We start from the raw sequence: 57,671 nt of genomic DNA on the forward strand, positions 1-57,671 counted from the left end.
AAGCTCACGTCGGCGCTCGTTGATCGCCTGGTACACCACGCTCATATCCTCTCATTCACAGGTGAGAGTTTCCGCTTCAAGCAAGCAATGGATAGGATTCCTGTTTAGTTTCAAACCGCTGGCAAGTGCTTAGGCAATTTCGGCTGCAAAACTAGGCATTTTCTACTTGCAAAACACACACCTCCCTCCTTATGATAAAAATGTTACAAATACTATTTGATTTGTTTAACCTCACCAGTTTCTGCATTAACACTTAACTCATACTTCTTTTCTGCATTGAAATTATAAATGTGAATGATCCATTCTGACTTGTTACTTACAACACTCTGCACAATTAATATATCAGGTTTGCCAGAAAGACTCTTTACGAAGTTTAAAGCAATTTGAATTGCTTTCTTTTGAACCATAGGATAGTTAGGATGTTTAACATCATCCGCGAGTATCAGTTTACTAAGGTCTGTTTGTGAAGGATAGGATTGCAATGATGGTAACGTTGACCATGTTTCTACTTCCGCTCCGACCGCTATGTCTGTAAACAAAACCTTATTTTTCTGACTATCAAGAAGAATAGCATCATCATTTAACGAATACCATTCAGCATCATAATTTCCATCCTTTGCTGTTTTGTCGCTTTCAACAACCAAAAGTGCATTCTTCTCATAGTTAGCCTCAATGACGTATCCTGTCAAACCTTTATGCTCGCTTTTAGATTCATCATCTGAGCAGCCTACTGTTAAAATAACTAATACAGATAAACTGATGACCGATAGAAATTTACTCATCTTTCCTCCTCCTTATTTGAGGGAGAGAACTCTCCCTCAAATAAGTATATATTATCTGTTTTAGTTTCCAATAAATATGTCGTCAATGCCAAAATGATTGATCACTCTAGAAATATGACTATAAATACCACCGGCTGTGCTATGAATGCCGATTGCAGTTCCTCCTAAAAATATTGGAGAACCACTATCCCCATTAGCACTTGCATAAGTTGCTTGTCTCATACCTGAATAATATACTCTATCACCTGAAGGAGTTTTTGCATATCCACTCCAATTCTTTGTTTCTAATGTTCCACATTTTACTGTTTGAGTTCTAGCTCCTGAAATACAAACCGCATCTCCTACTGTTTCATCTTTGGTTCTTTGAACCTCATCAATGGCATGTAGTTTTGATCTACCATTTCCAAACAAATAATAAGTGGCATCATCAGAACCATCGTCTAACTTAATGATTGCAGCATCAACATTTCCACCATTATTATAATCTGCGACTCTTCCAAATCTATCCCCACCTTGACTAAATCTATCTGTATCACTTTCAGCACAATGACCAGCAGTAAGTACATAGAATTTCGTCCCAATTCGAGCAGAGAATGCAGATGTGCAGTAGCCACCAGTATCCATATTATCAATCCTTAATCCTGCTTGAATCGGTCTATAATATTCAGACGGGCTAGCTTGTGCTTCATGCACATCTTCTTCAAATATATTAATGAGGTTGCTATCTATGTCCAGATCTATATCACTAACACTTTCTGAATCTAAAAGAAGACTTCTGGCAGCTGCATTCTTTTTCTCTACTCCAATATCAATTTTTTGTTCTGGAATATTAACGCTTACAGAAGTAATATCTAGTCCCTTCTCCGCTAATTCATCCCTTTTTTCTGATAAAGACTCTGCTATTTCATCAAGTTGTTCTTCAGTGTAGTCTGTGTAGTATATCTCAACCATACCTTTTGAATAGAGTTTCTTCAAATCCTTTTCAAATTTTTCGACCTTCTCTTCAGAGCCAGTTTTAAATCCAATATTGATAACTCCACCTAACTTTTGATCAATATAAATAGCTGCAAATTCGTCTTGTAGGTGTTTTTCAATAAAGTCCTTGATTTTCGGAATCTGGTTTTTCTGCTCTTCCAGTCTTTCATCTAGCTCTTTCTCTTCTTTTTTTGTGAGGAAAATTCCATACTTCTCAGAAAAATTCTTTGGATCATTGGATATTGACTTTAGATTTTTTGATGATAAGCCCATTTCCTCTCTAAATTTTTCGCTTTCATGGATAGCGTCATTAGAAACAATGTACTCATTTAACTCTGAATTCTGTTTTTGTGCCGCCATTGTTGAGTTAACTGGAATTGAGAATGAAGTTACAGTGACAGCTAATAAGGTAGCGATAAAAATTGAAGTTCCTAGTTTTTTCACCAAATATTACCTCCTTTATGCGATAATAAGAAATTATCACACATTTCGAAGGTTATAAACCCATAAATCATTTCGTTAACAAATATGCCACAATTTACCAATCGCTCGGATTATTTATCTCATAATTTTTTATAAAACGGATCACTAGCGTTGCATAAATCTTTTCACATCATTAAAAATCACCATAATATTCTGTATTCAAGCGTTCACGAGCATAAAAAAATCCTTTACACTGGAAAGGTCAGGTAGTTCCTGTCCAAATCCAACATAAAGGACATAGCATGGACAAGAATACCCTATTTTCTTCATTTGGTAAATACATTTCACCCATTAATATTGTGAAATTTCAACAACGGATAGACGAAACAGATCAGGACAAGTACGTGAAAAAGTTAACGACCAAAGCATATCTACTCCTGTTTTTGCATGCTCAACTTCAGCAACGAGAAGGACTCCGAGCCATTGCAGATGATGTTTTATCAAAAAAATTCCAGCGTGCGTTAGGGCTGTCGTCGATTAGCCCCGCTCAGCTTAGTCGCAAAAACAATCGAGCAGATCCAGCTTTGCTTGAAGAAATATTTGTTGACCTTGTAGGGCAAATTCAGAGACATTCGGGCAGCACGCACTCCCTTCGAAAAGACATGAAAATTATTGATTCTACAACGATTGGGCTGTGTTTGCAGAAGTACAAATGGGCAACTTTCCGTAAAATCAAGGCTGGCATCAAGATTCATCTGCGTCTTGTCTTTGCCGACCAAGAGGATGTGTATCCTGAAAAAATAACCATCACGGGTGCCAAGTCCAATGACCGCACTCAAATGGAATCGTTGATTGATGAGGGCGGTTTCATGTACGTCTTTGATCGAGGGTACGTGGATTACGAAAAATTTGATGAATACACGGACAAAGGCGTCTTTTTCGCTTCTCGTCTGAAGGATAACGCCGAAATCCGCCATCTTCATGCGTTCAAATTACGCTCAGAAAGCTCTGTTTTATCGGATTCCATGATCCTTCTTGGAACGCCACAAAAACGGGTGGATAACGTGCTGCGACTCATTGAAACGCTTGATTCGAAAGGGAATCTCATTCGAATCATTACGAATCGATTCGACCTGGAAGCAGAAGAACTAAGCGACATCTATCGTTGGCGTTGGCAAATCGAGCTGTTTTTCAAATGGATCAAACAGCATGTAAAGATCAAGAGCTTCTACGGAACGAGTGAAAATGCAGTGCGAAACCAGGTGTTTCTCGCGCTCATTGCCTACTGTTTGTTGCTCCTTGTCAAACTGGAACAGAACAGTCAGCACAGCTTGTTGCAAATCAGCAGATGGCTCAAAGTATTTCTCTGGCAAACGTTTGAACAATGGATTGGTAGAATGAATTACCAGTCCAAACGAACATCAAGAGGGCGACAGAAAAGGAATTAGGTGTTGGTTGTCGTTGTCACTAATGCAATAAATGTATAAAACTACCAAATGGATAGAGCTACCTTTTGCTTGGTTGCTGTCGTTTTTGGTTGGGAAGCTGAAGATTTCATTCAGAATACTTCGACAAATCACAAACACATTTTTTATGCAACGCTAGTGAAAACGGATATTTTATTCAGTTTCTTACTGACTCAATACAACGCTGCATAAACGATCAGCATCGGGCTTTTAAGTGTCTCTGTCCGAGACTTTTTGCCCTCGGTCGTTCGCGCTTTTCGCAGCAAATACCCGCAGGTCACGATCCATTTCCGCTTTGAAAACATCGGACAGCTTACGAACAAGCTGCTGTCGGGCGAGATCGATCTTGCCTTTACACTCTCGCATGGGCTGCACAATCTTGGCGGTGTTACCTACAAGCCTTTATGGACTCAGCCCTACTCGATTATCCTCCCGCACGATCATCCGCTTGCTGATCAGCCCAACCTGTCCATTGCCCAGCTCGAGCATGAACCTTTTGTGATGCTGGAACGCGAGGAATCCCCGCAAGGCTATGACTACGTCCTTTCGATGTGCGCCAAGCACGGCTTCTCTCCCCGGATCGTCAGTCAGGCCTCCCGGACAGACGCGGTGCTGATGATCGTCGATGCGGGCATCGGGGTCACCGTCCTGTCCCGGCATTTGCTGCTCTACGCCAGTCCTACCCTGCGTTTTATCGATATTCAGGGCGAGGATCATTCCATCGATGTGGTAGCGTCTTGGAAAACAGCCAATACCAATCCAGCCGTTCCTTTGTTTATCCAGGAGATAGAGGCCGCCCTAGAACAGACACGCGCCAATCAAGCCTAGATTTCTACAGCAAATTCGTTCACAAATACGGCGTTGCCGGTAATTTCGACTGCCAAAGCTCCATCCTGATCAGGGGTTGGCCAATAGCATAGCAAAACACCCTTGGTCCGTCAGAAATGCGAACGCAAGGGTGCCGCTTTATAAATCGCCATGGAAAAAAGGTTCGCTCAAGCGGTCCGTAGCCTCCTTTCGCTGGCTGACGAATAGGTCGCGCAGCGAAGACTGTTCATCCATCGCTCTTACTGCACGCGTCAAAATCTGCTGCCGGAGCTGCGGATGATCGGTAGGAATCGCCATTTCCGGAAGACTGAGAGAATAGCAGAAGTCCAGACATTTGAAACGGTATGCCAGACAGACAAACGGCACTCCCGCGACGGCGCTCAAGACATTGGCGTGCAATTTGAAATTGATGGTCGCCTGACAGCGGCTGAGCCGGCGCATCATCTCGTTGTGATCATGCAGCTCCAGATCAAGCGTGACACGCTCGGGAGCGCCAATCTTCTGGTAGAGACGTCTGATCGCCCCTCGATCCGGTCCCCACATCGTATAGAGGTAGATGCCAAAACCATGCTGAATCAAGGTCTTCGCCACCTGCGCCAACGCATCTTCGACCACAGCCTCGTTCTTTCCGTAGATGCGGTTGTACGCAGTCCCCCAGTTGATGCCGACCATTGGCGGGTCCTCCTCGCCGCGGACGATCCCATCTGGCGGAGTCATCAGCATTCCGGGATCTCCGCTGACCTGCAAGCTGCCGCCCACTCCCATTTCTCGCAAATATTCATGGGTAAGCGGTCCGCGCACACCGAAGTATTGAGCGTGCTCTCCGATCTCACGCAGCATTTGTTGCATCTTCGGGCTCTCCTGAAAGGAAGCGGTAAGAAGTTTTCCTGTCGCATCGAACTTGACGGGAAGCTGGCTATCATAGCCGCTCCCCCAAATCACCAGTCTTTTTTTCTGCTGTACGGCCCGGTGCGCCACATCCACATAGCCGGGGACCAGGAGCGAGCCCCCGCCGAGAACAACTGTATCGTAGGGACGAAAATCATGCAAATCCACACCAGGCAATGAAGGAATCACCTGGTGGGTCTGTGTGTTAAGGTACTTCTCAGCCAAATCCCGAAACACATGCCGCATCAGCTCATCGCCCAGATTGTCGAATCCGATCCAGCCTACGTAGAGGATTTTTCTCATATGGTCCCTCCTCCTTTTTTCTTGCTGCGCACCGCGGAGTAGAAGGCAAGCAGCTCCTCGCTTTTTTGTCTGATGTCAAAGCGGGATCTCACCCAGTCTTTTCCCTGTTCTCCCCAGCTTTGCAGCAGGTGGCGATCTGCAAACGCCTTGCGCAGTGCTTCAGCAATCATGCCCGGGGAAGGCTTGCCTACAGATTGGTGATCCCCGAAGTAATACTCCCAAGCCAAGTCGTAGGTATCCGGCGTGACAAGCCCGACATAGCCATGGTTTCCGATCGCCAGGACCGGTTTTCCGCAAGCCATGGCTTCCAAAGCAACTCGGCCAGTACCCACGACCAGATCGCTCACCTCATAGTAGGGTTTGACATCGGTTTGTTCACCGGCGATGTGTACATAGGGATAACCCTTGAGTTTGTTTAAGGCCTGCGCCAACTCCTGGACGAAATGCGATTGGGCCCCCGTGCCGACAACAACGATGTGCAGGTTGGGGATGTCGTTCAAGGTCTTGGTGGAGCGCAGCAGCATGTTGCAGACAGACGCCTTCTGCCAGGCTAAACGGCTGACGTAGGTGACGATGAAAGCGTCTTGAGGAAGGGAGGAGAGCGTGGTCTCACGCAAATTTACCGTAGAGGCTGTCTCAAATTCCTGGAGGTCCACTCCATTGGAGATCACCGTGGATTCGACTCCGTGTTTCTTCCAGAAGCTTTGAACCGGCTTGCTTACGCTGATCATCGCATCGCATCGCTGTGCAAGTGAGACAGCTTCGTCGACCGGATAATACGTGCCATGCATGGTAAACACAACCGGAACTCCCAGCTCTGCCGCCGCTTCCGCAGCCAATAGCCCGGAAGGTGTCTGGTGCACATGCACGATTGAGATTTTTTCTTCCTTTATGACGTTTCGCAAGGTTTGCTGTTGCTTCTCTCTTCTGATCGGCAGAGGCTCATTTGACTGCTCGATGAGGTGCAGACGGAAACCGGCGTCCGCAAATGCACGATAAAAGGGGCCGTCAGCCCCTGAGTAAAAAAGCTGGACTCCGCTCGAACGAAGCGCTTTTCCCAAGCTGAGGACATGGGTTTCAGTACCGCCCGTACCCATGCTGTCCATCACCATCAGGATACGCTCTGAGCTAGTTGGCATCGTTGCTCTCCTTTCTTCTGTAATACTGTGCGGACCGCTGACTGTCATGGACGCGGTAATAGTACAGCGGCTCGGGCAGATTTTCGATCTGTGCCTTGCTGTTGAGAGCTTTGGCGATAAACTCGTAATCCTCCGCACCGGAGATGCGGCGAGTGGGTCCGCCAATCTGGTCGAATAGTTTGCCACGAAACAGAATCGTCCCGTGGCAGACACAGTGCCCCCCGCGTCCATATACGCGGCGAATCTCTTCTCCGTAGCGAATCCACGTCGCCAGCTTTTTTTCAGCAGGCGCGTGATCGGGAAAAGCATAGTAATTCGTCCCGACCAAATCTACCAGCGGATGGTTTTGCAGATATTCAACTTGCTTCGCAAAACGCTCCCTGTCGGAATAGTCATCCGAATCCTGGACGGCGATATATTCCCCCCGCGCCAGGTAAAAGCCGGCATTGATCGCTCCGGCAAACCCGATGTTGCGAGGCAATGTCAGCATCACAAGCTGACGATCTTCACTCCACATATCACGGTGTTCTTCCATCCACTCGCGTACGACCTGCACCGAATCATCCGTCGAAGCATCATCGACAAAGATGATCTCCCAGTGGGGATACGTCTGCAGGCGAATGCTTTCCAGACACTCCCGCAGATACCTGGCGCGATTGTAATTGGTAATCACCAAGCTGACCAAGCCTTCTTTTCGCTCTGTCATACTGCGGCCTTCCCTCCTTGTTTTTGTCTACTTTGGATTCCCTCCTCGGTACTGCTTGCTCCAATAGTGGAAAGCCTCCATGTGATCTCCAAGCATTTGTGCCACCGCCGGAGAATGGCCTCTTTTTGCAAGATGCTTTTCCGGACGAAACCGATTGAGAGAAAAGCTGTCTACGGCGTGAACCAGTTCTACCCGCAAGCCCGCTGTCAGAGCAGCCATCTGCGCCAGTGGAGGACAAGCGAGCAACGACCAGTCCAACGAAGCAAACGCCTCTTTTCTCAGGGCGAACGGAACGGCAAGCATGGACCCCGTCCCCAAGTCCTTGCGATCGGCAACCAAGTTAAGCGCTTGACGGGCAGCGACGACGACATTTCCGGAATGCGACTCGAAAAAAGCGGATTGATCATTCAAGGCGAGATCAATTCCCTGCTGACACCCCAAGACGAAGGGATACAGATCCTGTGCAGGCAATACAAAATCAGCGTCCACGAAAAGCAGAATCTCTCCCGCTGCAAGACTGGCTCCTACTGCCCGTCCCGAATCAACCCCGAGAGGATGGGCAAATTCTACGATGACAGCCCCGCATGCACGCGCTTTTGCAGTCGTACTGTCTTGGGATCCGTTGACTACGACGATCACTTCCAGAGGATTCAGCAGCTTCACTTCACGAATCACGGCTTCTATTGTTCTGGCTTCATTCCGTGCCGGAATGATGACAGATAGACGCGATCCCTTCTCGACTGTCTGCCTTGGCTGCACGCGTTCCGGGATAGGTTCCTGGAAAAGCTCCTCCCTTCGCCTTCCTCCGTCTGTCAGGCCGTTTCTATGGGGACGGCTGGCTGCGAAGTCCATCTGCTCCCGGATCACCGCTTTTTCAAAAAAGGAGCACTCCCCCTGGGTGGCTCCATAAAGCTGCGGATTATAGGGAAGGGTATCCCGCATCGGCTCCACCTGCTGCACCCCAATTCTCGCGCCTGTTTTCATCCATTGATAGAGAGCGTGCGCCGGATGCTGCAAAAGCTCTGAACTGATCCGTCTAAGCGCAATTTGGGTTATGGCGTGAGGAGTCCCAAAAAGAGAGGCGGTCCCCAGGTCGGTCCTGCCAAGCAACTCATGGAAAAACAAAATCAAGCTGTCCAGGGGCATAGTCATTCTACTCCTATGGTGACGCCTGCCTTCGCATGAGAGAAGCACTTGCACCCTGCCATGAACAATCGGAAACAAGAAACGCCGCAGCTCCATGGCCGAATAGAAGCGATCTTCCCCCAGAAACAGGAGGACCGCCCCGCGGGCATGACTGGCCGCGAGCGCCCTGCCTGAAAAGGGGTTTATCTGCTGTTCCGGTTCGACAGGAACCATTCGTGTCTTGGCACGAACTGGGGTGGGAATCTCCGGTATCAGGTGACTGGCGGCGGCTACGACAATATCCTCGGAGCCAAGCTGTTGACTGACCGCCACCATTTTCTGCAGATGGTGTGTGGTGTACATCGCAGAGATGATCACAGATACGGAATGCGCCGTCCCTCCCTGTGCAGTCGTTCGCATGCTTAGACGACCCGTACGAAAGTGATGCGTTCTAGAGGAAAGGTAACATTCTGCCCTCCGCCATAGCCAGGTGCACTTGCGGCTAGCAAAGTCGCTGTACTGTCAGTTACGCGGCTCAGCACGCCAGTCGTCACTTGGAGGCCTGTTGCGATTTCTACCGTCTGGCCGATATATGTTGTCAATTTTTCTTGAAAATCCATCAATTCTTCTCCTCCTTACAAAGCTTGCACGTAATTGATTTGGACCAAGGGGACAATGACTTGCGTACCGCCCGGCTCGTTGATCTCGACATAGTCATCGCCTACTTCTCTCAGAACTCCGGCCAGGCTTCCCGCATCCGTCGCGATCTCAATCGACTGATGGAGATAGCCCAGAAGCACTTTGCGAAACTCTGACTTTTCGGGCGGACATGGGGGTTCCTCAACGGGAGGCTTGGGTTTGCCGGATCCGCCCCAGATGAGTTGCCGCAAGCCTTCAAAGTATGCTTTTATCTCCTGTTCATGGATAATCAATTTCATTCTCTTCATCACTCCAATACATGTTTAAATCGGCGCCACCTCGTACAAGGTATACGGAAATGAGCATAGACGTGGTAAGACAAACGCATATTTTGTTGCAGATTAGTGCAACTGTCTTAAACTTTTGTTCCAAAATGAGGAAAAACGGGACATTTTCCGAGCCTATAACTCTCTAACATACGGAAATCAAGATTTTCCACTTGCATTTTAAGAGGGATCAGTTTATTGTTTTTTCGTTGAGAATGATTTTTATTATCATTATATAAGCATTCATTTATATGTTAGGGGGATTTTTTGTATGAGAAAACAATGGGGTTACCCGCTGACAGCGATTGCACTCAGCTCCTCGCTGGTATTCACAGGCTGTGGAAGCAGCGAATCGAAGACGACATCCGAGGTGAAACCAGAAGCTGCTGCCCAAACGGAGCAAAAGACTCACGCGGCTACAACTCCTGAGCTCGATGCAGCCATTGCTAATTACCATAAATGGGTGATCGAGCAGACCGATTTGTTTGTCAAAGCTACGGATGGCTTCACACAAGCTGTGAAGGCCGGCGATATAGAAGCAGCAAAAAAACAGTACGCGCCTGCTCGCATGTACTTTGAACGAATCGAACCGATTGCTGAATCGCTCGGTGACTTCGACCCCTGGCTCGATGCGCGTGAGGGAGACGTCCCTGCTGAGGAATGGCGCGGCTATCACCGACTGGAGAAAGCATTGTGGGAAACGAAGTCTGTCGCCGGCCAGGAAAAGATCGCCGACCAGCTGCTCCAGGACGCGAAACAGCTGCGCGTGAAGGTGGAAAGCGTGGAAATCGATCCATTGATGCTCGTCACCGGAGCCGTAGAACTGCTCAACGAAGTGTCTTCCAGCAAGGTAACGGGAGAGGAAGAGCGCTACTCTCACACGGATCTCTGTGACTTTGCCGCCAATGTACAGGGTGCCAACGAAATTTTCAAAGTGCTGCAGTCTTCCGTCGCGAACAAGGATCCTGAGCTGGCGAAAGAGATTGAATTGCGGTTCCAGGAGCTGGATCAGGCCTTGGCTCCCTACCAGAAAGAACAGGATTACGTTCTGTACACCGAATTGACTGAACCCGAAGTCAAAAAGCTGAGTCAGGCACTCGATGCACTGGCAGAGCCTTTGTCTAAAATGGGCACAATTCTGGGAGGGTAAAGGAAATGAACCGTCAGACAGAGACGAGCGAAAAGAAACTGACGCGGCGCGACGTACTCAAAATGGCGGGGATTGGTGGAATTGGTCTTTTAGTAGGAGCGGGAGGAATGAAGACCTTTTTCCCGCAGCCTACTCAGGCTGAACCATCAGCATCCGCAGCTGCCTCGAAAGGTGACTACATTCCTTTTTATGGAAAAAATCAGGCCGGGATCATCACTCCCATGCAGGACTTCATCAGCATGGCTGCGTTCAATCTGACCACTTCTTCGCTGGCAGACGTCCGGAAGCTGTTCCAAAGCTGGACCCTTGCTTCTGCTCGTATGACAGCAGGCCAGCCCGTCGATGACGAGATCGAAAATCCGCATCTCCCTCCTGTCGATACAGGGGAAAGCATCGGCCTCGCTCCCATGAAGCTGACGATTACGTTTGGGCTGGGTGCTTCCTTTTTTGATGATCGTTTTGGATTGAAAAGCAAAAAACCTGCCCCGCTGGTCGATATGCCGCGCTTCAACAGTGATGAAATCAATCCAGACTGGTCCGAAGGCGATATCGTGGTACAGGTTTGTGCCGATGATCCACAGGTAGCGTTTCACGCTATGCGAAATCTCGCGCGTATTGCCCGAGGCAAGGCCGTGCTTCACTGGATGCAGGAAGGTTTTCAGCGTACAGCATCAGCCGATCCCTCCGGCTCCACACCGCGCAATCTGCTGGGCTTCAAAGACGGCACCAACAATCCGATCGCTTCGGAGCCGAAGCTGGCGGACGAAATCGTATGGGCCAATTCCGCGGAAAGCCCGTCCTGGATGACAGGAGGCACTTACATGGCAATGCGTCGGATTCGGATGCGTATCGAGGTCTGGGACCGCTCCTCACTGGAAGACCAGGAGGCCACATTCGGCAGACATCGCCATTCAGGAGCACCGATCGGCAAGTCTGGCGAGTTCGACGACCTGGAGCTGGGACGCAAGGACAGCACGGGAAAGCCGCTTATCGCGCCAAACTCCCACGTCGCCCTCGCCCACATGGACGGAAAGGTGAAAATCCTGCGCCGCAGTTACTCCTACTCCAATGGCATGGATGTCAAGACAGGGCAAATCAACGCAGGTCTGCTGTTCATCTGCTTCAACCGCGATCCGCGCAAACAATTCATTCCCATGCAGCAAAAGCTCGCATCCGCCGACAGGCTCAACGAGTACATCACACACGTCGGCAGCGGCTTGTATGCCTGCCTGCCAGGAGCCAGGGAAGGCGGCTACATCGGCGACACGCTATTTTAAATCATCATCCGGGATGGAGTGAACACCTTGAAACGCTACCTGCTTTTCCTCTGCATGACGTTGATGCTCCTGTCGTCCTCTTGGCAGGTGGCAGCTGCCGCTGCCTTGCCTGCTGACCAGTTGAAGCAGTTGATCGCCTACTCCAGCGATGCCTTGATCAGCAGCGGCGACCAGAACTGGGACGAGGTCTCCCAGGCCGTAAAACAGATCCGAGAGCTGTGGGAGGCAAATGACGAGACTACTCCAGAAGCTGCCGCATTGTCCGCTGCCTTGACAGAAGCCGAACAGGCATTGAGCGAGGCCGCAGCATCACCCGGACCTGCCGCACAGGCAATATCCAAACTCGCCAAAGCAGCCGATCTGTACGTCATCTCTCGAGAAGATGCTGCACAGCCCAAGGAAAAGGCGCATAAGCAAATCGAAGCGCTCCTCCCTGTCCTCAAAGAGAGTTCAGACGCTGTAGCAGCCCAGGATTGGACAAGGGCCAAGGAATCCTACAACCGTTTCGTCAAAGGCTGGTACAAGGCAGAGGGACTCGTGCGCGCAGAGAATACGAGTGTCTACGGAAACATGGAAATCAAGATCAGCGGCGTGCGAATCGCCTTGAATACCGAACCCCCTGATCCCGCCAAAAGCGAAGCCAAGCTGCAGGAATTGACGCAAGCTGTGGAAGATTACCTCTCGGGAAAGGCAGCTGCCGAATCCGGTACCTCTGCTGCTTCAGCCGACCAGCCGTCTATCTCCTCTCTCATGAAGCTGCTTGACGAAGTCCAGGCTGACATCGACAACAAGGAGGCTGACTTGGCCGCTGAGAAGATGGACACCTTCATTTCGACCTGGCCGGCAGTCGAAGGCGTCGTGATGACCAAGTCACCCGGTACCTACAGCAGCATCGAGAACAAAATGGTTGCTGTCCCGACCCATCTGTTGTCCAATCCGCCCCGCTGGGAAAAAGCGGCTGCTCTGGTGACGGCCATGAAAGATCAGCTGGAGCCTTTTGCCGTTGTCTCCTCCTACACCGCGTGGGATGCAGGCCTTATCTTGTTTCGTGAAGGGCTGGAGGCGATCCTGATTATTCTCGCTCTTCTCGCCTTCTTGCAAAAATCAGGGCATGCAGACAAACGCAAATGGATCTGGTCAGGAGCGGCGATTGGACTTGTGGCCTCCGTCATCCTGGCCGTCATTTTGAGCATCGTGTTGTCCAATCTGTCCACCGGCAGCTCGCGAGAATTGATGGAAGGCATTACCGGGCTCGTCGCTGTCCTGTTCATGCTGACGATTGGCGCCTGGCTGCATAGAAAATCCAATCTGCAATCCTGGAACCGCTACGTGGAACGGGCCATCGGCCAATCACTGGCAAAAGGGACCCTTTGGTCGCTTGGCTTGACTGCCTTTCTGGCAGTCGCCCGCGAAGGAGCCGAGACGATTATTTTCTACTTTGGCATGGCCGCTTCCATCAGCATGACAGAGCTGCTTACCGGCATTGCATCCGCCCTCATCCTGCTTGCGGTCATTGGCTATGCTTTTATGAAGCTGAGCAGCCGTATCCCTGTTCGACCATTCTTTTTCATTGCCAGCATGTTGCTCTACTATATGGCCATCAAATTTATCGGGGCGAGCATTCATTCCCTGCAAGTGACGGGTATGCTGCCTGTACACAGCTCAGAATCTCTCTTTCATGTGCCGGATCTCGGTGTGTATGCGAACTGGGAGACGACTGTGCCACAGCTTGCCGTGCTGCTGATTGTGCTGCTCAACCTGTTGCTGAATGGACGGAAGAAATCTGGCAAAGTGCTTGCCTCTCAATAAGGAAAACCCCGATCCTCCTGATGGATCGGGGTTTTCGCTTATTTCGTCACTGTCACATAAATCGTAACGGTTTTTCCTTGATACTCTGCAATGATTTCCACTTCACCCGAAGAAATAGCCGTAATGACACCGTCTTTCACGACAGCAATCCCTTCGTCACTGGAAGTCCACTTGGCCTCGTCAGACACATCGGCTTTGGTCCGATCATTGTATAACGCATTCAAGGTAATGGACTGTTCATTATCCACAGACAACTTCACAAAATTTTTGTTTGATGAAAGGAGCTCCAGGATTCTTTCCTCGATCACGGAGATGCTCATCGAAACCTGCTTGCCTGTAATCACGGTCACAAAAGAAAAAGACCCATATGTCAGTTCTACAAACCTGACATGCGGGTCTATAAACAATAGTCGCATCATTTGGGCATGATTACTTCTTCGCTTTGTGCATCTTGCAGCAAATCAAACACCCGATTCGGGCTGACCGGCAGACGATCAATCTTCACATGAAAGGGAGCCAGCGCATCCACGACGGCGTTGGCAATCGCGGCAGGAGTAGAAATGGCTCCACTCTCGCCCACACCTTTTACCCCCAGCGGGTTGCGGGTTGAGTAATATTCCTGTTCGCCCTGCACCGCGACAGGCACCTCCATCGAGGTCGGCAGCAGATAATCCATATAGGTTCCTGTCAGCAACTGCCCGTTCTCATTGTGGACGACCTCCTCGTACAGAGCTGTTCCGATCCCCTGCGCGAATCCGCCCTGCACTTGCCCCTCTACGACCATCGGATTGATGACACGTCCACTGTCATGGACGATGTAGTAATTCCTGATTTTCACAAATCCCGTCTCGATGTCCACTTCTACCACTGCCGCATGAACCGAAGAAGAGTACGTCACGGTCGGTGGAACGAAGTAATGCGTCGCTTCCAGGCCCGGGTCCATCCCTTCCGGCACCTTGCAGCGCATTCCTGGCGTGGCTGCAGCTGCCAGTTCGGGGAAGGTGATCTTTTTCTCTGGCTGGCTGACAGCAAAAATGACCCCGTCTTGCATCGTCAATTCCTCCGGTGCGATCTCCAGTACATTGCCCGCTACAGCCAGCATTTTCTCACGCAATTTGACAGAAGCCAAATGCGCCGCGGAGCCTGCATTTACCGCACTGCGGCTGGCATACGTCCCTGCCCCGTAACCCAGAGCGACCGTATCTCCGTTTTTCACGGTGACGCGATCCAGGCTTACCCCGAAGACATCTCCGGCTACCTGGCCGAATACCGTCTCATGGCTTTGGCCTTGCGAAGAGGACCCTACGTGCAGGATCACCTGGCCGGACGGGTCAATGCTGACTTTTGCCCCCTCAAACGGCCCGACACCCGTTCCCTCTACATTGGAAGAAAAGCCGATCCCGATGTATGTGCCTTCTTTTCTCCACTGCTCCTGATTCGCCCGGATCTCCTTGAAGCGAGACATCTCCAAGGCCATCTCGAAGGCTTCCGGATAATTGCCGCTGTCATAGATCAACTCGCCGCCGTCTTTATAGTACATTCCTTGGCTGTACGGCATTTCTTCAGCCGGGATGATATTTTTCAGCATGACTTCCACCGGGTCCATCCCGAGTTCACGGGCGATCAAGTCGACGATGCGGTCCATGGCAAAGACCACTTCCGGTCTCCCGGCGCCGCGATACGGTACGTTGGGGGTTTTGTTCGTCAGAGCGATCCGGCAGGTCAGGTCGAATACCGGAATCTTGTACGCCCCGCGAAAATGAGCCGCGCTGTTGTAGGCGCAGGTCAGGGCAAAGTAGTTGATCGCTCCTACGTCCAGCACGAAATCATCTTTTACGCCCAGGATGGTTCCGTCCTTGGTATAGGCTACCTCCAAGTCGTGAATCTGGTCACGGGAATGACGGGCGCCGCTCATATGCTCCATCCGGTCTTCGATCCAGCGCACTGGGCGCTTCAACTGCTTGGCCAGATAGGCCAGCAGCACTTCTTCCGGATACAGGCCGCCTTTTGGCCCAAAACCGCCGCCGACATCAGGAGCAACCACGCGGATATTCTGCTCGACCAATCCGAGCAGCTTCGCGACATAGTGGCGGATTTCAAAAGGCATCTGCGTAGAGCTCCAGATGTTGAGAAAGTCTGTGCGATTGTCATAGGAGGCCACAACCCCGCGCGTCTCGATCGGATTGGAACCGACACGGGGAGAAGTAAAACGTCCTTTGATTACGTGATCGGCTTTGCTTACTGCCTCTTCCCAGGAACCTACGGGAAGATGGAAATAGGCTTGCATATTGTCGTCCAGGTCGTCCTGAACCAGCGGTGCGCCTTCCTTCAGCGCTTCAAAGGGATCGACCACAGCTGGCAGCGGTTCGTAGTCGATTTTTACCAGAGCAGCAGCATCCTCTGCGATATAGCGGTTCTTCGCTACGATGCAAACGACATTTTGCCCTACATATTTGACCTTTCCCGTCGCCAGAACAGGCTCGACATTATGCTTCATGATCGGCTTGATCTGATCTTCGATATGCTTCGGCAGGCGACAGTGCGACTCCATCTCGGACATGAGACCCACTTTTCCCACCAGATCCTCACCGGTAATGACTGCATAGACATCATCCATGGCCAGCGCTGCGGATCTGTCGATGCTTTTAATCCGGGCATGGGCATACGTGCTGCGGATGAATGCCGCTTCCGCCATATTGTCCAACCGGATATCGGCTACGTACTGTCCGGTCCCTGTCACAAAACGATGATCTTCTTTCCGTCGAAAGCTTTGCCCAATCAGGTTCGCCATGGATTCAACCTCCTTGTTTGGCAAGCGCCTGGGAAGCTTGCTCAACAGCTTTTACAATATTGGCGTACCCCGTACAGCGGCACAGGTTGCCAGAGATTGCCTCGCGAATCTCCCCTTCGCTCGGTTTTGGATTCTCCTGGAGAAAATCAACCAGGGTCATCATGAAACCAGGCGTGCAAAAGCCGCATTGCAAGGCGTGATTGTCAGAGAAAGCCTGCTGCAGCGGGTGCAGGCTGCCGTCCTCCCTTACCAGCGATTCTACGGTATCAATCGCAAAGCCATCGGCTTGCACAGCGAGCATGAGGCAGGAACGAGCCGCTTTTCCATTCACCAGTACGGTACAGGCTCCGCACACGCCGTGCTCGCAGCCCAGATGCGTTCCCGTCAGGCGCAATTGCTCGCGGATAAAGTCGGATAGCAGCATGCGGGTCTCGACTGTCTCTGTGCGCTTTTTTCCATTTACTGTAACCGTAATCTCCATGGTTTTCATCGCGAAATCCCTCCTGCCCGCTGAATCGCTGTTTGCAACGCTCGTTTGGTCAAGGTTTTCACCAAGGATCGTCTGTAGCTTGCCGATCCGTGCAAATCACCGTCCGGATCCACACCTTCACTCGCCATCTCGCCAGCCTCTTCCAAGAGGGAATGGTCTGCTGCCTTGCCAATCAGGAAGTCCTCGACAGACTCCAGCACACAAGGAACCGGGTTGGCGCCCCCAGCCGCCAGACGAGCCATGGTAATTTCTCGTTGCTCATTCAACTCGACAACAGCAGCCACCTCTACGAGAGCAAAATCTCCGTGACGACGCGCTACCTCCGTGAAAGCATAACCGGCCGCATCCTAAACGATCGGGAAATGGACTTCTTTGATCATCTGATCCGGCTGCAGGGAGGTCAGCAGATACGTCAGGAAAAACTCCTCCGCTGTCAGCGTCTCCTCGCCGTCCGCGTGCGCAATCACAATTTCACCGCGCAGAGCAGCCAGTACACACGGCAGTTCAGCAGAAGGATCTGCATGCGCGATGCTGCCTCCGACCGTCCCTCTTTGCCGAATCTGCGCATGTCCGATCCATTTCACCGCTTCCAGCAGCAACGGACAATGCTTCGCGACCAATGGCGACTGTTCCAGCTCGACATGCCTGGTCAAAGCTCCGATCGCCAGATAGCCATCCTCCTCGCGAATGTAGGAGAGCCCCTCCACTCTGCCGATGTCGATCAAGTATTTCGGAGTCGATAGCCGCATGTTGATGACGGGAATCAGGCTTTGGCCTCCCGAAATAATTTTGGCATCCTCACCCAGTTCAGCGAGATACTGCAGTGCCTCTTCCAGACTTCCAGGTCGCAGGTATTCAAACGAAGCTGGTTTCATCATGCTCCCCCATTCTTCACTTGTTTTTCGATCGCTTTGAAGAATTGGCCCGCCATGAATTTGGCGATTCCCCCCAATACACGCCCTCCTACACTCGCGATCATTCCTCCGATCTCCGCATCACAGTTCCAGACCAGCGTGCAGCCTTTATCGGTCGGCAAAAGCTTGCAGTCCATCTTCGCTTTGACATGCCCGGGAGAACCGCTTCCCTCTGCCAGCAGAATGTAGTGCGCCCCCGCTTCGACATCCTCCAGCTTGACTTTGCCGGTGTACTCCCCTTTTACTGCAGCGACTCCAAGCTTCATCACGACGTCGTATTCCCCTTGGCCTGTCAGATCCAATCGTTCGCAACCGGGAATAGCCCCTTTTAAAATTTCTGGATCGTGTAGAGCATCCCAAATATGCTGTACACTGTTCGCGAATTTTGCTTCTCCTGACAATTGCATCGTCTGTGTCACTCCCTCGCTGTTTTTGGTTCCCCTGTCTTTTCCTTCAGTTTAGTTTTGATTTTATATAATTTAAAATACATAATCACTTATGAATTGATAGACAATAAGGCATAAGGGGTGGGTTGTCCGTGGATCTGTTGCAATTGAAGTATTTTCAAGTCGTCGCCCGTCTGGAACATATGACCCGAGCTGCTGAAGAGCTTCACATCTCACAGCCCTCTTTGAGCAAAATGATCAGCAGATTGGAAAAGCATCTGGGAGTCCCCCTGTTTGATCGGCATGGCAAGCAAATTCGCCTGAATCGCTTTGGAAAAATTTTTCTCAATCGCGTCGACCGCGTCTTTGCCGAACTGGAAGAGGGTCAGTATGAACTGGCAGATCTCACGGGTCTGGAACGCGGAGAGGCGGATTTGATCATCACCCACCCCTTGATTCGCGATCCCAAATTCAAGAATGTCCCCCTGCTCCATGAGAAAATGTTTCTGGCCGTCCCCCCCAACCATCGCCTGGCGAATCAAAAGAAGGTCTGGCTGCGCGATGCTGCTGAAGAAACCTATATCAGTCTCGTCATGTCCTACGAATTGACCCAGACTACTTTGGACATGTGCCAAGACAGTGGTTTTGTTCCCAACATCGCCTTTGAATGCAACGATGCGGAAGTAATTCTGCGCATGGTGCACAACGGACTTGGCGTCGCTTTGATCCCGCAGCACTGGTGGAAGCACGGGTATATGCCCAAGGATTCACCGGTCTACCTTCCCTTGGAGGATCGCCATTCCCAACGGATTATCGGCCTGTCCTGGGTGGAATCCCGGTACATCACGCTTGCTGCCCGCGAGCTGATCCGATTTACGATCGATTATTTTGAGCATACCTACCCATCGCTAACGGAGAAGTCGGCTAATCAGGCATGAATTTTGCTTTTGCCATGCAGCGCAGCCGCCTGTCTGCCGTTACGCATGGCCAGGAGCTGGGAGACGATGCTGAGTGCGACCTCATCCATCGTCTCCGCTCCCAGATCGAGACCGACCGGGGCATGGATCGGACCGCTGGAGAACGTTTTTCCTATCTGGACAAGCATCTCCTCCGTTCGGGACAGCGGTCCGAGTACCCCGATAAAGCGCGGACGGCTGCGAAGAGCCAGCTCCAGAAAGGCTTGATCCCGCTCAAGATGATGGTTCATAATCACCCACCAGCTATCCAGCATCTGCGCTGGATCTGCATCAGCTGGAGACTGGACGAGATGATGGGCCGCGGGAAAAGCCTGCGGCGTATTAAAGCCTGCACGAGGGTCCAGCACCGTGACGGAAAAGCCGCTGCGTGCCGCCAATTCTGCCACCGGGCGAGCATCCTGTCCCGCCCCCGCAATGATCAATCGCTCGCTGGGTCTTACCACATCCACATAGTAGCGTCGAGTCCCGAACCGCACGACCTCCGCCCTGGTTTGCCTGCCAAAACGGGCTCTCGCCTGGTCCAGTACTTCTACCGGAAGACGATCCACATCTCCGCAGACCCGTCCATCCCGTTTCATGAGGACACGGGCGCCGTCTACGATCTCCAGGATCAGTGCAAAGCTCTCATCCTGTTGGAGCGCTTCGTCCGTCAGTCTCCAAAAAGAGTCGTCGGGTTTGACAGGAAGGATGCCCACCTCCAACGTGCCTTTGCAGCCGATACCCAAGCTCCATACTTCACTTTCGCTCAGATCGTAGCGTTGCAGATGCGGCTTGCCTGTCTGCATCACCTTTTCCGCCCAGCCGTACAGATCCCCCTCCAAACAACCGCCGCTTATTGTCCCGAAGATGTGTCCATCCTCTGCCATCATGATTTTGCTGCCGGGCAGCCTGTAGGCGGAGCCTTCGACATGCATCAGCATCAACAGCGTCGTTTTGCGCCCTTCTTGCCAGGCCGTATGGATCTGTCTCATTACCTCGCGTAATTCCTGCAATCGTGACACCGTTGCATCCCTCCTGTAGCCGTCTGACTTTGTTGACTTTTTAATAGCCTTTGCGCATGAGTCCCAGGCAAAGAATGAGTGAAATCAGAATAAAGCTCATCAAAGCCAGGAACCCGCCGGTAAAGGAACCTGTCATTTGGCTGACGGCACCGACGACCATCGGACCGATAGCTGCCAGCGCATAGGAAATACTTCCGAATATTCCGCCAATTCTTCCCATCACTTGCGGCGAAGCAACCTTATGCAGCATCGTCATGGTCAACGCAGCAGGCATCAGCAATACACTGATCAGCAGGATGCTGAGAATCTGCGCCATGAGAGCGCTTGCGGTAAACATCGACATCAAAAGAAACAAGATAATACAGGCACTCGCTCCGCCGACGAATACAGCCCGTTTCATATAGCGATCAGACAGGAAGCCGGAGCCCATCTGCACCAGAATCGCCAACCCATACCCGGCCGCATTGACGAATGCCGACTGAACGAATGGAATGCCTTTTACTTCTGTCAAATAACTGGGCAAAAAGGTGGAGATTCCGAAAAAACCAATGGAGATGCATCCGTATACGGTGGTGAGTACCCAGAAAACAGGGTTTTTCAGAACCGCTTTTACCTCACCGGTGCCAGCCAATTCCTTTTTGTTAGTCGCGACACCTTTTTCGATATACTCTTTTTCCGTGGTGTTGACCGCGTAGTGATGGCTTGGACTATTGCGAACCATCGCCCAGAACATGATCAGCGAAAACAGGGAAATCGCTGCGAGTGCATAGTAGCTTTCCCTCCAGCCGTAAGACTCTGCCACCATGGCTATGATCGGAAGGCCAATCACCGGTCCGAGAGAATTCCCGTTGAACCAGAGCGCCTGTGCTTTCGCCTGTTCATTGCTGGGAAACCATTTGGCAGTCAAAGTGAGGGCGATCGGATACAGCACCCCTTCACTAATACCGAGAATCGAACGAGACCAGAGCAGGGCAGAGACCGATTCCGCCATGCCGCCCAGGACCATCGCGAAAACCCAGAAAAAAATAAAATACCGATGAGCCCGCTTTTGAAGGCTCCGATCCGGTCGACCACAAATCCCCAACCCAGCTGACCGATGGCGTACGTAACGAGGAAGATGCTGCTCAGTGAGCCTTTGATCACGCCGTCCGTAATCCCCAAATCTTGCAGGAAGGGCTTGTTCGCCAGCAAAATATTGATGTTGGACTTGTCGATCATCGAAACCGTAAATAAGATAAGCAATGGTAATCCGACGTAAATCCATCTTGCCCTTGTCATTTTTTCCGGCAATGTTCCTGCAGCAGTACCCATTTGGCTCAAGGCAATTCCCCCTATGAATAGAATGATGATGCATATCGAGCATTGTACTTTTCATTTTTCATAATTTGAAATATAAAAATAATTATTACTTCATGCGCTTGCGATCATATAGCGGGGAATACGAGAAACAAAAAGCCGCGAAGATCTGGACAGAAGTCCTTGATCTTCGCGGCTTTTCGCTTAATAAAGCAAGTAAGAGTGATCTCTGTAATACCGAATGAACCTGGTTTCTGTTTTTTCTTCCAGCTGCCGCCACTCTTTATCCAGTAGCATTTGATCCTCCGTACTGATCTGATAAGCAGGAGCCGTATCTCCTCTGCTTCTCAGATACTGAATGCGATAAGCCGTGGGGGGATGCGTGCTATCCAATCTCACGTCCGCGCTTTGTTCCAATCTTCTAACCCGTTCGATTTCGCTGGCGGGAATTTGCCCAAACTGGGATCTGATTTCCTCAGCCGCGCTTCCAGTCGCGCCGCCTGTCAAGATGCGTTGCATGGCAAATGCAAAGATGTGCTCCAAATGCAGCTTTTCCAGCAGAGACAATTTTGCCTGAAGCCCCCCTACCTGAGCAGCAAGGGCATCTGCCAAATACTCCGCGCGCTGCTTGTTTTGCCAAAGTAAATGGGCCAATACAAACACGATCCCCTCAATTCCCTTCGACAAAAGCAGCAATAGCAGATTGACCGGAACCATAGCCAGCTCAACTAAACTGCCGTTGCGCTCCAAAATCTGATCTGGCTTGATAAAATACTGCCATTCCAGTAACGTACGGATCGCAGTCCCTACAAAAACGCCGCGTGTGGAATCGCCATTCACGCCATGCCCCAGCTCATGTGCAAGGAGTGCGACAAACTCCTCTGGTTTCAGTACGCTAATCAATGGCACGCCAAGATGAATCACGTTTTTTCTGGACAGGCCGTAGCTTCCGAAAGCTGCGTTATACGCAAAATCTATTGTAATGCCATCGACCCTTTTGGCTCCCATCTTTTCGCTGACCTCATCCACGATTCGGTAAAGAGTAGGAAATTCGGCCCGACTTACGGTATTCTTCGGCATTTTCCCGATCCTCGGCCTTGTCACCCATGCTACGATCAGGCAGAGCAACGCTGCTGCCATGAAGAAAAAATTTCCCCACCCTGCGATTGCCAGCCAAATTCCACAAGCCAGGACGACCACGCTGGTTACATGGACGGCTCCCGCGATCAGATAGGCGAAAATCACTCCAAGACTCGTTGGTTTGGACTTGGGTTGGGTCATGACCGCGTGCAGAAGTTTTTCGCCAGCGAAGTTCCCGATTTTCAGATAGTAGCGCTCAAACAGTGTTGGGTTTTTATCCTTGTGAGGAGGATGTAGATTCCAATTGCAAGCCTGACACCAAGGGATATATCCTTTGACTGCCACGATCTCCTCCCCGCATTCGGGACAATACTGCTTTTGTACAGATAACACAGATTCGCTGGTAACCACCATTCAACACTCTCCATCACTCATGATCAGGGTAAATTTTCATTCTTACAGTCATTTAACTATGTATTGGGAAAATTTCCAACAAAAAAAAAAACAGACCCACGAGTCTTCTTCGCAGTCTGCTTCCCTGTTATTTAACCTTTTATGTCTGGCGTTCTTCCGTCATGGGAATGTGTCCGCTCCGCCGCAAGCTGCCTGTAATGCTCGGTCAGCTCGGGATACTCGATGAGTGCCTGCTTGCCTTTCTCGCTAATGCCATAGACACCACGCCGGATCTTTACAAACCAGTCATCGTAATTTTTCTGCAAGATCGCTTGTGTCTTTTCACCCGTCCCGGATTGTCGCAGGGCTTTTGGCGTCGAGGGGCCCAAGCGTTCCAGCCAAAAGGCGATCTGGAGGCTGTTTTCCTTGTAGGCTGTCATGATCTTCGTCTGGGAGCTTCCCCCCACGTTGAAATCTCCAGATCTGCCTGCGATTTCACGGAGGACCCGTTGGCGTTTTTGCTTGCCGCGCTGCATGCTCTTCGCCCGATCAAACGACGCAGGGGCAAATACCTCAGTGACGGTGCCGCCCTGTTGCAGCGAGACAAGCAGCAGACCGCACTCCAGCCTCCGGACTAGATGACATATGTCTTTCCACTTTCGCGAAAACAAGCTGAACTTTGGTTTGGGGACCGCGATATAGACAAGCTCGGTCAGGCGTTGTCGTTTCGTTGCCTGGACCAGCAGCTCCACACTCAGATGGCGCTTCATCTCCACGATAATCAGTTCATCGTCTTTGACCGCGGTCAGATCACAATGCTTGACTTCCCCTTTGACTTCATATCCCAGTTTTGTGAAATACTTCACAAGTGGTTCATAGAGGTCGACTTCATAGATTTTTTCAGGATTGTTTTTCATGGTTTTCTTCTAAAAACCACAACGGATCATCGCAATCCTCGTCTCCGTTGTAATTGATCAAAATCTCTTCCCCGGCGGTGATATCCCGATAGGCATAGAAATTAAACGTATGGTTGTCAAAATTGATCTCGTACGTGGCATTCGGCTCATAGGAGTGGTTGAACAGCATGCCGTATCCCAACAAAATGCAGGTGTGGTTCGCTCCATACTCGAACGCGTAATCAGCCAGCAAGGTCTTTTCGATGTGCTCGTGCTCTTCATTCAGATAAGGCAAAACAGGTGCCTCATGAAGCAGTTCACCTTTTGCAATGTCACGTGTCGCAAAAACGCCTCTGTTCAACTCACCATTGCTCAGTTTGGAAGTTTTTATTTCTACCATTTTTCATCTCCTGTGTTCCGACTCTGGAATCATCAAGCTCCTTGTAAGCATGACAGGTGACCTTAGGGAAATCAACCCTTTTGTCTCAGACAGAAAAAACCAGCTCAACTCTCACAAGAGAAATCGAACCGGTTTTCCAATGTTACGCCTTACTTTTTGGACTCAAGCTGTCTGCAATGACCGCGATGGCGCCGTCACCCGTCACATTGCAGGCCGTACCAAAGCTGTCCTGCGCGATGTACAAGGCGATCATCAGTGAGGTCAGCGTCGTATTGAACCCGAGCATCGACTCCAGCAGACCGAGCGCTGCCATGACCGCGCCGCCTGGTACCCCCGGCGCAGCAATCATCGTGATCCCCAGCATGAGGATAAACGGGAACATCATCGCAAATGAAGTAGACATGCCATTCAGCATCATGACCGCCATCGAGCAGCTGACGAGGGTGATCGTGCTCCCCGACAGATGGATCGTCGCACAGAGGGGGATGACAAAATCGGCAACCTTGCCATTGACCCCGTTCAGCTTGGTTTGGCGCAGCGTGACGGGAATCGTAGCGGCGGAAGATTGCGTCCCGATCGCTGTAAAATAGGCAGGCAGCATGTTTTTCAACAGGGTGAACGGGTTTTTGCGCCCCATTTGACCAGCCACGAGAAACTGCACAATCAAATACAGAACGTGAAGAGCAATAATAATAACAAACACCTTGGCAAAGACGGACAGAATCATTTTCACTTGCCCGCCATAGGTCAGGTTGGTAAAGACAGACAAGATATGGTAAGGCAGCAACGGAATGATCACTGAGCCAATCAGCTTCTCTACGATTGCTCTCAGATCAACCATCACTTTTTGCAGGGAATCTCCCTTGATGACAGCCGCTCCGAGCCCGAATGTAAAAGCCAGCAGCAATGCAGTCATGACCCCCACGACTGGCGGCATGTCCACAGTAAAATAGGGTGCGAGCAACGCTTCCTCCGGATTGGCATACTCATTGACCAAACCGCCTACTTCCAAAATGTGAGGAAAGAGCAGTGTCGCGACAAAAAAAGCCAACAATCCGGCAACAATGGTAGAGATGTAAGCGACACCTGTGGTCAACCCCAGGAGACGCCCTGCGCCTTTTCCCAGTTCCCCAATCCCTGGAGCAATAAATCCGATGATGATCAACGGAATGGCAAAACCCAGGAAATTGCCGAACAGCCCGCTAAAAGTAGCGAAGACTTTGACGAGCCACTCTGGCGAGAAAGATCCGATCACAATCCCGAGGATGATAGCCAAGAGAATTTTGGGCAGCAATCCAAGTTTTCTCATGATGTTCCCCCATTTGTTATGTTCGTTGAAATGTCCTCTCTAAATGGACTGTCTTCCACTCTATACGGACATAAAAAAACATAACATAATTCGGACGAGCTTGTCATGGGAAGCAGAGAAGTACTAATTTTGGAAATATTTTAGTTATACATAAAAACGTTGATCTTATACCTGTTGTCCACTGTCGTTCCATAATCTACCGAAAGACGCTTTTACTTGGCAGGAGCAATTGTGCCGACTCTACTCAAAAAACGATTCATCAAAAGCGGCAGCGACACCAGGATGGGCGGATCATCTGGACTCGGCAGATGGAGCATCACCTGCAGATGCGGGACCATCGAATCGGGCTTCACCGTAATCGGTTTATGCGCACGGGTACGCAAGGTGGCATGCGGCAACAAAAAATCGATCGCCTGCGTCCCCCACGGTATCGATGTCGCCATTAAATAGTAGACGCCCGGCTTGACATCCGTAAAACAGAAATCCCCGAGAGAAGAAAGCAAGGTTCCATACAATGGCAGCCCTTCCGGAATCGGCTTGGGAAACAATCCGACCAGGATCACACCCTCAAACGGCACAATGGAATGGATTGTGCCTGAAATTCTGCCGTATGTCTGAACAGCAGGATGTGGGCCGCGCCAATCCTCTAATTGCCGCAAGGAGCGAAAAAGCGTCTCAGCTTCTACAGAAGAATTCCGAAAAGACGAAGGCGTCACACCGACTCTTTCCGTAAACCGTGTCGTGAAGGTGCCCAGACTCTGCTGGCCGATCTCCAGCGCAATATCGCGTATGCCCAGATTGGTGCGCAGCAATAAATCCTTCGCTTTCTGCAACCGCGCCGCTGAGACGTAGTACAAAGGCGGAAGACCTACCCTGGCTTTGAAGATGCGGGTGAAATGATAGGGACTGTAGGAGACCTCTTTTGCCAAATGCTCCAAAAGAAGAGGCTCATCCAGATGCTGATGAATATAGGCAATTACCTCATCGATTTCAGAATAACGGTCGACCACGATTTGCGACACTCCCATCCGCCCTTGACCATTTCAGAACAATTGTTCTCATATATCTTATCACAGATCGGAAATTTATGGAACTGCCTTTGGAATCGAGTAGGAGGGGGTGACTAACCCCCGTCCTCTCACACCACCGTACGTACCGTTCGGTATACGGCGGTTCATTTAGGTATGACGCAAATAGGTGTATCTGTCTGACAAACTCTTCAAACCTTGATTACGCCAGTAAGCATTATTCAATGCTCGGTGAAGAATTGGACTACATGCAATTCGCCATTGTTTCTTTCGTGAATTGCCCCATTCATAGGCTTTTTCCTTGGGAACTCCTAAGGAGATAAGCCTTTTTACTTTTGTTTTCGGGCGCTTCCACTCTTTCCAGAGACACATTCGGAGTCTTCTTCGAATCCATTCGTCAAGATGGCTGAACACCGAAGGGGTATCAGCCAAGGCAAAATAGCCACACCAACCTGTAAGGTACTCATTGAGATCGTCAATTCTGTATTCCATTGGGAGTGGTTTAGTGCGGGAGGTGATCTCCCGAATCCTCTGTTTTGCTCGCTTCAGACTATCGTTCGCTATTCGAATCTTGGGCGATTTGTTCACCGTGAAACTGAAACCAAGAAATTTACGATTCCATGGGCGATCAACGGCGCTTTTCTCCATGTTGACTTTTAGCTTGAGCTTTCTCTCAATGAACGTGGTCACGGAATCCATCACGCGGATTCCTGCCTTCTTTGACTTCACATAGATGTTGCAGTCATCTGCGTAGCGAAGGAATCGAAGCCCCCGCTTTTCCAGTTCCTTGTCGAGTTCGTGCAACATGATATTGGATAAGAGCGGACTCAACGGGCCACCTTGCGGCACCCCTTGATCGCTTTCAATTTCCATACCATTAACCATAATCCCTGATTCGAGATAGCGTCGGATGAGGGTTAGGATAGTTCTGTCTTTGACATGTTTTGCGATAAGCCCCATAAGTTTATCGTGGTTTACCTTATCGAAGAACTTCTCAAGATCCATGTCTACGACCCAACGGTATCCTTCCTCGATGTATGTCTGTGCCTTCTTGACTGCGTCATGTCCCCGTCTTCTTGGACGGAATCCATGACTATGTTCGGAGAACATAGGATCAAATATCGGAGAAAGAACCTGTGCAATTGCTTGTTGGATGAGACGGTCGGTCACGGTAGGAATGCCTAATAGCCGAACACCACCGTTCAGTTTCGGGATTTCGACTCGTCGGACTGGCGAAGGTACATAGGTTCCATTCTCCAATGACGCTCGTAGGGAGTCCCAGTTGGATAAGATATGTTGACGTAGGGATTTTACGGACATACCATCCACACCGTGGCTTCCTTTGTTCTTTTCTACTCGCTTTAGTGCCAACAGGAGGTTTTCCCGTGACAGCAGTTGTCCCATCATAAAACCAGATATCCTTTCGCGTGAACGTTCTTTCTACTTGTGCCACTCTCTATTCCGCCCTCTTGAAGTCCCCCATGGATTCACCATTTCCTCCTTCAAGTAAGTCCATCTGGATTGTCTGCATCATCATAAAGAGTGAACGCCTAGCGTCCCGTTCTTCCTAAATGTTCGGCCCTTCCCGTTTCAAGCGTCCTCTACTCCGGTACTATGGCCTCTGCTGACTCCTGACCGTTCAGTTTCTCCTAGCGGAGAAGGTTACCATGAGGGCATGGCGTCCCAGTCAGGTCTCCCCGGGTAAGAACGTTGTCTTTCCCTCCATCCACCTGCTTCATTTACTCCCGATAGCCTTTGGCAACATGGACTTCGTCTTGTATGGCAGACTCATCCAGCTATCGTTAGCCTCATATGAAGTTCGTGTTCCTCAGGCCGGAGGTTTGCCGCAGACTTCCTTCAGATTCCACCTCGCGGTGGACACCCTTGTCGTAAGCTAGTGGCTACTGTTGCCTTCGCCATTCGGGACTTTCACCCTAGAGACAACGCCCATGCCGGGCACACCATAAAAAGAGATGGGGCCAATCGGCCTCATCTCTGTATCCCACTATTCTTTTGGCACTGCATTCTCATCCATGTAGATCAGCTCCCAGATATGTCCATCGGGATCCTGGAAGCTCCAACTGTACATAAAGCCGTGATCTTGAAGGTCATTCGCTTCCTTGCCGCCAGCCGCCAGGGCTTTCTGAACCAGATCATTTACTTCCTCCCTGCTGTTCGCGGACAAGGCTACCAGGACTTCTGTACTCTTTGTCGCATCAGCTACTTCTTTTTTGGTGAAGGTTTGGAAAAAGCTTTTCACCAGCAGCATGGCGTAGATATTCTCGCCAATCACCATGCAGGTTGCCTTTTCGTCTGTAAATTGTGGATTGAATGTAAATCCCAATGCACTAAAGAATTCGACTGACTTCTGCAAGTCCTCAACAGGCAAATTCACAAAAATCTGCTTTGCTTGATAACCCATTTCATTCATTCCTCCTCTATATCATTCCCTCTGATGCCATCTTAACAGGCTGTCACCTTATGGATTTCTTCTCGATTGCGCTTTTTCCCTGGTTCATTGCCTTAGATTTCATCAAAAAGGGATAAGCATCCAATCTCCTGTTTTACCTCCTGCATACACAAAGAAGAAGTCTGTTGAAAAAGGAGAGGTGAACATGGAATTCTGGATTGGCCTGCTGCTCTTCGGGGGTATCATGGCAGTCGTCCTGTACCGATACTGGGATCGCAGACAGGATGAGAAGTGGCATGCTCACGTCCCCAATCAGTTGATCGTCAGCTTTCATGACGGTGTGACGCCCACTCAGATCGCGGAGATTCACAAAAAGGCGAAATGTGAAATGATGGAGCACGATCCCGAATTGGGGATCTATAAGATTGCATCCAAGCGAAAGATGCGAAGAATTCTGAAGCATTATCAGGGCCTGGCAGAAACCGCGTTTGTCGAGCCCAATTATCTCTTCCAAGCCTCCGCTGCTCCCAACGACCCCTATTTCTCGCTGTATCAGTACGGCCCGCAGCGAATATCGGCTCCCGCTGCCTGGGATGTGACACAGGGAAATCCGGCTGTCAAAATTGCGGTTGTGGACACAGGTGTGCAATTGGATCATCCCGAATTGCAGCCCAAACTCGTACCAGGCTACGACTTTGTCAATAACTCCCCCCAACCGATGGATGGAAACGGTCACGGTACCCATGTGGCTGGCATTGCAGCTGCCGCAACCAATAACGGCTTCGGAATTGCCGGAGTCTGCCCGCTGGCATCGATCATGCCCATTCGCTCCTTGGACGATACGGGAAGCGGGGAACTGATGAACGTCGTGCGCGGAATCGTGTACGCGGCCCAACAGGGTGCACAAGTAATCAATCTCAGTCTGGGCTCTCCCGCTGCCTCCAGCTCGCTGCAATCCGCGATTCAATATGCCTGGGATCGCGGGGCGGTCATCGTTGCAGCCGCGGGAAATGCCGGTTCCTCTCTTCCCAGCTATCCGGCCAACTACCCCAATGTCATCGCAGTTGGCTCCACCAATGAGCGCGAAGAGAAATCCGCATTTTCCAATTACGGCCGATGGGTAGATGTCGCGGCACCCGGCGAAAATATTCTCTCCACCTACCCGGGCAGCTACTATGCCTACCTGAGCGGGACCTCCATGGCTGCGCCGCACGTGGCCGGTATTGCCGCCTTGTTGGCTTCCCAAGGGAAAACAAACGTACAGATTCAACGGGCCATCAAGAACACCTCGGACCCGATCCCCGGCACTGGCGCCTACTGGCTCTACGGTAGAGTCAATGCGGCCAAAGCGGTTCAAGCCACTTGATAAAAAAAGCAGACCTTGTATCTCGACAGGTCTGCTTTCCTCTATTATTATTCGCCCAAATCTACGTTGTGGTAGACTTGCTGGACGTCTTCCAAATCGTCCAGGGCATCGATCAATTTTTCAAATTGAGCTTGGGAATCCTCAGGAAGAGTCACTTCATTTTGCGGCAGCATCGTGATCTCCGCTACGGTAAATTCTGAAATCCCTGCCTGTTTCAATGTTTCTTGCACAGCGTGGAATTGATCCGGTTCAGCGTACACAATCACGGACCCGTCTTCATCCAGCACATCGCGAACGTCTACATCCGCTTCCATGAGGATTTCCAGCACTTCATCCGCTGATTTGCCTTCGAGACCGATGACGGCAGTCGCATCGAACATATACGCGACAGATCCGCTTACTCCCATATTTCCGCCGTTTTTGTTAAAGGCAGCGCGCACTTCGGATGCTGTGCGGTTCACGTTGTTGGTCAAGGCATCCACGATCACCATGGAGCCGTTGGGACCAAAGCCTTCATAACGCAGCTCGTCGTAGTTTTCGTCAGAGCCGCCCTTCGCTTTTTCAATCGCACGGTCGATAATCGCTTTTGGCACACTGTACGTTTTTGCACGCTCGAGTACGACCTTCAGTGCGCGATTCGACTCTGGATCTGGCTCACCCTGTTTGGCAGCCACATAAATTTCACGTCCAAATTTTGCATAAATGCGACTGGTGCTTGCATCTTTGGACGCTTTCTTTTCTTTGATATTGTTCCACTTACGACCCATACAGTCCCACTCTCTTTCATACTTGTAGAATTGTGTTCTATCAGACATCAAAAACTATAAAAAGTTCATGAGCATTCTGCTGACGAACTATATGAATAAAAGCTTCCTCTTATCTAGCACTAGATTATATTATACCTCAATTTCATCATTTGCAATGCGGGTTTCCGGCAAGTTCCAGCAACCTGTGCCACGTCAAAAAGCCGTCCCGGTGGACAGGCGGCTAATTTTGCTTAAGCAGTCTCTTCTTTCCGAACCAACCGTTCCAGCAGCAGGCAACTGGCTACTCCCATCAGCAGACCGTTGCTGATTAAAGGGCTCAGGAAGGGAGGCACCAGGAATAAAAAGGAAGAGGGGATAAACATGCATCCCGTACCGATCATGATGGAGATGCCCACAATATACAATTGTCTCTCTCCCAATCCGTCACGTGCGATTTCTTGCAATCCCATGCCGAGCATATTGACAAAGGAGAGGAAAATACTGGCGTACCCTACAGAGACGGGAATCGAAGCAAACAACCCCGTGACAGCTGGAAAAAAGCTGATCAGCACCAGCAAGCCATTCCCCAAGAGAAACGGCAGCTTTTCTTTCATCCGTGTGGTCATAATAAACCCTGCCGTATACGAGAGCGGCACGAAGCTGACCGTAGCAAAAGAAGCGGATAAAAGCTGGCTTCCGCCCATAATCAAGCCAGTGCGCTTTTCATTTACTTTATCCTTATTCTCGAGCACGTGACCCACTGCTTCCATACTGGCGATCATGTTGCTCAGCAAAAGCAGGGTCACGATCACCGATGTGAGAATAATGCCTCCATCCCATTCCGGCCAACCAAATGAAAATACTCCAGGGAGGGTAAACCACGATTGGCTGGCTTCTCCGAATGGTTCCTGAAGTCCAAAAATTTGAAATAGCGACCACCCAAACAGGATTGAAATCAATACGGAATAGTTGCGCAAAAAAGGCAAGCTGCTGCGAGCGAGAATGAAAGACAATATCAATGTAGCAATCGCGATAGACGTCGCTTTCCAGTCAAAGGAGGTGGACGCCGTGCCCAGAATCCCGTTTACAAAGGGGCCGCTCATCTGCATAACCAGGAGAATAAAATACGTGCCGATTACGGCAGGCGTAAACAGTCGGCGAATCACGGCAATCCATCCGCACATACTCATGATGACAAACAAGACGCCGCTGAAGACAAGGCCCAGTCCAAGCGCCGGCAGAATGGACCGAGACTCCTCTCCCGTTGCAGCGCCAAGTGAACCGAACAAAAGAAATACTCCCCACCAAAGAGCTGCGGGGCCTTCCATGATCGGCAAGCGATGTCCCCACCATGTCTGTACGAGTGCGACGATCCCCAATACGAATAGCGTGCGTTGCACAAATTCGCCTATTTCCAGGGGGGACATGCCGTACGCCTGACCAATTGCCAATGGAGCCACTACGCTTCCAGCGAGGATAAACATGGCCCATTGCAAGGTTGACAAAGCCAATCTCATTTTATAAAACCCCGAATTCCTCGTCACGCAGATTGGTAATAAACATATGTCCAGGAGCGTGCGTAATCATAATTTCCGGCTTCGACTGCATCGCGACGGCTTGCGGTGTAACTCCACATGCCCAAAAGACGGGAACCTCTCCGTCGCGAATGGTGACGGGATCACCAAAGTCGGGCCTGTCGATTGCTTGAATCCCGATGACACTGGGATCACCGATGTGTACAGGAGCCCCGTGAACGGCTGGAAAACGAGACGTCACCTGCACCGCCCGCACCACTTGCTCATGAGGAACCGGACGCATGCTGACCACCATCGGACCCGAGAAGGCACCAGCGCTCTTGCATGCGATGTTGGTGATGTACATTGGTACATTGCAGTCTTGTTCGATGTGTCTGACCGGAATGCCGTTTTCCAGCATCGCCCTCTCAAACGTAAAGCTGCACCCCAACAAAAAGGCAACCATGTCATCTTGCCAAACATGTTCAATGCTGGTTGTTTCTTCTGTCAGCTCACCATTCCGGTACACGCGATATTTCGGAATGTCTGTGAGCAAATTGGCATCCGGCGCCACGAGCGAAGGTATCGCCGACCCTGCGTCGGTTACATCCAGGACCGGGCAAGGTTTGGGATTGCGCTGACAGAATAATAAAAAGTCAAATGCAAGCGACCGCGGCAAAATAGCCAGATTCGCCTGCGTATATCCGTTCGCCATGCCTGCTGTCGGCTTTTGCCAACGTCCTTCTCTAATCCATTGACGAGCTTCTTGCGGAGTCATAGCAGCAATGGAACTCATGCAGGATTCCTCCTTTACCCTAATAAAGTACCGCAGTATATGATGATATCATACCTGCGGCAGGATTGGATCATTCGTTTACGACATCAGTTTCGGCAATTCATTTATCAAGGTATAGATGCCCATGATCGCCATGGAGACTACGACGATTCCGCCAAAAATCGTCATCCAGACTGGATGCTTGTAGTCGCCAACGATTTTTTTCTGATAGGCGGCAATTAACATGATACCCAGAGTGATCGGCAGAATCAATCCGTTCAAGGCTCCTACCAGGACGAGAATCTTAACCGGACGGCCGACGACGAGAAATACCAGTGTCGACACTGCGATAAAGCCGATAATGATCCATTTATGAGACTTCTCCAGTGCCGGATGAAAGGTTCGGATAAACGAGACGGATGTATAAGCGCACCCAATAACAGAAGTAATCGCAGCTGCCCAAATCACAATACCAAAGATTTTGTAGCCGACATCACCCGCTGCCAACTGGAACACAGATGCTGGTGGATTGGCTGGATCCAATTGCAGTCCTTGGGACACAACCCCAAGTACGGCCAGGAACAGCACGACACGCATGACGGATACTACCACGATCCCGGACGTAGAGCTTTTTGTCACTTCCGGCAAAGCGGCAGTCCCTTTCACTCCTGCATCCAACAGACGGTGGCCGCCCGCAAACGTAATATAGCCGCCAACAGTTCCGCCGACCAGGGTGACGATCGCCAAGACGTCAATCGTATCAGGAACAAAGGTTTTGAGTACAGCTTCTCCAACAGGAGGAGAGGATACAATGGCTACATAGATGGTGAGACCAATCATGATAAAGCCCATAATTTGGGCAAAGCGGTCCATAAGCTTTCCTGCTTCGCGGACAAGAAAAATACCAATAGCAATAATTGCGCTTACTAGTGCGCCCGTCTCAGCGGGGATCCCGAACAACACATTCAGGCCCAGGCCTGCACCAGCCACGTTCCCGATATTAAAGGCCAGACCGCCCATGACAATCAGCAACGCCACCAGATAGCCCATACCCGGCAGCACCATGTTCGCAATATCCTGGGCTCTTTTTTCAGATACGGCAATGATGCGCCACACGTTCATCTGCGCTCCGATATCCAGGATAATGGACATCAGGATCACGAACCCAAAGCTTGCAAGCAGCGTCTGTGTAAATACGGTTGTTTGTGTAAGAAAACCGGGTCCAATCGCTGATGTTGCCATCAGGAAGGCTGCCCCCAAAAGCAGACTCAATTTGGATTGTTTCATAGAATGGATTCACTCCGTTTTTTGGTAGTCTGTTTTTTCTTTTTTCTCTTAAAGTGACATAGCTTTGACTTCTACCCCGGTTTTCTCCAAAGTCTCGCGAATTTCGCGCGCGAATGACAGAGCGTGTTCGCCGTCCCCATGAATGCAGACCGTCTCCGCCTGAATCGCGAAGTCACTTCCTTGTCTTGTAAGCACTTTTCCTTCTTTGATCATACGGATTACTTGCTGAACTGCCTGTTCATCATTCGTGATCAGTGCACCCTCCTGGCTGCGCGGGGTGAGAGTCCCGTCCTGTTGATAGGTGCGATCCGCAAAGACTTCACTTTTTGCACGAAGCCCGATTTTTTCTGCCTCTGTAATCAAATGACTTCCGGCAAGCCCTACCAGATACAGCTCTGGATTGATTCGGTACACCGCTTCTGCGATTGCCCGAGCCAGATTAGGATTGACGGCAGCCATGTTGTAAAAGGCACCGTGCGGTTTCACATGTTGCATCACTCCTCCCTCGGATTGAACGAAGCCCTGCAGCGCCCCCACCTGGTACACGACCAGATCGTAGGCCTCCTCGGCGGAAATGGCCATGTTCCTTCTTCCAAAGCCTTGCAGGTCCGGCAGGCCAGGGTGAGCCCCGATCTTGACATCGTGTCTCAATGCCAGCTGCACGGTCTTGCGCATGGTAGCCGGATCTCCAGCGTGGAATCCGCAGGCAATATTGGCCGAGGTAATGTACGACAAGATGGCCTCATCATTACCAATCCGGTAGGCTCCGAAGCTCTCTCCCATATCGCAATTCAAATCGATGTGATACATGACGATCCCTCCTAGGTGTTTTTCACCAGAATCCCTGTCTTTAATTGACGGATTTGATTTTCTCTATCCAGCAAAAGCCACTCCGCTTCCTCACGGCTGATCTCCGTAAAACGGATGGTATCCCCTGGCTTCGTCTGGGCGATCAACGGCAAGTCTATCGTGGCAATCTGGGCAATCTTGGGGTACCCACCGGTCGTCTGCCTGTCAGCCAGCAGTACGATGGGCTTGCCTTCAGCCGGAACCTGTACACTACCAAAAGCCACGGCCTCTGAGATCAATTCCATCGGCTCGGTCAGTTCGAGTGTTGGTCCATCCAGCCGATAACCCATGCGATCGGATTGCGGTGTGACTTTGTAAGGCTCTGAATAGAATGCGATTTGGCTTTCCTGTGTAAACCAATCGTATTGATTGCCGCGTATCGCTCGAATCACCGGAGCTGACGTATAATTCGGCACCATTTCCTGAGCCACTCCCCACTCAGCAGCCGTGAAGGCAGCCCGAGCTGATTGACTGCTTAGTCGCTTCACCATTTCTTCGCCGAGCCGCGTGCGCGTCCCCGCGCTCAGTTCGTCTCCGACTTTGAGAGCACGTCCCTGAAACCCGCCAATCCCAGCTCGCAAATAGGTGGAACGGCTGTTCATAATGAGCGGAACATCCCAGCCCCCTGCTATAGCGAGATACGCTCTGATTCCTGTTCGGCATGGGCCAAAGTCCAGAACGGATCCTTTTTTCAGGAAAATAGGCTTCCACAACGGCACCGGAGTCCCTTCCACGGATGGGGACAAGTCACCACCGCATATCGAAATCAGCGCATCTTCCAAAAATTCCAGGCTGGGACCTTTTAGAGTCATTTCCAGAGTGGCTTGTGTCTCCTCATTGCCAACCAGCAGATTGGCAATCCGATGCGCCAACGGGTCCATGACACCGCTTACGATCACTCCATGTTTTTGAAAACCATATCGCCCTGCATCCTGAACCGAGGTCAACAATCCAGGTCGAATCACACGTACGGTCACGATGATCCCTCCTCAAACGCCCGGTATTCCTCCATGGAGATCGGATAAAAACGAACCCGGTCTCCCGCCTGCAGCAGACTTGGCGTATCGTCTTCCGGCCGAAACAGCCTCAAGGGAGTTCTGCCGATAATTTGCCAGCCACCTGGTGTTTCCATGGGATAGATACCGGTCTGCTTTCCCGCAATCCCGACAGAGCCTGCCGGAATCGAGAGGCGAGGAGATTTCCTGCGCGGTGCCGCAATTCGCTCTGACATCCCGCCAATATAAGGAAACCCAGGAGCAAACCCAATCATATAGACCAGATAATCTCCCCCTGCATGGATATTGATCACTTCCTGTTCCGTGATTTGATTCAACGCGGCTACATCAGACAGATCAGGACCCAGCTCTCCTCCGTAACAAACCGGAATTTCCACAGTCCGTTCCTCACCTGCGCTTACTACGGTTGCTTGTTTTAGCTGTTCCCGAATCAAATTGCACATTACCTGATAGAGAGTATCCGACTCTTCTGCCCGCTCTCTCGCTGTATGCTTTTGGTTCCAGTCATATAATGCCTGCGGGTTGTAAAAGATCGTAATCGTCGTGTAGGCAGGAATGTATTCCACCATTCCCGGAATGGGATGCCTGTCCAGTATCAAGGCAACACGCCTTACCTGTTGATACGCCTCCAGACTCATGGTCGTACCGAACTGAACCACAACGGCCTGATCACCCAATGGCTGAAAAGTTGCTTCCATCAGGCCTTCTCTCCTTTCCCTGCTGATTGCCAGCCCAGCCTTTCCGAAATTTCTTGGGCTGCGGTTACTGTTTTTTCAATATAAAACGGCAAATTTTCTTCTCCGTAACGATTTTCTGGTCCCACGATACTTAGACCAGCAACGATGCTGCCCGAATGGTTGAAAATGGGTGCGCCTACCGCCGAGGTGTAATTGTAGAGCTCCGAATGGCTGATCGTATACCCGGCTTCACGCGTCTGCGCGATGACTTCTCGCAGCTTTTTCAGGTCTGTAATGGTATTGTTAGCAATTTGCTCCAATTTTACGTTTTTGAAATACGTTTCCCGCTCGGTTTCTGGCATGTAGGCCAATAAAACGCGGGGGCATGCCCCGCCGTACAGAGGAGCACGACGACCAATCGCCGTAAACACACGAACCGGTTCGGTGGTATCTACTTTCTCCACGTAGATTGCCTCGTTGCCGTCTCTTACAATCAGGTTCACGGCTTCGCCGATCTCCTGCCGAAGCCGCTGCATGATCGGCAGCGCAATTTTTCGAATATCCAATCGTTCGGCAACAGCATGTCCAAACTGTAAAAAGACAAATCCCAATTCATACGTATGATCTGCTGTCCGACGTACAAAACCTGTTTCTTCCAAAGAGCTAAGCATCCGATGTACCGAGGTCTTGGGTTGACTGGTTAATTTGACAACCTGCGGCAAAGTAAGAGAGGGATGAGACAGGAAGAGCTGCAACAATTCCGCCGCTTTTAACACCGTGCTGTTTTTCTCAGACATATTCCCCACTCCTTTGTTCCGAATATCGGAACGACCGTTCCGTTAATCGATACTTGTGATCCATTATAAATCGAATGCAAATTACATGACAATATGTAATTTTCATTCTATTCCGCATTGCTTTGGTCTTGCAGCTTCATGCCTACGCCTTTCTTAACATTTGAACCATTGGAATATTCTACCTTTTCCTCCCATTTTTTATAATGATAGGATGCATCAAGTAAGCTAGAGAAAGTAGGAGACTGCCCTAATGAAGAAAATATCTCTGCTGTGTATGCTGCTCAGCATATCCCTTTTGGCTGCATGCGGTACGGAAAACAACCCGTCTTCGCCATCTGCTACCGAAACACCAGCCAATCCTGCCACACCCACAACTACCAACCAGCCTGAAGAGAACAATGGGCAGCAAGTGTCAGCATTTTTAGAAGTCGCATCCATTGAACTTACTGGCCATCCCTCTGCGACGGTGCTGGACTGGATCTGAGAGGAGAAACCTTGCTCTACTGGGAACAGGATGCACAATTGGACAACACCCGCCGTGTGCTGGTCTGGCGGGATGGTCAACAAGAACAACTGCCGCTTGGAGAGAATCTGATTGGATTGCAATTTTTGTCACAAAGCGGAAAAGTACTCACCACCTCTACGATTGGGATAAACCTGTTGAGGACCGTCATTCCATCCTGGAATACGATCGGTGACAAAAAACACAGCCACCTATACCATGCGCAATGATCGCAATAAAGTCCTTTCTGTTCTGGGGTCCAACTATACCGAAGAGCCTCGCACCTACATCGCAGCCAACGAATATAAGAAAGAGAATATCCGTCCCTATATCTGGAACCTGGATACGAATGAAATCACCGATGTGGACCTGACAGAAATCATACGGGCCGAGACAAAAGACAAATTAACTTCCTACCCGCAGTACGCTTTGTCGCCTGATCGAAAGAAATTGGTAGCTGCCCTCTTCAAAAAATGAATTGTGGTCTACGATCTGGAGACGAAGCAGGGGGAATGGGTATACCGGACCAACGATCTTTTCCCTCACAATGAAAAAGCACAGGACAGCATCCTGACCCATGACGGGAGCTACGTCCTGTATTCCACAGAGGGCCGGGGTGACTTGTTTCAGCATGCATTCGATCTTCAGACCAAGGAAGTAATCGACATCGGCGATGGTGTCACGACCTTTCCCTTGCTAGACGGGAATGTTATGTTGGTTACTCATGACAACAAGTTTCATTACTTTGATTTTGGCACGAAAACAGCACAGGAAGTCCATGCTCCCCAGCTAAAAGAAGATGAGGAGCTTGGAAATTTCACTGTGAGCAAGGATGGCAACGCGATTGCCTATTACGTCAGCAACAAGGACAAGAAAACCGTTCTGCACCTCTATCGCAAATCTTAGGGGACTTGCCTCCTCCGATAAAAAACGACTGCATCCCGGCTCGAAAGTCCGGCAGCAGTCGTTTTGTTCTTACTGGTCTTTTCTTTGCTCTGCGATCTGATTCACAGGCTGGATATACAAAATCTTTTGTGCTGCTGCTCTTGATACCGCTTGCCACTAACAGATCGCGCACATATTCCCCTCTGGTGACAGGCTTTTGCGGTTGAAAGTTCAGCCCTGCCTCATTGGGATAGATTTTGAGTGACTGCAAGCTGTAGATGTAGTGTGAATACGGATGATCTGCTTTGACGTCCGTATACCCCGCAGGCGTCTCTCCCTTTTTCGCATAGCCCAAAGGATTGAGGTAAGGTTCCTTTATATACACCGTCTGATTTTTTTCATCCAGTTTAAACGCTGTCAGTTGTCGGGTCATATCATCGATAAACAGTCCCTCTCCCGCCTGGTGCAGCACGCGAGGACCGATCAACGCATCGGAAATCGTCAATTCCCCCTGGCCCGTCGCCTTCACAGACGTGACCAGACTCTTCACCCTCAAGTCCTGGTAAAGTCCATTGTACTTTTCCAACTCCCCAACGGAAGAGGTCTTGCCTGTCTCCAGTTTTGCGGGCGCGGCATATTCAGGGAAAAAGGTCTCCATGAATTCCGAATAGAAAAGATTGCGCAAGGCGCCTTGCTTGTTGTACGTCAGAAAAACACCCGTTTCTTTTTCCGGAATGAGGATCAGGTACGAGCTGAATCCTGGCAGATCCCCCGCCTTGGTCACAACCGCCGGACTGCTCCCCGCTTCCGGGATCTGGAACGCTCCTTCAAACCCGTACGTCGTATCCGGCAGCAACGGATGAATGGCAGAGCGGTACTTCATCATCTGTTCCACAGACTCTGGTGAAAGAATGCGGCCAGAGGCGTTTTTGCCCTGATTGAGCAATGCGATTATCCACTTGCCGACATCCTCCGACGTCGACAGCATGCCTCCGTGCGGCATGATTGTCGATGTGAAGGCATATGGCTTGATTGGCTGATTCGCAGCATCGTATCCGATTGCCAGATGCTTCAAGAAATCCCCCTCCAGCAAAAATCCGCTGTTGTGGATTCCAAGCGGCTCGAATACATGCTTCTCCATGTAGCTTTCGTACGGTTCTCCGCTGACATTTTGCACGATCAGCCCGAGCAATAAATAATCGAAATTATCGTACATATAGGAACTGCCTGGCTCGCGCAAAACATCAGGCATATGCTGCTTGACGTAATCCTCCATCGAGGTAACCTTGTCAAAATCGCCATGCAAATCTTCCGGCTTCGGGTCGCGTATATCGAAGCCTGTCGTATGCGTCAACAAGTGCTCGACTGTCACAGGCTTGGTGAAAGGATTTTGATAGTCGATATTCTCCAGATAAGTGCGAATATCTGCTTGCAGATCGATTTTCCCTTGCTCGGCAAGCTGCATGATGGCGACAGCCGTAAAGGACTTCGAAACCGATGCAATGCGGAAAACCGTATTCATCGGGTCTACTGCTGTCTTTTTCTCCTGATCTGCGTAGCCGTACCCTTTTTGAGCGATGATTCGGTCTTTCTGGACAATTACAACAGATGCCCCCACAAAATGAGGTGCTGTAGACGGATCGGCAAAGAAAGCATCCAGAAACTCCTCTGCATGTTCCGGGGTAAGGGGCTTTTTGGTTGCTTGAGCCTGAATGGTTGGCTTGCTTTCTGCTGAAGCAGCAGGAATTACGGCAGATGAGAAAAGGGTCGCCGCGAGAAACAGCGCTGTGAAAAACGGATAACCCAATGGCTTGCGCGTGGGGGGTTGAAGGTGGTTCACTCTCCCGATCACTCCATTCTTCTTGGATTGGTAAACATCTTTGTATACGTCTGGGAGTGAAGGGGGTTGCGCAATTAAGTGATAATGCCTGTGGTGCGGTCTGAATGTACGCTTTATACCTCTTTACCTCGTTCACCAAGTAGGCATCCGAGCCAGTACTGGCATTATAGACGACAAAGGCGGGCAGATACGTTCCGTGGCGATGATACACTCTTTGCCCCTAAGCGCAACACCGCCGGGACCATAAGCCCACCCATACGTCCATGCTTCGTCGAACCAATTTTTCAGCAGAGGCGGCGCACTGTACCAATAAAAGGGGAACTGCAGCACGGTCCTTTCCGATATGTGTGGTTGGGGCTTCATGCATGTGGAACATATAAAAAAAGCCATCCCTTGTCATGAAAATGACAGGAGGGACAGCCAAAACGTCTAACCTTTAAACAATCGCTTAATATAGAGCTCACACCTCTATTTACCGGGTCATTGAAAGTTCTTCCGCAAAAGCCTCGATCACGCTGTCTGTCTCTTCGCAAGTGATCGTAAGCGGCAGTCCAATCATGGTTTCGTATATAAATGACAGGAAACCATATGCCGGGAAGCCGCTTCTATCTGCGACGGCGCCTCCTGCTTGCACACGTCCATCGCGTGCGGACATCTTGTGTGAAAAATGCAACCGGACGGAGGATTCATCGGCGACGGGATCTCCCCCCGCAGAATAATCTGTTCTTTCTTCCTCTGTGGATTGGGAATGGGAACAGCTGACAGCAACGCTTGCGTGTAAGGGTGCAACGGGTTGGCAAACAAACTCTCTGTCGGGGCCTGTTCTACCATCTGGCCGAGATACATCACCCCGATGCGATCCGAAATGTGACGCACGACACTGATGTCATGGGCGATGAAAAGATAAGTGAGCCTGTATTCTGCTTGCAGTTCCTGCAGCAGATTGATGATTTGCGATTGAATGGACACATCGAGCGCAGAGACGGGCTCATCCGAGATCACAATCTGCGGATTGACTACCAGTGCTCGGGCCAGACCGATGCGCTGCCTTTGGCCACCCGAAAATTCATGGGGATAGCGAAAATAATGGTCTACTTGCAGGCCTACCTTGTGCATCATCTCCATTACCCGTTCGGTACGCTCCTTTGTGTCACCAATGGAATGGATGGCCAAAGGCTCCTCCAGAATTTGCCCGATGCGTTTTCGCGGATTGAGCGATGAGAATGGATCCTGAAAGACCATTTGCATGTCCCTGCGGATCTTTTGCAATTCTTTTCCGGAAAGCTGAAAAATATCTTCGTCTCCATAAAACGCCTGCCCGGCTGTTGGATCTGTCAGCCGCAAAATGGTACGCCCCATCGTGCTTTTGCCGCACCCGGATTCTCCGACGATGCCGAGCGTCTCGCCTGCATGCAGCTGGAATGAGACATCGTTTACCGCTTTTACGTAGCTCTTTACCCCGCCCAGGGGGCCTAAAGGACCTTTAACGGGAAAGTATTTTTTGAGTCCGCGCACATCCAGAAGCGGCTTTCGGGATTCCATGGCTTCATGAGACATAGCTTCTCTCCTCTTCTTCCTGTGCGATTTTTTCAGCATGCCAGCATCTCACCTTATGTCCCGCTGCATGCTCCTCATATGCGGGAGGCCGTTCATGGCACATGGAATCTGCATATGGACAGCGGGGAGCAAAGCGGCAACCGGCTGGAATATTGTCCAGGGTCGGTACCATCCCTTCGATGACATGCAGTTTTTGCGAGCGATCGGAATCCATTTGCGGGATTGATTTCATCAACCCTTTTGTGTACGGGTGGCGTGGCTGGGCAAACAAGGTGTCCACATCTGCTTCTTCCACAATCTGTCCCAGGTACATCACGACCACTCGACTGCATAATTCAGCGACCACTCCGAGATCATGCGTGATAAAAATCATCCCCATGCCCTGCTCGCGATTCAATTCCAGCATCAGATCCAGAATCTGGGCTTGAATCGTTACATCCAGCGCAGTCGTAGGCTCATCGGCGATCAGCAGTTTCGGCTGGCAGGCCAATGTCATCGCGATCATCGCCCGCTGCCTCATTCCTCCCGACAATTGATGGGGATATTCATGCACGCGCTTCTCAGGTGCCGGAATGCCAGTCATCCGCAACAGCTCTACCGCTTTTTCGAAAGCTGCCTTTTTGGAAATCTGCTGATGAAGCATGAGCGATTCGGCAATCTGGGAACCAATCGAGAAGACCGGATTGAGGGAACTGAGCGGGTCCTGAAAAATCATGGAAATCTCATTGCCCCTGATTTTTTGCATACCTGCCTCAGGCAATTGCAGTAAATCCGTCCCTTCAAAAAGGATCTTACCGTCATATTCCACGGTGTCTTTTTCGTCCAGCAATCGGAGGATTGCCTGGGATGTCACGCTTTTCCCGCATCCAGACTCCCCGACAACACCGACGATTTCCCCTGCATGGACATGGAAGGAGATGCCGTCAACCGCCGTAATGCGACCGCGTTCCGTATAGAAATGGACCTTCAGCTCATTTACTTCCAAGAGAGGTGGTTTCGTCACGATAATCCCCCCATTCTATTTTTTCTTCTTTCTTTTAAAGGAGAGACTGGAATGAGGATCTACCATGTCGCGAATCCCGTCTCCCGCAAAATTCAGGCCCATGACCGTCAAAATAATCAAAATCCCTGGAAAAACCGTCATCCACCAGGCTTTGAAGATGACCAGCTTGCCATCGTACAGGATGTTCCCCCAGCTAGGGTCCGGTGTAGGGACTCCGGCTCCCAAAAAGCTCAAGGCTGCCTCGGTGATGATGGCATCCGCAAAGATGAAGGTCGCCTGCACGACGAGTGGGGACAGTGTATTGGGAGCGATATGCATCCAGATGATGCGTGTAGCACTAGCTCCTTGCGCCTTCATCGCTTCAATATAGGTTTCTTCCCGTACGACGAGGGTAGCTGACCGGACAATCCTGGCGACATAAGGGATGAACACGATCCCGAGCGCAATGATCACATTTTCCGTCATCGGGCCTAGAGCCGCTACGAGGGCAATCGCCAGCAAGATACCCGGAATCGCCATCAAACCATCGCAAATCCGCATCAGGACTTGATCGAGAGCCCTGTAATAGCCGGAATACAGGCCAATCACCATGCCCGCCGCTGCGGAAATGAGCGCTACAGAAAACCCGACCCCGATGGATACCCGCGCGCCATATACAATACGGGTCAGCAGATCGCGACCGAAGTTGTCCGTTCCCAGCAGATGCTCCGCTCCAGGCGGCTGCAGTCTTTTGACCGGGTCCATTTCATAAGGATCGTAGGACACCAGATACGGCCCTACCAGAGCAAAGGCCGTGATCAGTACGATGATGATGTTTCCGGTGAGCATCAATGTATTGGAGAGAAAACGGCGCTGTTGAAGGCGGCGCTGTTCTTTTTTCAACGTTTGTTTTACTTGGGACAATTCCAGCCTTTTCGCGTTTGATCCAAGTGCATCCATCCTGCATTCCTCCTTTCTATTTCCGCTCCAATCTCACCCTTGGATCAATGACGCCATACAGGATGTCGACGATCAGATTAATGAAGACATACGCACAGGTCACAAACAGGACGACTCCCTGTATCACCTCATAATCTCGCCTCTCGACAGAATTGATGATGAGCTGTCCGATACCCGGTATGTTAAATATCGTTTCAGTCACCACCGCCCCAGTGACCAAGCCGCCAAATGTCTGTCCAATGACTGTGAGAATCGGGAGAAAGGCATTGCGCAGGGCATGCTTGTAGATCAGCTGCCGATCCTTCACGCCTTTGGAACGCGCAGCTTTCATGTAATTCATGTTGAGGACCTCAAGCATCGATGAGCGAGTCATCCGCGTAATCAAGGCGGATTGAATCGCTCCTAGGGACACAGCGGGAAGGATTAAATATTTCAGGTGAGTCCACAGCCCCGCTTCCAAAGGCTTGTATCCCGCCACGGGCAGCCATTGCAACTTCACGCCGACCAAAAGAATCAAGAAAAGAGCCAGCAGGAAGCTGGGAATGGCCATCCCAAGCAAGGAGAAGCCCATCACTGTCTGATCGGCTGCCGTCCCTCTTCGCAGTGCTGCGGTAATGCCGAGTGGAATCGCGATCAATAGTGCGATAATCTGGGCCAGAATCGCGAGTGAAAGCGTCGGCTGGAGATGGCTGAATATTGCCTCGGAGACCGACTCTTTCATAAAATAGGACTCTCCCAAATCACCACGAAGCACATCTAGGATCCAGTTCATGTACTGCTGATACATCGGGAGATCAAGCCCAAGCTGTTGCCGAAGGGCCTCCACATCCTGCGCAGTGGCCGATTCCCCCAGGATCACAGAAGCAGGATCACCCGGAGTGATATGAATGATCAGAAAGATGACCACGGAGACTACAAACAGCACAGGTATCAGGGCTAAGATTCTCTTAACCAGGTAAAGATTCACGAGTCATCCTTCCTTTCTTCGATTTCAGGAAAATTCTCCACCCATTCCCGAAGAAAGAATGGGTGGAGACAGCGTTTCTTATTTGGCGTTGGATACATTCCACAAAATCAAGCCGTCCAGCCACGTCATGCCTTCCACCGATTTTTGTGAGGAAGAGATGGAATTGCCATCCCCAATCTTGACTACAGGGACGTACTCGTAGAACCACTTCTGTATGTCATCGTAGACTGACATGGCTTTTTCCAGATTGGGCGCTCCTCTGAATTTCACCAGAAGCTCATCCAGCTCGGGACTGTCGGTCCACCCGGGGAAATCCTTTCTCATAAACGCAAGGGAGCTGGGCTCGGGTTTGGGCGTATTGGTGATGACGAGGATATCGAATTTGCTTTCATCATTTCTCAGCTCAGTGAAAGTAGGCCAGTCATACACTTCCAGCTTTGATTTGACCCCCAGGTTCTTTAATTGCTGTTGGAAGGCGACTGCCCCGTTGTACATATCTTCATAGTCGCGGCTCGTCATGATGACGACTTCTTCGCCTTTGTAGCCCGCTTCGCCGAGCAATTGCTTCGCCTTTTCGGGATTATTCTGATTATAGGATTCACGGCCATTCTCACTGGACCACTGACCGATCTGGTAGTACATCATCATATTGTGGTTAAGCTCGTAATATTTTTCTTGCGTGTAGGCTGCGATCAGGATGGATTCCGCATCGATGCCCGCTGCGATTGCCTGACGCGCCTTCTCATTGGCGAACAATCCTTTTTTCTTGTTAAAGTACAAGTTCAGCATACCGGTAGGAGCGACATCCACCTTGATCTCAGGATTGCTTTCCAACTGCTGGACACTGTCGTAGGAGACATCAGCCGCGATGTCGAATTCCCCGGAGAGAAGTCCTGCAACCTGCGTCGACGAATCAGGAGTAAAAATAAAGTAGATATCGTCAACCCGCGCCTCTCTCTTTCCAGCCAAGCCATCCGCCGCTTCACTTCTGGCCTGGTAATCCGCGTATTTGGTCAGGTGAATTTGCTGATCCTGTTTCCATTCCTTGAATTGGAATGGTCCAGTCCCGACATATTCCTTGACGCCTTTTGGATCTGCCTGATCGATCAGTTCTTTGGGCATAATTGCCGGGTAATTTCCCCCGCCGTATGCGAGGATTGCCATCGCTGTGGCGGTAGGCTGTTTCAGGGTAAGAACGGCAGTCTGAGCATCCTTGACCTCAAAAACAGCCCCAGTGAAGTGATCCTTCCCGGCACTGGATATCTGGATCCACCGATTCATGGATGCCGCCACATCGTCAGCGGTCATTTCTTTGCCGTTATGAAAGCGGACTCCCTGGCGCAGCCGGAAGGTAATCGTTGTTCCATCCTCGCTCTGCTCCCATGACTCTGCCAGCATGGGTTGGACGTGGTACTTGGAATCAGAGGTCACCAGCGTCTCAAATACGTTGCGCCCGATTGTGGCCGAAGCCTGCGAGGTAGTCACATGCGGGTCGAGAGTCGGTGGTTGTGCCTGGTAGGCGATCTTCAATTCTCCCCCTGAAACTGCTTGTGGTTCCTTAGCGGGTTCTGGTTGGGTTTGCCCCTGACCAGGCGGTTGAGCCCCTTCATTTTGTCCTGTCTGAGCCGTCTGTGCCCCGCATCCAGCCAATGATGCCGCTACAATCCAAATAGCCAATGTTCTGACAATACGAGATGCCTTCATTTTGTCTACCCCCTTTATCATTGCTTTTTAGATTCCGCTATGCCTGGGAAAAGGTATAGCGTTTGTATTCGTATTGATTGGGAGGACCGAGTGCTACCCACAGATTCCCTTCCCCGGGTTCTGCGATGACCGAAGCAAACGTGATGATGTCTGCTCCCTTGTCTCCCGGAGACTGTACTCTCTCATCACCCGCAACCTGGCACAAGCAGTGGGGAAATGTTTCCCGATCCCGCAAGATGTCCTGCATCACCGTAGTATTCAACTTGCCGTGGTGCTCCTTCAACAAGCTCAGCATCCGCTCCAGCCTGATCCGCGAATTCTCCAGCTCTACGCCCCGCAATCGCTCCTCAGCCAGCAAACTCTCTGCGGTGTAATGATTGGAATGAGCCAGCAGACCGTTTTCGGGGAAAATCAGGGCATCCCGGGTTGGCGTATTCTCGAAGTCTACAGCTCCCCCGTATTTGTCCAACAGAATCAGGTTGCGCGAAGATGCACGCTCTACTTGGCGGATCAGCTCGACTGCCTCTCCGACTGTGTCTTTGGAAAGCGCCAGCCGGGACAACATATAACGAGGAAGGCCTGCGCGCCAGCCGTCACAGGTTAGAAAGTTGGCGAAAGCCCCTAGGCCCCTCTGATTGATCCCGACATAAGAAATCTGCCCCGCAGGGGTTAGCATAAGCGTGGCCGGTCCACGATCCGGAACACACTCCACCACCACTCCCAGCTCGGAATAAAAGGCCGGCAGATCGCAGTTCTGTCCAATCAACGGAATCCCATTGGACGTCGCCTCCGCCAATACGGCAAAGGTCGTGCACTCATTGTTGGCTTTGGCATCATGATTGATCTCCGCCCTGACCTGCAACAGATAGGCTTCCGCGATCGAAATTCCGGCACCTTCTGCTACTCCCTGCACCTCTTCATCAAAGAATTCTGCATACTTCTGGACATAGGGACGGTACTTCATGACAGCGCTTTCCAATTTTTCAGCCGTCATTTGATAGCGGCTATTCAAGCGATCCAGCGCATAGTCACGATGCTTTAGAATCAGTTCCGAGCAAGCTTCTCCAAACTGCTGACCGATTTGGCGATAGGTCCCGCTAAATCGATAGAAAGGAAATGATTGTGTCGATCGTTTTGTGTTTTGCTGCGACATCCGATTTTCTCCTTACTCTTTTATTTCTGTTTTTTCAGGAACGTGGTTTTCTCCCCTCGACTCCTTTCCAGCTTGTGTGCCTATTGTTGAAATATTCCGTACAATGAACGTACCACGCGGTTACTCTTCAAGTAAATTTCATATTTTTTGTCTGTTTCTTTAAAAAATTTGAAGATAGCCTCATCCTCTTCCAAACACGAAAAGATGCAGCACGATATCGCACTGCATCTTTCAAATGAGTTACTTATCATTCATAAAATCAAGGGCCAGCAAATGAGCCACAAATTTATTCACAATCGCCAACTGGGTGGTTGATTCCCTGTAAAGCATCCACGTCTTCAGCGTTACAGGTTCACCGCTTTTTGTCACAAGCTCGTATGCATGCAAGGGATCGTCAGGGTATAGAAAAATCTGCGGGATGATTGCATAGCCCAGGTCATTCATTACCATTTCCTTACATATTTCAAACGTATCAACCTGCATGGTAATGAGAGGGGGAGCGGTAAACCTCTCATACCACCAGTTGTTGATCTCCTCGCTGAAATCCGAGCTGTTTTTATAGTTGATCCGCGGGATATTGGGCAAATCGTCCAGGTTGATTTTATTTTTTGAAATGATGAAGATGTTTTCTTCTTTTAGCAAATACTTTTGTTCTGACCACGTATATTTGCCTCTGACGATCCCGACGTGTATCTCCTCATTGCGTATCCATTCGTATATTTCGTCACTGATCCCCGTCTTGACATTGATTTCGACCCTGGGATACAGGCTGACAAACTCTTTAAGGATGGGGGGAAGCTTGTAATGGGCTATCACCCTGGATACTCCGAGCCTTAAGGTGCCTTGGGCTTCATTTGCCATATTCAACATGTAATCTTTCGCCTTGCGCAGCTCTGTACTTGCCTTTTGGGCATATTGATACAAGTATTTTCCTTCTGGAGTAAATTCGATTTTTTTCCCGCTTCGGGCAAGTATGGGTACTCCGAATTCTTTCTCCAACTGCTGCAGTCGATAGGTTAAAGCCGGTGGGGTAATATAGAGAAGCTCGGCAGCTTTGGTCAGGTTCTGCGCTTCCGCTATATATTTCAGCAGAAGATAGTCCTTCTCATTCATGCTTATCCCCCGATTTCGCCTGCGATTCGGCCAGGAATAAAAAACTCCTGTTCTACTTGCTCCGCAGATAATGGTCTGCTGAAATAGTATCCCTGAATTTCCTGACAGTCATTTTCTGTGAGGACATCCAGTTGATCCTTCGTTTCGATTCCTTCTGCAATGACGTCCAATTTCAGATGCTGGGCCATCGAGATGATCGCGGCCACAATCGCTTTGTCACTGCTGTTTTGTGTAATGTCCATAATGAAGGAACGATCAATTTTTAATTTGTGTATCGGGAATTTCTTCAGATAGCTCAACGAACTATAGCCTGTTCCGAAGTCATCCAAACTGATGCGAATCCCGATCTTATTCAATTCCTGCAGAATCGCGATTGATACAGCAGGGTCCATCATCATGCTCTCAGTGATTTCCAGCTCCAGGTAATTGGGTGCCAGCTTTGTCTCCTCCAGGATGTTTTTGATATACATCACCAGATTTGGCTGATGGAACTGCTGTGATGACAGGTTGACCGATATCGGAATCAAAGGCCCCCCCTCATCATGCCATAGCTTCATCTGACGGCAAGCTTCCTTCAATACCCACGTCCCGATCTCAAAAATCAACCCTGTCTCCTCCGCTATGGGAATAAACAAGCCGGGAGACATCAAGCCTTTCTTCGGATGATTCCATCTGACCAAAGCCTCCACACCGATCATCTGATTGCTCTCAGCATGAAATTGCGGCTGGTAATGCAGCTCCAGCTCATTGCGTTCTATTGCTTTTCGCAGATCACTTTCGATTTCGATATGGTCCAATAACTGAAGATCCAGGTCAGGCGAGTAAAACTGGTGGCCATTTTTCCCCTGACGCTTCACCTGATACATAGCAGTATCGGCCTTTTTCAGCAAGTCTACAGAATCCTTGCCATGAATCGGGAATAATGCCGTACCAATACTGGCAGATATGTAGAAATCATTGTCTTTCAAATGAAACGGCTGCTTGAGTGCTTCCATGATCTGCTGCGCCAACTCCGCTGCCTCAGCCCCGTCCGCTCCCGTTTTGGAAAAACACCGTAAATTCGTCTCCACCCATTCGGGCTACAGTCGCTTGGGAAGCCTCCGCGCATCGGACGATCCGGTCGCTTACCCCTTGCAAGAACAAGTCTCCGTAGGTATGTCCCAGTGAATCATTAATCATTTTGAACCGGTCTATATCCAAAACCATGACGGCAAAGATCGTTGTTTCTCCCTTGTTTTCCTCTATGGTGCGATTCAACAACTCATAAAATTTTCTGCGATTAGGCAGTCCTGTTAGCTCGTCATGATCGGCCTGGTGCTTGATGATGGTCTTGACCCGGTTTTCCTCTGTAATATCCTTAATAAAAAGATGATTCCCGACGACCTCGCCCTGGATCGTAACAGGTACATTGATCACACTTAACTCCACTTTTTCCCCGCCTGGGCGGATAAGAGTCGTCTCGAAATTTTTGGCCGTCTGCCCAAAGGATTGATTGTACCAGTCTGCCGTATTCTCTCTTACATCTTCGGCAAGAATCGTACTAATTTTGGAAATAGGCTGCTGAAGAAAGTCCTCTGCCCGCAATCCTCCTATTTTGAGGATCGCTGGATTCATGTTTAGAATCACCCCAGAGGTATTGATCGAGATAATGCCGTACTCGTTGTTTTCATATAACGAGTGATACCAGCTTTCATTCTCCTCAATTCTCGAATCTTTTTGAGAAAGCCGTTTATTGATGAAAACGCCAAACAACGTCAAACCCAGCAGAAAAAACGTAGCTACGACAATAATATAAGCCAGCGAATCGGTACCCATCTGCATCTCTTGGCTGTCCGTCATGTGCGGACTATGAAAATGGGCAGCTACCATTCCCGTGTAATGCATGCCCGCGATAGCCGCTCCCATAATCAGAGAGCTTCCCAATTTATACAGATACACGAATCGCGATTGATCCCGATTCACATAGAACAGGAGCCACAGTGCGGCAAAGGATGCTGTGCCCGCGATTACGATGGAAAGAATCACATAGTACGGATCGTAGGTAATCTCGACATTCATCGCTTCCATACCGGTGTAGTGCATACCGGATATACCGGCAGCCATACATAACCCGGCGATGAAAATCTGCCTAACCTCCAGCGTATTTCTCGTTACTGTGAGCAAAGCAATGGCTGACACAAGTATGGCAAAAATAACAGACAAAATAACTAGGCCAATATCGTAAACAACCTTGACCGGGAGGGTGAGCGCCAGCATTCCCACGAAATGCATCGACCAGATTCCCAACCCCATCGACATCGCCCCGAAAACCAACCAAAGCAGCCTATTCTTCCCTTTGCTGTTATTCACCCTGCCAGCGAGATCGAGTGCAGAATACGAAGCGGCTACCGCAATGAGATAGGATAGGATGACCAAAAAATAATCATACGTTCCGTGCAAGGTATGATCCATGTTTGTTGCACCTAGCTTTCCTTTGACTCAGCTTGAGTTTTGACATGACAAATTCATTAAAATCAAGCATACTGAACGTCTTGGATATCTGCAATCATTTTCCACTATTTCAACAACCATGAAAAAGACAGAGGTTGGGTAGATGCATCATACCTACCCTTCCCCTGTCCATCTGATGCTCGTTCGTTATGATTCTTTCAATGCCGGTTTTCCCGCTTCGATCAGTACTTTATTTCGGCCTAAAAAGACGGCTAATATGATGATGAAAATTCCTGTTCCTACAAGTAGCCATTCGATTTTGATCATATCTGCGATCGGACCGAAAATAAGCATTCCAATTGGCATCATGGAGGTTGAAATCATCCCCATTACTCCAAAGACTCTTCCTAAAAAATCTTCTTCGATCTTTTCCTGCAAAATAACTGTGGTCGGCGTATTGAAAATTGGCATGGCAACCCCGAATAAAGCCATGAAGACCAAATAAATCCAAAAGACCGGAACGATACCGAGTGCGATTGTACAGGCCCCCATGATCAGACTCGCGAATGTCATCGTTTTCACTTTATTTTGGAAGCCTCCCCAAGCCGCAATCATTCCTCCGCCTGCCATCATGCCAATTGAAAAGGCGATTTCTATAGCAGTTAGTCTCCACAAGTCATCACCAAAGCTTCGTGCAACCTGCAGGGGTGTCAAAAATGCGGCAGGTGCCATCAATACAAAGAAGAATGCAAAGAATAGGAAGAACTTTTTCAGAAAATCATGGTTATTGACATATTGTAAACCTTCTTTAAAGTCACGGAAGTAGCTCGTAGTCTGTTTTTCCGCAGCCTTCTCATGTACAGAGATTTTTACAAAAGCAAGCAGTGTGACAATCGCAATTGCTGCAGTAATGACATCAATGAAAAAAATAATTTCAATCGAGGTCATTGCGAATAGAGCTGCACTGGCCATGGGAGATACGAACATGATAACAGCTTGAATGCTCCCATTGGCTCCGTTCACCTTTGTCAGCTTATCCTTCGGAACAATTTGCGGCAAAATCGCACCGACGGCAGGCGTCTGTATCCCTGTCCCAAAGGCACGAATCGCTGCCATTACAAAAAGCAGCCAAATCGCATCAAATCCCATTAAGAAGAGAATGGCAAGAATCAACGTAGCGATTGCAATGAGGCCGTCAGCTATTATAATCAGCATTTTGCGATTGTATCGATCCGCCCAAACCCCAGCAACCGGAGATAAAAGAAAAGTCGGAATGAAACCGCAAATGATATACAATGTCATCATCACGCCAGATTCCGTCGTTAGGGTTATGTACCACATGATGGCATATTGAACCAGGGACGATCCAAAAAGAGATATCGTCTGGCTGCTTAAAAAGAGAACAATATTCTTTACCCAATTCTCCTTCCGATCATCATTCCCTGTGTTCAATGGCTAACAACCCTCCCGCTTCTATTTGAAAGATTTCAACCACGACAGCAAGGCCCAACGCCTTTCCGTCCGGCGTTTATAAGAAGGCAATCCACGATATACTTCTACCGCCTCCCGGTAAGACGCCTTGGCTTTCTCCTTTTGCTGCAAGGCAAGGTACAGCTCTCCCAGCTTGTAGTACACCTCGCATGAAGACATGTTCATCCGTGCCAGCTCTTCCAAACAGGCAAGGGCCTTTTCCTGTTGATTCTGTTTGGCATAGGCCTCCCCCATGACGAGATAGGGTTCCCCGTATTTGACCCGCGGATTGGCTTTCAGCGCCTGGTCGATTAATGGCAAGCCATCTTCCATCCGGCCCACCTTTAAAAGGCATATTCCCTTGTCGCACAAATATTCCGGTGCATCCTGCATCACCGTTGAGATTTCCTCCAGATACGGGAGAGCCTCCTTATACTGGTGTTTCTCCATATGCAAACGTGCGATCTCCAGCTTGCTATTCGTGTCATGCGGGTTCAGGCGAAGCTGGTTCTGCAGATTGCTAAGCCGTCTCCATCTGCGATAGGGTTTGGTGATGTCAGGAAGCAATCGGACAAATCGAAGATCCAATACGTACAACAGCAGCAGAATAATGAGCATGGCGACAAAAGGATTTCCCGTCAGCCACCACAAGATTGAGAATATGAACACTTTCCCCAATAGTTTTCCCTCAATTCTTTTCTTTCTACATTTCCCTCCTTACTATAAAAGCCTTTTCTAGAAATGGTCAAATTTTGTTATGATGGATCATTCCTTGTCAACGGGTGCGGCAATTCCATCATGGTAAAAATCAAAATACAGCTTCCCGTTTGAAGACTTCACGGCATAAAATACATCCTCTATTTTTTTCCCCTTTTTTCTGATATGAGATAGTAGCCAATCCTTTGAAATCCCGTTTTCACTTATATTTTTTTCAAGGATTTTGCCATCCATGATCAATTCAACCGGAAAGATGGATTTTGAAGAACGAAGCTTCAGATCCTTTCTTGTCACATTCAGGTACTCCTCTTTCTTTTTTACAGAAAGCCGTCCGTTCGTCTCCAGAACGACATAGTCAACTTGTGAAATGTCAAAAATGTCCTTTTGCCTCAGCGACTGATTGAGTGAATCTAGCGTAAATTTAAGCTTTCTCATGTTGTCATCTAATATTTTTCCATGTTCAATAAGGACGGTAGGACTGCCGGAAATCCATTTTCGGGCAATGGTGCTCTTTAAAGATAGCCAAGACAATCCAACAGAAGTTAACGATAAAATAACCAGACATAGGATCAGGTACTTGACAGGGACCTTTTCATTAAAAGCTAAGTTGGCAGCAATGGCACCCATTGTTATGGCTGTCGCGAAGTCATGAAATGTCATATTGGAAACGGTTTGTTTCCCATGAAATTTTGCTATCAGTAGAAGTATAAGTAATGCTGAGACTGTCCTCAGAATAATCTCCATGTACAGGTGCATGAAACATCCTCCCTTCACAGAGAGTATTTCCAATAAGTGGTGGAATATATCGCAGCAAAAAACGCAAAACCGCCTAAGTGGCGCGATTTGCGTTTCCTATGGTTCCAGCACGGAAGTAATTGCATTACGACAACCTATTTTCTAGTATCTCTACAAATTTTTTCGATGCTGGCGATAGAGATACACTTTTTAAAAAGCACACACCAATACTTCTCTTTGGTATCTCCTCCATTAATGGAACTTCATATAATAACCCTGCATCCAGGTACTCGCGGGAAAACTCTCTCGTCACACAGGCTACTCCCAAATTGATTTTTGCAAACTCCAACAATAATTCGTGTGATCCCAATTCAAAATCCGGCGATATTTTGATCCCTTTCGACCAAATGTAATCTTCGACATACTTTCGGGAATTCGATTTTGATTCAAGGAAGATTAATGGCAGCTTTACTACCTGCTCCAGGCTGACAGGTCCAGAAAATATGTCCTTAAATTTTTCCCCGTAAACAAAAATATCTTGAATATCAATGCATGGTATAAGCTCGAATCCAGGGTCTTCAAGGGGAAAATTACAAATCCCAATATCCACGCCGCCTGATTTTATGAGGGCGCAAATCTCAAGCGTTGTACCATTCACGATCTTGAACTTAATATGGGGATACCGATTATGAAATTCCTCTAGATAGGGAAGCAAAAAATAACGGGATATCGTATCGCCAACACCTATTTTCAACTCACCCGTCGTCAAATTTTTCAGTTCCAGCAGCTTTTCTTCTCCGACTCGAATAAAATTCACGGCGGAATTCGCATATTCAAATAACAGCCTGCCTTCGTCTGTTAGAAAAACTCCTTTTGAGGTTCTTGTAAACAGTCGAGTATCTAACTCTCTCTCCAATTGCATGATGGCTTGGCTAACAGCTGGTTGCGTCATGTAAAGATCATGAGCCGCTTTGGAGAAGCTTTTTCGATTCGCTACCGTACAGAACACTTTATATAAATCTAATTTGCTCAATGCATAAGCACCCCTTATATCAATTATTTGATATATTAATTTCACTTATATCATTAGTTCGGTGTATAGTACAAATAGAAAGGCAATTCTTGCACTTTACCATAAAAGCCCTAAGGAGCGATTTATTTTGGAAAGAGTGGTTGGAACAGTAGTCAGAGGCCTTCGTTGCCCAATCATAAATCAAGGGGACAGCATTGAGGAAATTGTTGTCGACAGTGTGTTAAAAGCTTCCGAAGTTGAAGGCTTCCCTATACAAGACAGAGATATCATTACGGTAACAGAATCTATCGTTGCTCGCGCTCAAGGCAACTACGCGACGATTGATCATATTGCGAAAGACGTCAGCTCCAAATTCGGCGATGAAACGATTGGGGTTATTTTTCCGATCCTAAGTCGCAATCGTTTTGCCATTTGTCTTCGCGGTATTGCAAAAGGGGCGAAAAAAATTGTTCTCATGCTCAGCTATCCATCTGACGAGGTTGGGAATCACCTAGTGGATCTCGACATTCTTGATGAAAAAGGAGTTAATCCTTGGACTGATGTTTTGACCGAGCAACAATTCCGTGAGCTTTTTGGTTATCAGAAGCATACCTTTACCGGCATTGATTATATCGATTACTATAAATCGCTGATTGAAGAATACGGTGTCGAATGCGAAGTCATTTTCTCGAATCATCCAAAGACCATTTTGACGTACACCAAACATGTGCTGACTTGTGATATTCATTCGAGATTCCGAACAAAGAAAATCTTGAAAGAAAATGGCGGAGATAACATTTATAGCCTGGACGACATCCTGACAGCGCCGATTGAAGGCAGCGGATGCAATGAAGCGTACGGGCTGTTGGGATCCAATAAATCGACAGAAAATAGTGTGAAACTATTCCCGCGCAATTGCCAACCCATCGTGGATAACATCCAGCGCATGATGAAAGAAAAAACAGGCAAGCATGTGGAAGTAATGATTTATGGGGATGGAGCTTTCAAAGACCCTGTCGGCAAAATTTGGGAGCTTGCAGATCCAGTTGTGTCGCCCGCTTACACAGCAGGACTTGATGGCACACCGAATGAAGTGAAGTTAAAATATCTCGCTGATAATAACTTCGCTGATTTGAAAGGCGAAGAGCTGAAGCAAGCGATCTCTCAATATATTAGCAATAAGGATTCGAACCTAGTAGGGGCCATGGAAGCACAAGGCACTACACCTAGGAAATTGACGGACCTGATCGGCTCACTATCTGATCTGACTTCCGGAAGCGGCGATAAAGGCACACCGATTGTCTATATTCAGGGTTATTTTGACAACTATACGCATTAAACAGAATAACCAGCAAGACGAAACAGCGGCAGCCTGGGACGGAATCAAGTCCTAGACTACCGCTGTTTTCT

The 57,671-nt window shown here is 49.6% G+C and carries 58 protein-coding genes and 2 pseudogenes; 13 read left to right on the top strand and 47 right to left on the bottom strand.

The window, feature by feature from the left end; translation table 11 throughout:
* A partial coding sequence (locus T458_RS57655; RefSeq protein WP_252989876.1) for an ATP-binding protein occupies positions 1-108 on the top strand: 108 nt, incomplete at its 5' end.
* A 104-nt stretch (positions 109-212) separates the two neighbouring features.
* Here T458_RS57655 and T458_RS49480 read toward each other — a convergent pair.
* Entirely contained in the window at positions 213-782 is a 570-nt protein-coding gene (locus T458_RS49480) for a DUF3221 domain-containing protein (protein WP_023558580.1), read from the bottom strand.
* Between the two features lie 60 nt (positions 783-842).
* The gene (locus T458_RS49485) at positions 843-2,201 is read right to left on the bottom strand and encodes a S1 family peptidase (RefSeq protein WP_023558581.1); all 1,359 of its coding nucleotides are present in this window, start codon (positions 2,199-2,201) and stop codon (positions 843-845) included.
* A gap of 281 nt (positions 2,202-2,482) precedes the next feature.
* Between T458_RS49485 and T458_RS49490 the strand changes: the two genes are divergently transcribed.
* Positions 2,483-3,628 carry an IS4 family transposase gene (locus T458_RS49490; protein WP_023558582.1) on the top strand — a complete coding sequence of 382 codons (1,146 nt, stop codon included), beginning with the start codon at positions 2,483-2,485 and terminating at the stop codon, positions 3,626-3,628.
* A 219-nt stretch (positions 3,629-3,847) separates the two neighbouring features.
* Positions 3,848-4,474 carry a LysR family substrate-binding domain-containing protein gene (locus T458_RS49495; RefSeq protein ID WP_290367287.1) on the top strand — a complete coding sequence of 209 codons (627 nt, stop codon included), beginning with the start codon at positions 3,848-3,850 and terminating at the stop codon, positions 4,472-4,474.
* Positions 4,475-4,612: 138 nt separating this feature from the next.
* Here the strand turns inward: T458_RS49495 and T458_RS57660 are convergent, their stop codons facing one another.
* From T458_RS57660 to T458_RS49515, 6 genes are read right to left on the bottom strand one after another with little or no spacing between them, the layout of a single operon-like run.
* On the bottom strand, positions 4,613-5,665 hold the full coding sequence (locus T458_RS57660; protein WP_031306146.1) for a polysaccharide pyruvyl transferase family protein: 1,053 nt from the start codon (positions 5,663-5,665) through the stop codon (positions 4,613-4,615).
* Positions 5,662-6,804 carry a glycosyltransferase gene (locus T458_RS57665; RefSeq protein ID WP_031306147.1) on the bottom strand — a complete coding sequence of 381 codons (1,143 nt, stop codon included), beginning with the start codon at positions 6,802-6,804 and terminating at the stop codon, positions 5,662-5,664. The genes T458_RS57660 and T458_RS57665 overlap by 4 nt, the downstream gene beginning before the upstream one ends.
* The gene (locus tag T458_RS49500; protein WP_023558584.1) at positions 6,794-7,510 is read right to left on the bottom strand and encodes a glycosyltransferase family 2 protein; all 717 of its coding nucleotides are present in this window, start codon (positions 7,508-7,510) and stop codon (positions 6,794-6,796) included. The genes T458_RS57665 and T458_RS49500 overlap by 11 nt, the downstream gene beginning before the upstream one ends.
* Before the next feature lie 27 nt (positions 7,511-7,537).
* Complete coding sequence (locus tag T458_RS49505) at positions 7,538-9,055, bottom strand: glycosyltransferase family 2 protein (RefSeq protein ID WP_023558585.1); 1,518 nt, start codon at positions 9,053-9,055, stop codon at positions 7,538-7,540.
* Positions 9,056-9,057: 2 nt separating this feature from the next.
* Positions 9,058-9,255 (bottom strand): LSm family protein, encoded by a 198-nt coding sequence (locus T458_RS49510; RefSeq protein ID WP_023558586.1) that lies wholly within the window; start codon positions 9,253-9,255, stop codon positions 9,058-9,060.
* 15 nt (positions 9,256-9,270) lie between these two features.
* On the bottom strand, positions 9,271-9,573 hold the full coding sequence (locus T458_RS49515) for a hypothetical protein (RefSeq protein ID WP_023558587.1): 303 nt from the start codon (positions 9,571-9,573) through the stop codon (positions 9,271-9,273).
* A gap of 298 nt (positions 9,574-9,871) precedes the next feature.
* Between T458_RS49515 and efeO the strand changes: the two genes are divergently transcribed.
* The 3 genes from efeO to T458_RS49530 are packed head-to-tail and all read left to right on the top strand — an operon-like array spanning position 9,872 to position 13,836.
* Positions 9,872-10,750, top strand: coding sequence for an iron uptake system protein EfeO (efeO, locus tag T458_RS49520; RefSeq protein ID WP_023558588.1), 879 nt, complete (start codon positions 9,872-9,874; stop codon positions 10,748-10,750).
* Positions 10,751-10,755: 5 nt separating this feature from the next.
* Positions 10,756-12,027: an iron uptake transporter deferrochelatase/peroxidase subunit gene (efeB, locus tag T458_RS49525; RefSeq protein ID WP_023558589.1), complete on the top strand. Its 1,272-nt coding sequence runs from the start codon at positions 10,756-10,758 to the stop codon at positions 12,025-12,027.
* 18 nt (positions 12,028-12,045) lie between these two features.
* Entirely contained in the window at positions 12,046-13,836 is a 1,791-nt protein-coding gene (locus T458_RS49530) for an FTR1 family iron permease (protein WP_436967338.1), read from the top strand.
* Positions 13,837-13,874: 38 nt separating this feature from the next.
* Here T458_RS49530 and T458_RS49535 read toward each other — a convergent pair whose 3' ends face one another.
* The 6 genes from T458_RS49535 to T458_RS49555 all read right to left on the bottom strand — a co-directional run bounded on the left by T458_RS49535 (position 13,875) and on the right by T458_RS49555 (position 18,438).
* Positions 13,875-14,255 (bottom strand): hypothetical protein, encoded by a 381-nt coding sequence (locus tag T458_RS49535; RefSeq protein WP_023558591.1) that lies wholly within the window; start codon positions 14,253-14,255, stop codon positions 13,875-13,877.
* A complete protein-coding gene (locus T458_RS49540; RefSeq protein WP_023558592.1) occupies positions 14,252-16,627 on the bottom strand; it encodes a xanthine dehydrogenase family protein molybdopterin-binding subunit in 2,376 nt (791 codons plus the stop codon). The genes T458_RS49535 and T458_RS49540 overlap by 4 nt, the downstream gene beginning before the upstream one ends.
* A gap of 4 nt (positions 16,628-16,631) precedes the next feature.
* Complete coding sequence (locus T458_RS49545) at positions 16,632-17,117, bottom strand: (2Fe-2S)-binding protein (protein ID WP_023558593.1); 486 nt, start codon at positions 17,115-17,117, stop codon at positions 16,632-16,634.
* Positions 17,114-17,401: an FAD binding domain-containing protein gene (locus T458_RS56150; RefSeq protein WP_084568057.1), complete on the bottom strand. Its 288-nt coding sequence runs from the start codon at positions 17,399-17,401 to the stop codon at positions 17,114-17,116. The genes T458_RS49545 and T458_RS56150 overlap by 4 nt, the downstream gene beginning before the upstream one ends.
* A gap of 63 nt (positions 17,402-17,464) precedes the next feature.
* Positions 17,465-17,995, bottom strand: coding sequence for an FAD binding domain-containing protein (locus T458_RS56155; protein WP_084568058.1), 531 nt, complete (start codon positions 17,993-17,995; stop codon positions 17,465-17,467).
* On the bottom strand, positions 17,992-18,438 hold the full coding sequence (locus T458_RS49555; protein ID WP_023558594.1) for an SRPBCC family protein: 447 nt from the start codon (positions 18,436-18,438) through the stop codon (positions 17,992-17,994). Before T458_RS49555 ends, T458_RS56155 begins: the two co-directional genes overlap by 4 nt.
* Positions 18,439-18,569: 131 nt before the next feature.
* Between T458_RS49555 and T458_RS49560 the strand changes: the two are divergent.
* Positions 18,570-19,241 (top strand): annotated as a pseudogene (locus T458_RS49560) (LysR family transcriptional regulator); the annotation flags it as partial.
* A 104-nt stretch (positions 19,242-19,345) separates the two neighbouring features.
* On the opposite strand, the gene T458_RS49565 reads toward T458_RS49560, so the two are convergent.
* The 10 genes from T458_RS49565 to T458_RS49615 form a co-directional block, all read right to left on the bottom strand.
* Positions 19,346-20,395 carry an XdhC family protein gene (locus tag T458_RS49565; protein WP_023558596.1) on the bottom strand — a complete coding sequence of 350 codons (1,050 nt, stop codon included), beginning with the start codon at positions 20,393-20,395 and terminating at the stop codon, positions 19,346-19,348.
* 40 nt (positions 20,396-20,435) lie between these two features.
* Entirely contained in the window at positions 20,436-21,386 is a 951-nt protein-coding gene (locus T458_RS56650) for an MFS transporter (protein ID WP_171819414.1), read from the bottom strand.
* Positions 21,299-21,715, bottom strand: a complete 417-nt coding sequence (locus T458_RS57340) for an MFS transporter (RefSeq protein ID WP_023558598.1) — start codon at positions 21,713-21,715, stop codon at positions 21,299-21,301. Before T458_RS57340 ends, T458_RS56650 begins: the two co-directional genes overlap by 88 nt.
* Before the next feature lie 180 nt (positions 21,716-21,895).
* The gene (locus T458_RS49580) at positions 21,896-23,185 is read right to left on the bottom strand and encodes a M48 family metallopeptidase (protein WP_023558599.1); all 1,290 of its coding nucleotides are present in this window, start codon (positions 23,183-23,185) and stop codon (positions 21,896-21,898) included.
* A 131-nt stretch (positions 23,186-23,316) separates the two neighbouring features.
* On the bottom strand, positions 23,317-24,081 hold the full coding sequence (locus tag T458_RS49585; RefSeq protein ID WP_023558600.1) for a DUF2161 domain-containing phosphodiesterase: 765 nt from the start codon (positions 24,079-24,081) through the stop codon (positions 23,317-23,319).
* On the bottom strand, positions 24,065-24,460 hold the full coding sequence (locus tag T458_RS49590; RefSeq protein WP_023558601.1) for an SET domain-containing protein: 396 nt from the start codon (positions 24,458-24,460) through the stop codon (positions 24,065-24,067). Before T458_RS49590 ends, T458_RS49585 begins: the two co-directional genes overlap by 17 nt.
* A gap of 142 nt (positions 24,461-24,602) precedes the next feature.
* A complete protein-coding gene (locus T458_RS49595; protein WP_023558602.1) occupies positions 24,603-25,769 on the bottom strand; it encodes a dicarboxylate/amino acid:cation symporter in 1,167 nt (388 codons plus the stop codon).
* A gap of 212 nt (positions 25,770-25,981) precedes the next feature.
* Positions 25,982-26,797, bottom strand: a complete 816-nt coding sequence (locus tag T458_RS49600) for a helix-turn-helix domain-containing protein (protein WP_031306150.1) — start codon at positions 26,795-26,797, stop codon at positions 25,982-25,984.
* Positions 26,798-26,947: 150 nt separating this feature from the next.
* The gene (ltrA, locus tag T458_RS49605) at positions 26,948-28,204 is read right to left on the bottom strand and encodes a group II intron reverse transcriptase/maturase (protein ID WP_023554544.1); all 1,257 of its coding nucleotides are present in this window, start codon (positions 28,202-28,204) and stop codon (positions 26,948-26,950) included.
* Positions 28,205-28,802: 598 nt separating this feature from the next.
* Positions 28,803-29,219 (bottom strand): VOC family protein, encoded by a 417-nt coding sequence (locus T458_RS49615; RefSeq protein WP_023558604.1) that lies wholly within the window; start codon positions 29,217-29,219, stop codon positions 28,803-28,805.
* A gap of 193 nt (positions 29,220-29,412) precedes the next feature.
* Between T458_RS49615 and T458_RS49620 the strand changes: the two genes are divergently transcribed.
* Positions 29,413-30,573: a S8 family peptidase gene (locus T458_RS49620; RefSeq protein WP_023558605.1), complete on the top strand. Its 1,161-nt coding sequence runs from the start codon at positions 29,413-29,415 to the stop codon at positions 30,571-30,573.
* 47 nt (positions 30,574-30,620) lie between these two features.
* Here the strand turns inward: T458_RS49620 and T458_RS49625 are convergent, their stop codons facing one another.
* The 8 genes from T458_RS49625 to T458_RS49660 all read right to left on the bottom strand — a co-directional run bounded on the left by T458_RS49625 (position 30,621) and on the right by T458_RS49660 (position 38,234).
* Complete coding sequence (locus T458_RS49625) at positions 30,621-31,340, bottom strand: YebC/PmpR family DNA-binding transcriptional regulator (RefSeq protein ID WP_023558606.1); 720 nt, start codon at positions 31,338-31,340, stop codon at positions 30,621-30,623.
* A gap of 230 nt (positions 31,341-31,570) precedes the next feature.
* A complete protein-coding gene (locus T458_RS49630) occupies positions 31,571-32,836 on the bottom strand; it encodes a purine/pyrimidine permease (RefSeq protein WP_023558607.1) in 1,266 nt (421 codons plus the stop codon).
* Position 32,837: 1 nt separating this feature from the next.
* Positions 32,838-33,629, bottom strand: a complete 792-nt coding sequence (locus T458_RS49635; RefSeq protein WP_023558608.1) for a putative hydro-lyase — start codon at positions 33,627-33,629, stop codon at positions 32,838-32,840.
* A gap of 78 nt (positions 33,630-33,707) precedes the next feature.
* On the bottom strand, positions 33,708-34,895 hold the full coding sequence (locus T458_RS49640) for an NRAMP family divalent metal transporter (protein ID WP_023558609.1): 1,188 nt from the start codon (positions 34,893-34,895) through the stop codon (positions 33,708-33,710).
* 48 nt (positions 34,896-34,943) lie between these two features.
* Positions 34,944-35,705, bottom strand: coding sequence for a 5-oxoprolinase subunit PxpA (gene pxpA / locus T458_RS49645; protein ID WP_023558610.1), 762 nt, complete (start codon positions 35,703-35,705; stop codon positions 34,944-34,946).
* 11 nt (positions 35,706-35,716) lie between these two features.
* On the bottom strand, positions 35,717-36,721 hold the full coding sequence (locus T458_RS49650) for a 5-oxoprolinase subunit C family protein (protein ID WP_023558611.1): 1,005 nt from the start codon (positions 36,719-36,721) through the stop codon (positions 35,717-35,719).
* Positions 36,718-37,458 carry a 5-oxoprolinase subunit PxpB gene (pxpB, locus tag T458_RS49655; protein ID WP_023558612.1) on the bottom strand — a complete coding sequence of 247 codons (741 nt, stop codon included), beginning with the start codon at positions 37,456-37,458 and terminating at the stop codon, positions 36,718-36,720. Before pxpB ends, T458_RS49650 begins: the two co-directional genes overlap by 4 nt.
* Complete coding sequence (locus T458_RS49660) at positions 37,458-38,234, bottom strand: IclR family transcriptional regulator (RefSeq protein WP_023558613.1); 777 nt, start codon at positions 38,232-38,234, stop codon at positions 37,458-37,460. Before T458_RS49660 ends, pxpB begins: the two co-directional genes overlap by 1 nt.
* Before the next feature lie 250 nt (positions 38,235-38,484).
* Here T458_RS49660 and T458_RS49665 point away from each other — a divergent pair, with 250 nt between their 5' ends.
* From T458_RS49665 to T458_RS49680, 4 genes are read left to right on the top strand one after another with little or no spacing between them, the layout of a single operon-like run.
* On the top strand, positions 38,485-38,718 hold the full coding sequence (locus T458_RS49665; RefSeq protein WP_023558614.1) for a hypothetical protein: 234 nt from the start codon (positions 38,485-38,487) through the stop codon (positions 38,716-38,718).
* Positions 38,719-38,729: 11 nt separating this feature from the next.
* Positions 38,730-38,966 carry a hypothetical protein gene (locus T458_RS49670; RefSeq protein WP_023558615.1) on the top strand — a complete coding sequence of 79 codons (237 nt, stop codon included), beginning with the start codon at positions 38,730-38,732 and terminating at the stop codon, positions 38,964-38,966.
* Positions 38,929-39,213: a hypothetical protein gene (locus T458_RS49675; RefSeq protein ID WP_144083902.1), complete on the top strand. Its 285-nt coding sequence runs from the start codon at positions 38,929-38,931 to the stop codon at positions 39,211-39,213. Before T458_RS49670 ends, T458_RS49675 begins: the two co-directional genes overlap by 38 nt.
* A gap of 3 nt (positions 39,214-39,216) precedes the next feature.
* Positions 39,217-39,642 (top strand): hypothetical protein, encoded by a 426-nt coding sequence (locus T458_RS49680; protein WP_023558617.1) that lies wholly within the window; start codon positions 39,217-39,219, stop codon positions 39,640-39,642.
* On the opposite strand, the gene T458_RS49685 is transcribed toward T458_RS49680, so the two are convergent.
* The 15 genes and pseudogenes from T458_RS49685 to T458_RS49745 all read right to left on the bottom strand — a co-directional run bounded on the left by T458_RS49685 (position 39,593) and on the right by T458_RS49745 (position 56,282).
* Positions 39,593-41,461 carry a serine hydrolase domain-containing protein gene (locus T458_RS49685; RefSeq protein WP_023558618.1) on the bottom strand — a complete coding sequence of 623 codons (1,869 nt, stop codon included), beginning with the start codon at positions 41,459-41,461 and terminating at the stop codon, positions 39,593-39,595. The two genes, T458_RS49680 and T458_RS49685, sit on opposite strands and share 50 nt — an antisense overlap.
* Before the next feature lie 198 nt (positions 41,462-41,659).
* Positions 41,660-41,800, bottom strand: a pseudogene (locus T458_RS58050) (NAD(P)H-dependent oxidoreductase); the annotation flags it as partial.
* 216 nt (positions 41,801-42,016) lie between these two features.
* Positions 42,017-43,018 carry an ABC transporter ATP-binding protein gene (locus T458_RS49690; protein WP_023558619.1) on the bottom strand — a complete coding sequence of 334 codons (1,002 nt, stop codon included), beginning with the start codon at positions 43,016-43,018 and terminating at the stop codon, positions 42,017-42,019.
* A complete protein-coding gene (locus T458_RS49695) occupies positions 43,008-44,021 on the bottom strand; it encodes an ABC transporter ATP-binding protein (RefSeq protein ID WP_023558620.1) in 1,014 nt (337 codons plus the stop codon). The genes T458_RS49690 and T458_RS49695 overlap by 11 nt, the downstream gene beginning before the upstream one ends.
* Before the next feature lie 15 nt (positions 44,022-44,036).
* Complete coding sequence (locus T458_RS49700; protein WP_023558621.1) at positions 44,037-44,960, bottom strand: ABC transporter permease; 924 nt, start codon at positions 44,958-44,960, stop codon at positions 44,037-44,039.
* 16 nt (positions 44,961-44,976) lie between these two features.
* Positions 44,977-45,927, bottom strand: a complete 951-nt coding sequence (locus T458_RS49705; RefSeq protein WP_023558622.1) for an ABC transporter permease — start codon at positions 45,925-45,927, stop codon at positions 44,977-44,979.
* A 78-nt stretch (positions 45,928-46,005) separates the two neighbouring features.
* Positions 46,006-47,631 carry an ABC transporter substrate-binding protein gene (locus T458_RS49710; RefSeq protein ID WP_023558623.1) on the bottom strand — a complete coding sequence of 542 codons (1,626 nt, stop codon included), beginning with the start codon at positions 47,629-47,631 and terminating at the stop codon, positions 46,006-46,008.
* A gap of 37 nt (positions 47,632-47,668) precedes the next feature.
* Positions 47,669-48,784: a C45 family autoproteolytic acyltransferase/hydrolase gene (locus T458_RS49715; RefSeq protein ID WP_023558624.1), complete on the bottom strand. Its 1,116-nt coding sequence runs from the start codon at positions 48,782-48,784 to the stop codon at positions 47,669-47,671.
* 240 nt (positions 48,785-49,024) lie between these two features.
* A complete protein-coding gene (locus tag T458_RS49720) occupies positions 49,025-49,897 on the bottom strand; it encodes a LysR family transcriptional regulator (protein ID WP_023558625.1) in 873 nt (290 codons plus the stop codon).
* Positions 49,898-49,899: 2 nt separating this feature from the next.
* Positions 49,900-50,967 carry a putative bifunctional diguanylate cyclase/phosphodiesterase gene (locus T458_RS57670; protein WP_023558626.1) on the bottom strand — a complete coding sequence of 356 codons (1,068 nt, stop codon included), beginning with the start codon at positions 50,965-50,967 and terminating at the stop codon, positions 49,900-49,902.
* Positions 50,918-52,348, bottom strand: a complete 1,431-nt coding sequence (locus tag T458_RS57675; protein ID WP_023558627.1) for an MHYT domain-containing protein — start codon at positions 52,346-52,348, stop codon at positions 50,918-50,920. The genes T458_RS57670 and T458_RS57675 overlap by 50 nt, the downstream gene beginning before the upstream one ends.
* A gap of 186 nt (positions 52,349-52,534) precedes the next feature.
* On the bottom strand, positions 52,535-53,779 hold the full coding sequence (locus T458_RS49730; RefSeq protein WP_023558628.1) for an MFS transporter: 1,245 nt from the start codon (positions 53,777-53,779) through the stop codon (positions 52,535-52,537).
* 21 nt (positions 53,780-53,800) lie between these two features.
* On the bottom strand, positions 53,801-54,466 hold the full coding sequence (locus tag T458_RS49735; RefSeq protein ID WP_354702695.1) for a tetratricopeptide repeat protein: 666 nt from the start codon (positions 54,464-54,466) through the stop codon (positions 53,801-53,803).
* A 96-nt stretch (positions 54,467-54,562) separates the two neighbouring features.
* The gene (locus T458_RS49740; protein WP_023558630.1) at positions 54,563-55,270 is read right to left on the bottom strand and encodes a DUF421 domain-containing protein; all 708 of its coding nucleotides are present in this window, start codon (positions 55,268-55,270) and stop codon (positions 54,563-54,565) included.
* A gap of 124 nt (positions 55,271-55,394) precedes the next feature.
* Positions 55,395-56,282, bottom strand: a complete 888-nt coding sequence (locus tag T458_RS49745) for a LysR family transcriptional regulator (RefSeq protein WP_023558631.1) — start codon at positions 56,280-56,282, stop codon at positions 55,395-55,397.
* A 127-nt stretch (positions 56,283-56,409) separates the two neighbouring features.
* On the opposite strand from T458_RS49745, the gene T458_RS49750 reads away from it, so the two are divergent.
* Positions 56,410-57,600 (top strand): coenzyme F420-0:L-glutamate ligase, encoded by a 1,191-nt coding sequence (locus T458_RS49750; protein ID WP_023558632.1) that lies wholly within the window; start codon positions 56,410-56,412, stop codon positions 57,598-57,600.
* Positions 57,601-57,671 lie beyond the last annotated feature (71 nt).

This window comes from Brevibacillus panacihumi W25, assembly GCF_000503775.1.
Classification (GTDB): Bacteria; Bacillota; Bacilli; order Brevibacillales; family Brevibacillaceae; genus Brevibacillus; species Brevibacillus panacihumi_A.

Bases quoted from the DNA above. Each gene is read 5' to 3' on its own strand.
- T458_RS49480 (WP_023558580.1), bottom strand. From the start codon at position 782: ATGAGTAAATTTCTATCGGTCATCAGTTTATCTGTATTAGTTATTTTA.
- T458_RS49490 (WP_023558582.1), top strand. From the start codon at position 2,483: ATGGACAAGAATACCCTATTTTCTTCATTTGGTAAATACATTTCACCC.
- T458_RS57660 (WP_031306146.1), bottom strand. From the start codon at position 5,665: ATGAGAAAAATCCTCTACGTAGGCTGGATCGGATTCGACAATCTGGGC.
- T458_RS57665 (WP_031306147.1), bottom strand. From the start codon at position 6,804: ATGCCAACTAGCTCAGAGCGTATCCTGATGGTGATGGACAGCATGGGT.
- T458_RS49500 (WP_023558584.1), bottom strand. From the start codon at position 7,510: ATGACAGAGCGAAAAGAAGGCTTGGTCAGCTTGGTGATTACCAATTAC.
- T458_RS49505 (WP_023558585.1), bottom strand. From the start codon at position 9,055: ATGCGAACGACTGCACAGGGAGGGACGGCGCATTCCGTATCTGTGATC.
- T458_RS49510 (WP_023558586.1), bottom strand. From the start codon at position 9,255: ATGGATTTTCAAGAAAAATTGACAACATATATCGGCCAGACGGTAGAA.
- T458_RS49515 (WP_023558587.1), bottom strand. From the start codon at position 9,573: ATGAAATTGATTATCCATGAACAGGAGATAAAAGCATACTTTGAAGGC.
- efeO (WP_023558588.1), top strand. From the start codon at position 9,872: ATGAGAAAACAATGGGGTTACCCGCTGACAGCGATTGCACTCAGCTCC.
- efeB (WP_023558589.1), top strand. From the start codon at position 10,756: ATGAACCGTCAGACAGAGACGAGCGAAAAGAAACTGACGCGGCGCGAC.
- T458_RS49535 (WP_023558591.1), bottom strand. From the start codon at position 14,255: ATGATGCGACTATTGTTTATAGACCCGCATGTCAGGTTTGTAGAACTG.
- T458_RS49540 (WP_023558592.1), bottom strand. From the start codon at position 16,627: ATGGCGAACCTGATTGGGCAAAGCTTTCGACGGAAAGAAGATCATCGT.
- T458_RS49545 (WP_023558593.1), bottom strand. From the start codon at position 17,117: ATGAAAACCATGGAGATTACGGTTACAGTAAATGGAAAAAAGCGCACA.
- T458_RS56155 (WP_084568058.1), bottom strand. From the start codon at position 17,995: ATGATGAAACCAGCTTCGTTTGAATACCTGCGACCTGGAAGTCTGGAA.
- T458_RS49555 (WP_023558594.1), bottom strand. From the start codon at position 18,438: ATGCAATTGTCAGGAGAAGCAAAATTCGCGAACAGTGTACAGCATATT.
- T458_RS56650 (WP_171819414.1), bottom strand. From the start codon at position 21,386: ATGGCGGAATCGGTCTCTGCCCTGCTCTGGTCTCGTTCGATTCTCGGT.
- T458_RS49580 (WP_023558599.1), bottom strand. From the start codon at position 23,185: ATGGTGGTTACCAGCGAATCTGTGTTATCTGTACAAAAGCAGTATTGT.
- T458_RS49585 (WP_023558600.1), bottom strand. From the start codon at position 24,081: ATGAAAAACAATCCTGAAAAAATCTATGAAGTCGACCTCTATGAACCA.
- T458_RS49590 (WP_023558601.1), bottom strand. From the start codon at position 24,460: ATGGTAGAAATAAAAACTTCCAAACTGAGCAATGGTGAGTTGAACAGA.
- T458_RS49595 (WP_023558602.1), bottom strand. From the start codon at position 25,769: ATGAGAAAACTTGGATTGCTGCCCAAAATTCTCTTGGCTATCATCCTC.
- T458_RS49600 (WP_031306150.1), bottom strand. From the start codon at position 26,797: ATGGGAGTGTCGCAAATCGTGGTCGACCGTTATTCTGAAATCGATGAG.
- ltrA (WP_023554544.1), bottom strand. From the start codon at position 28,204: ATGATGGGACAACTGCTGTCACGGGAAAACCTCCTGTTGGCACTAAAG.
- T458_RS49615 (WP_023558604.1), bottom strand. From the start codon at position 29,219: ATGGGTTATCAAGCAAAGCAGATTTTTGTGAATTTGCCTGTTGAGGAC.
- T458_RS49620 (WP_023558605.1), top strand. From the start codon at position 29,413: ATGGAATTCTGGATTGGCCTGCTGCTCTTCGGGGGTATCATGGCAGTC.
- T458_RS49625 (WP_023558606.1), bottom strand. From the start codon at position 31,340: ATGGGTCGTAAGTGGAACAATATCAAAGAAAAGAAAGCGTCCAAAGAT.
- T458_RS49630 (WP_023558607.1), bottom strand. From the start codon at position 32,836: ATGAGATTGGCTTTGTCAACCTTGCAATGGGCCATGTTTATCCTCGCT.
- T458_RS49635 (WP_023558608.1), bottom strand. From the start codon at position 33,629: ATGAGTTCCATTGCTGCTATGACTCCGCAAGAAGCTCGTCAATGGATT.
- T458_RS49640 (WP_023558609.1), bottom strand. From the start codon at position 34,895: ATGAAACAATCCAAATTGAGTCTGCTTTTGGGGGCAGCCTTCCTGATG.
- pxpA (WP_023558610.1), bottom strand. From the start codon at position 35,705: ATGTATCACATCGATTTGAATTGCGATATGGGAGAGAGCTTCGGAGCC.
- pxpB (WP_023558612.1), bottom strand. From the start codon at position 37,458: ATGGAAGCAACTTTTCAGCCATTGGGTGATCAGGCCGTTGTGGTTCAG.
- T458_RS49660 (WP_023558613.1), bottom strand. From the start codon at position 38,234: ATGTCTGAGAAAAACAGCACGGTGTTAAAAGCGGCGGAATTGTTGCAG.
- T458_RS49665 (WP_023558614.1), top strand. From the start codon at position 38,485: ATGAAGAAAATATCTCTGCTGTGTATGCTGCTCAGCATATCCCTTTTG.
- T458_RS49690 (WP_023558619.1), bottom strand. From the start codon at position 43,018: ATGTCTCATGAAGCCATGGAATCCCGAAAGCCGCTTCTGGATGTGCGC.
- T458_RS49700 (WP_023558621.1), bottom strand. From the start codon at position 44,960: ATGGATGCACTTGGATCAAACGCGAAAAGGCTGGAATTGTCCCAAGTA.
- T458_RS49710 (WP_023558623.1), bottom strand. From the start codon at position 47,631: ATGAAGGCATCTCGTATTGTCAGAACATTGGCTATTTGGATTGTAGCG.
- T458_RS49715 (WP_023558624.1), bottom strand. From the start codon at position 48,784: ATGTCGCAGCAAAACACAAAACGATCGACACAATCATTTCCTTTCTAT.
- T458_RS49720 (WP_023558625.1), bottom strand. From the start codon at position 49,897: ATGAATGAGAAGGACTATCTTCTGCTGAAATATATAGCGGAAGCGCAG.
- T458_RS57675 (WP_023558627.1), bottom strand. From the start codon at position 52,348: ATGGATCATACCTTGCACGGAACGTATGATTATTTTTTGGTCATCCTA.
- T458_RS49740 (WP_023558630.1), bottom strand. From the start codon at position 55,270: ATGCACCTGTACATGGAGATTATTCTGAGGACAGTCTCAGCATTACTT.